This is a genomic window from Hymenobacter rubripertinctus (genome assembly GCF_003583925.1).
Lineage (GTDB): Bacteria > Bacteroidota > Bacteroidia > Cytophagales > Hymenobacteraceae > Hymenobacter > Hymenobacter rubripertinctus.
In genome coordinates, this window is record NZ_QYCN01000015.1 from 1 (window position 1) to 57477 (window position 57477).

Sequence of the window (57477 nt, forward strand, 5' to 3'; positions counted from 1 at the left end):
CCAGAAGCGGCATCATATTGAGCAGACATTCAGTAAGTTCAAGCAGTTTCGGCGTATTGCCACGCGCTACGATAAGTTAGACCGCTCATTTGATGCCTTCATCTGCTTACGCGTCATTACCCTCTATCTTAATTGAGAACAGCTCCTAGTGCTAATGCGGAAAGTATCGTTATCATCCTACGCGAGGCGAAGGTGTAAATTGGGGCATGAATTATTTAGCGCTCCGCGAGCGGCCGACGCAGTTTCTGGCGCTGACCAGTCTGCATGTGGCCGAATTTGACGACTTGCTCACCGACTTTGTCCCCCGCTGGGAGCGTTACCACCGCTACCATACGCTCGACGGTAAACTGCGCCAGTCGGTCGCGCATCAGCAGCGGGCCAATGCCCTGCTGCCGGGCACGGATACCAAGCTTTTTTTCCTGCTCACCTACTTGAAAAATAATTCGTTACAGCAGCAGCAAGCAGCCAGCTTTGGCCTGTCGCAGACCCGCGTCAGCCGCCTGGCCGGGGTACTGCTAGCGGTACTGCTAGCGGTACTGCTAGCGGTGCTGAATCAGACGCTCGCCGCTCGCCAACTGCTGCCGGTACGTGATGGCGCACAACTGGCGCAGCGCCTGGCCCAGCATCCCGACAATGTCTTCCCCTACGACGGGGTGGAGCGGGGCATTCCGCGCAATGTCGACTGGGACGGGCAGCGAGAAGAATACAGCGCTAAAAAAAGTCCATGCCTTGAAAAACAACACCTTGTGTGACGACACGCAGTACCTGCATTATCTCTCGCCCACCGAATCGGGGCGAGTAGACGATAAAAAAGTAGCCGATGAGTACCCGCTGCACCTGCCCGCTGGCAGCGTGTTGCGACAGGACTTAGGGTTTGTGGGTCACTACCCACCGGGGGTGGGGGTGGAGATGCCGCACAAGAAGCCGCCTAAAGGCGAACTAAGCTTTTCTCAACTGATTTACAACCAGATGCTAAGCCCGTTGCGCGTGGTGATTGAACATGTTCACAGCGGCATCAAGCGCGTACGCATGGTCAAGGAGGTGGTGCGGGTACGTGGCGACTGGTTTCGTGATACGGTCATGGTGGTGGCCTGCGGGCTGCATAACTTTCGCGTCCGCAGTCCGCACCGGGCGTATCTCGCACCCGAGCGGGCGAATCTGGTCAAGCATCCCGCATAAGCACTAATGTATCGTGCGACGGCACACTGGGCAAGTCTACCAATTCATCTAGTTGCCGGGCGTGGGTTTGGGCAAACAAGACCATGTCCTCGTAATCGTGGCCGTTGCTCAGGTAGGTGCACAAGCCAATAAGCAGAATGTCAGCCAGTCGGTACCGGCACTTGGCGGCTTGACGCAAGTCTTCAACTTGCAGAAAGTAGTCGCGAATCGGGTGGCTCATGACCCAAAGCTACCCCCCACCCGGCTTCATGCGTTTGCCCTGATTCACTGGCTTGATCCTGGCAAGTCCAATAGAAATACACTATCCCAAGAGAAAAGATCGGCATTGGGTTGCAGATAACTTTGCAATACTAAGCCCACCCCCACTATACCTTCCAGTAAGGCGGGTTCCGTGACCCAACCATCAGACCGATGGGTTTTATAACCAGCCAACCCATCCGGAAAAGTATCCCTAATCAGCGTTTGTTCGAGCCAGTAATCCCGGGCGGCCTCGAATGGTTCGAGGGCGGTTTCGGTGTAGAGACGGTTAAAGATGTGTGCCACGCCTGCGGTTCCGTGGCAAAACTCGGTATCTACCAAGCTAGTTTGCTCTATGGTTGTGCGGGAGCAGGCATGCAGTCCCAACGCAATGCCCTCCTGTATCCAGGCTGGTTGGTTAAGCACCTTGCCAGCAAAAAGCAGGGCTACAACCACGCCTAAGTCTCCGTAGCACCAAGCAAGGCGGTTGTCGAATTCTTTGGCATGGTCGGCAGCAATAGCGGATGGGTATACGTTCACTGAGCGACTCCAGTCGGCTTGAAGCCGCAGAAAACGAATACAGCCTTCCAATAGATACGTGCACTGCTCTGACGCTACCTGTTGGGCTACGCACTTAGCTAAAAAGATGATCTTGCTACAAAGGCCATGCGACAGACTCATGTTGATGGTACCCTGGGCCAGCGGATTGCGCACCGACTCAGGTTCCAGCCACCGGATACCATCTGCGTCCGCAATAGCCGTTGTCTGTAGCTGCTCAATCAGCTGCCGCAGGCATGGATCGGTGGCTGTAGTGCCGGCCCGCATCAGTAGGTAGAAAGCATTGCCAACGGCCCCATGTAGAAAGTCCAGGTTATTTGCCAGGAGTTGCTGCTGCGTAGATTCTACCACTGCCTCATCCAAGGCATCTAACACATCTTCTGGGTCAGTATCAAGAAACGTATGCTCCGTAAGCAGTTTGAATAACACCCCAAAACCGGCAACACCATTGCAATAAGTGAAGTGATTAGCCCCATATTCCTCCAGAAAATCCAAATTCTGATTCAGGTACTGGAAACCAATGTCATACAGGGCATCGGAACTGCGCATCCGGGCCAAATAAAAATAAAACAGTATCAAGCCGCTCCTGCCCGACATGAGCGACAAGGGGCGGGAATTCGGGTTGATCGTTTCTAGAGCGGTAAGGATATCGAGGAGCTTCGCTTCAGCGCGGTTTCGTAAGGTCATCAAGGAGATGTTTAATGGCAGATTGCCAGCTGGTTACCGGCTTTGCTTGCTAAGCGTGCCAGAAAATACCCCAGTCATTCAGGCTTCCGTAATCAGCATCGGAGATGCAGCGGTTGTTTGCATGATACTGCCAGCACGTAGCTCCTGCCGTGGGCTAGAGCAGCCAGTACATTTTACCAGCGGCTACACCTGGTGTGGCGGTAAGACAGGTTGCTAGTTAAGGTGTTCCAGAAAAGGGTTTCAAAGCGAAGAGGCGGAATTTTCCAGCATTATACAACGCTGCAAAATTCCGCCTCTTCGCTTTGGTGCTTTTGTTTTGGCTATTGCCTGTAACCTGTATTACTAAGCAACAGTGCAGCCACGGCTCTGGCACCCATCGGAGCACTCCATCGTAGCATCATGATCCACAATAGTGTTTCGGGGCTCTGGATACTCTCCACCTGTTGAGGCATAAAGGCCGCCCTTGATGCTGTTCATAGAGTTTGAGTCCAGCTGGCTGATGTTTTTCTTGTTCAGAGACAATTTACGGGTGAGTTGCTCTTTTTTCATAAAAGGGGTTAGTTGGATGTTTGGTTGCCTCTTTTGATAAGGGGTGTCGGCAGTCCCCTGTGCAAAATGATCGAAGTCGATAAGCCAACGCTGATGCGGGCGTATGAGAGAGAGTTAATTCTGATGAGCTTCTCGGTGGAGCAATATTACTGCTCGGTACCAACCATCTAATACGTCCTGAACCTTCCTGAATACATTAATTATGTAGTAGGGGTGGCCTATAGTATTGGTTGACCAAATGTAATGCTCTTTTTTATTATTCCAAACCCGCGCAAACGCAGGCAGATAGTAACCGTATTTGCCTGAGCAGGGAACAGCGACCTTCGGATCCATGTGCCTACTTGCCTATCTGATCAAGGTAGCGGATTCTCAACAGCCTGGCTGCCATTGTACGCTTCCCCGTGAAGTAGGCCAGTGAAAAGTAGAGGAAGGGGGTATCTTTTCCCATCCTTTTCCTGCTACCCATGAAAAAGAGTCGCTTTAGTGAAGCCCAAATCATCGGCATCCTGCGCCAGCAAGGCCAGGGCCAAACCGTGGTTCAGATTTGCCGCGACAGTATCAGTGAGCCTACGTCTTATCAGTGGAAGAGCAAGTACGGCGGCCTGGAGCTGACCGAGCTGTAACGGCTCAAGCAATTGGTGGCCGATTTGAGCTTGGAAAACCAAGTGGTCAAGGAGGTGCTGCGAAAAAAGTAGTGGCCCCGGCCGAGCGGCGAGCTGTGGCCTAGCACGCCGTGGCGTGGGGGCTGAGCCGGCGGCGGGCCTGCGCCCTGGTGGGGCTGGCTCGCGCCAGCTACGCTACGCCGCCCGGCCGGGGCGACCAAAACGAACGGCAGGCGGCCGACGCGGTGCTTGTGGACGCGCTGCTGGCGTTGGTCAAACGCCACGCCGGCTGGGGCTTTTGAAAATATTACCACCGGCTGCGCAAAGACGGGCTGCTGGTCAACCACAAGCGGATGTGGCGGCTCTATCAGGCCCAGCGCCTGCAACTGAGCAAGCGGCACAAAAAATGCCGCTTGCCTGAGCGCGTTCGCCAGCCGCTGGCTGTGCCCGAGTCGGCGAACCAATGCTGGTCGATGTACTTTATGAGCGACGCGCTGACCGATGGGCGGCGTTTTCGGACGCTCAACGTGGTCGAAGACTGCTCCTTAAATTACTTCGTCAACAGCCCCTCTAACCGAGTTTGCTTCCTAAGCCCCTAGGTTAAAAGACCAGCGGAAGCCTGCCCAAGGGCAGAGGATCAGATGACGATGCGCAGCTCGTAGTCGGCAGCGGGGCCGGGGAGCCGGAAGGCACCCACGCGGCTGGGGCCGTAGCCCAGGTTGAGCTTGATCCACTCGTCGCGGACGGGCAGCAGTTGCAGGATTTGCTGGCGCAGGTGGGTTAAATCGTCGCGCAGGTTCTGGAGGCGGTTGGCGGCCTCAACCAGGTGCTGGGGGTAGCTGCCGGTGGCCGGCCGCTGGTCGAACCCAGGGGGAGTGATTTCGGGCATCTGGGTGAGGGTGGTGGCTGTTATTTCGGCCTGGGCCAGGTCTTTTTCCAGCTGTAAATAAGCCGTAACCTGATCTTCGAGCGGCTTTAGTTCGGGGGCGAGGTAGTCGAGGTTGCTGGCCATGGGGCAGGAAGTGGAAAGTGGAGGGAGTTGGGCCGTCAGAACGCAGAAACGGCCGCCAGGGATGCGTGCTTCAGGCTGCCGCCGGGGATTTGGGACGGTTGCGCTGGCATTTTTCGCCGCAGTACTTCACCTCGTCCCAGGAGTTGCGCCACTTCTTGCGCCACTCGAAGGGTCGGCCGCAGGTGAGGCATAGCTTGGTGGGCAACTGGCCTTTGCGCTGAGTCAAGGGAGAAAAGCAAACAGGGTGAGGTCGGTCTACGCAAAAGTGCCGCCCCGGGTCTGAAAGCCGGTTGTGCGCCCGGGGAGGGGCTTCGGCCGCCCGCTTTTGGTTCGCAACTTGGCGCGCGGCGTATCTTTGTCCCATGTCAACCCCCGTTTCTACCGCGCCCGATACGCTGGGCCAGGCCTTGCTGGCCTACCAGCAAGGCCACCTGAGTGCCACGCTGGCCGTACACAGTTCCGTGGCCGACGAGGAAGTGCTGCCGGCCGCCTACTTTTTTCGCTCCCTTTGGGAGATGCCCGAAATGGAGCGCACTGCCCTGGACGAATGCCGGGGCCGAATTCTTGATTTGGGGGCCGGTGCCGGCTGCCACGCCCTGGAACTCCAGCAGCGCGGGTTCACGGTAAAGGCTGTCGACATCTCGATGGGGGCCGTGGAGGTGATGCAGCAGCGGGGCGTGCGCGAAGTAGCCTGCCACGACATCTTCGACCCGGCATTGGCCCGGGGCGAAAAGTTCGATACCCTGCTCATGCTCATGAATGGCATCGGGCTGACCGGCACGCTGGAAGGGCTGGAGTGCTTCCTGATGCACGCCAAAACCCTGCTCAACCCCGGCGGCCAGATCCTGGCCACGTCTTCCGACATCAGCTACCTCTACGAAGACGAGGATGGAGCCCTGGTCTTCGACCTCAACGGCCCGTACTACGGTCAGGTCACGTATTCGATGCAGTACGCGCACCAGACCGGGGCCGAATTCCCGTGGATATTCACCGACCCCTCCTTGTTGCAGGATTACGCCCAGGCCGCCGGCTACGAAGTCGAGTTTCTGGAAGAAGACGACCAGCAGCAGTACCTCGTGCGCCTCACCTTGGTTTAGCTGACGGCTAGTAGCTACCAGCTAGTAGCTTTTTCGTTCTGACGTAACAACCTTACTGCTCCTCCTCCATACTTAGCTAACAGCTAACGAAATATGTCTGCTTTCGAGAGAACCTACACCGTGCGCTGGGCCGATATGGACCCCAACGGCCACATGCGCCATTCGGCTTACGCCGATTACGCCGCCCAGCACCGCATCGAGTACCTGTCGGCCAATGGCTTCACGCTGCCCTACTTTGCCAAGGCCGGCCTCGGCCCCATCCTGTTCCGCGAAGACACCCGCTTCCTGAAGGAGCTGCACATCAACGAGCAGCTGCGCGTGACGGGTGAGCTGGCGGGGCTGAGCGCCGACGGTTCCCGCTGGAACATCGTGCACACGCTCTATAAGCCCGATGGCCGCCCCGCCGCTACGGTAAGCGTGGAAGGGGCGTGGCTGGACCTGCGCACCCGCAAGCTGACGGTGCCACCCGCCGACATCACCGCCCTGATGGGCCAGCTGCCCCGCCACGCGTCCTACAAGGACATGGTGCGCGGCGGCGGCGGGGAGTGAGTGAAAAGAACGTCATCCTGAGTGGAGCGAAGGATCCTGTCACGTAAGAAAGAGACATAACAACGGCTCATTCTTGCGTGACAGGATCCTTCGCTCCACTCAGGATGACGTTCTTTTCACTCACTCACTCACTCACTCACTCACTCACTCACTGCTTTGGCGATGCGCTCGACCTGCTTCTGGTGGTGCAGCACGTGGTCGGTCATGAAATCGAGGGTTTGGTGAATGGTGAGCATCCCGGAGCGGGGGTGCTTGAAAATGGCGCGGCTGAGCAAGTGGCCCGGGTACTCGTTGAGCAGGCGCTCGAGCCGGCGGCGGGCGGCTTCCCACTCGGCCCGCAGCTCCGGCAGGGGCGGCAGGGTAGTAGGGGTGAGCTCTTGCAGATACTTCGGAACCTTGAAACGCATGAAGGGCAGCCGCAACGCCAGCCGCAACAGGCGCGACTTCACAAAGGCCTTAAACCCCGACTTCTGAAGCCCCTCGGCCTGAAGTAACTTCTTCTCCATGTACTGCCCGATGCCCGTTTCGGACACTACCAAGTGCTGGACGACCTGGGCCGCCGACCACTGCCCGGGTCCCGGGACCTGCGTGGCCCGGTCGCCCAGGGCTTCCACCGTATCGAGCAGGCGGGTAGTGGAACGTTCGAGTTGCTCCAGGCGAAGATGCAGGCGGTGGTTCATAGGGGAGGTGGGCGGAAGATGGTAGCTTTGAGGAAAAGGTACGTAAATATCCCCCGCCCGGTCGCTGCCCCCCACTCCATGCCATCCGAATCGTCCGCCACGCCCAGCTACCGCTTTCAACCCTACCAGCGCCCCAACGTGTCGGAAACCGAGCTGCTGCACCGCAGCGAGGCCTACTACCAGCACCTGGACCAGCGCCGCTCGGTGCGCGACTTCTCCGACCGGCCCGTGCCCCGGGCCGTGATTGAGAACCTGTTGCGGGCGGCGGGCACGGCGCCCAGCGGGGCCCACAAGCAGCCCTGGACGTTCTGCGTGATCCAGGATCCGGCGCTCAAGCACCAGATCCGGGTGGCCGCCGAGCAGGAGGAAGCCGAGAGTTACGGCCACCGTATGCCGCCCGAGTGGCTCGAAGACCTGGCTCCTCTCGGCACCGACTGGCGCAAACCGTTCCTCGAAATAGCGCCCTGGCTTATCGTGGTGTTCCGCCGAATCTACGAGCCCCGGCCCGACGGCAGCCAGCGCAACAACTACTACGTGAACGAATCGGTGGGCCTGGCGGCGGGCTTCCTGCTGACGGCCATTCACGAGGCCGGCCTCGTGGCCCTCACCCACACGCCCAGCCCCATGAATTTCCTGACCAAGCTGCTCGACCGTCCCAAAAACGAGCGGCCCTTCCTGCTTATCCCCGTCGGCTACCCCGCCCCGGATGCCCGGGTGCCCGACATTAAGCGCAAGCAGTTGGAGGACATCAGCGCGTGGTACTGAATCACAGATGTTGCAGATGTTGCAGATAGCGCAGATCTGTTCTGATGGGGGATTCGTTCTGATGGGGGATTCGTTCTTGGTTGACGAGGAAGTGAGGTGCGAGCACAGCTGTCTACCACAAAAAAAGCCCGCTCAAAGCGGGCTTTTTTGCTATTAATCAGTAGAACGAATCCGCCATCAGAACGAATCCACTGTCAGAACGAATCCCCCATCAGAACAGATCTGCGCTATCTGCAACATCTGCAACATCAGCGATTCACGTACAATACTTCCTTCACGGCCTTCACGGTGCGCTCCACGTTGGGCAGGGAGGCTTCGATGAGGGTGGGGGCGTAGGGCAGGGGCACGTCCATGCAGGTGATGCGCAGCACGGGGGCGTCGAGGTAGTCGAAGGCGCGGCGCTGCACCATGTAGGCCAGCTCCGAGCTGATGCTGGCCAGGGGCCAGGCTTCCTCTACCACCACCATACGGTTGGTTTTCTTCACCGACTCGATCAGCGTGTCGTAGTCGATGGGGCGCACCGAGCGCAGGTCGATTACTTCGGCGTTGATGCCTTCCTTGGCCAGCTCATCGGCGGCGGCCAGGGCTATTTTCATCATCTTGCCGAAGCTCACCAAAGTCACGCTTTCACCGGCGCGCACTATGTTGGCTTTCCCGATTTCGAGTACGTACTCTTCCTCCGGCACTTCGCCCTTGTCGCCGTACATGAGCTCCGACTCCATGAAAATCACCGGATCGGGGTCGCGGATAGCCGCTTTGAGCAGGCCTTTGGCATCGTAGGGGGTGGAGGGAACTACCACCTTCAGGCCGGGGCAGTTGGCAAACCAGTTCTCGAAGTTCTGGGAGTGCTGGCTCGAAAGCATGCCGGCGTTGCCGGTGGGGCCGCGGAACACGATGGGGCAGGAGTACTGCCCGCCCGACATGGAGTAGATTTTAGCGGCCGAGTTAATCACCTGGTCGATGGCCACCAACGAGAAGTTGAAGGTCATGAACTCGATGATGGGCAGCAGGCCGTTGATGGCCGCGCCTACCCCGATGCCGGCAAAGCCCAGCTCGGCAATCGGCGTATCAATCACGCGCTCCGGCCCGAATTCATCGAGCATGCCCTGGCTTACTTTGTAGGCGCCGTTGTACTCGGCCACTTCTTCGCCCATGAGAAACACGCGCCCATCGCGGCGCATTTCCTCGTTCATGGCTTCACGCAGGGCTTCCCGGAATTGGATGGTCCGCATAATCGGTAGGAAAGTCGAAAAGTTCGATTCAGAAAAAAGCCGGCCCAAAGCCGGCCCGTAAAGCTACAACGAGCCGGCCGGTTGGGCAAATGGTGAGAGAACTGTCATCCTGACGAAGGAAGGATCTCATCACGTGTGAATGGTTCGTGCCTGATAGGATCCTTCCTTCGTCAGGATGACAGTTCTCTCACCCTTTCACCTGCTACCGCAGCGCCTCCAGAAACGGCTTGCCCTTGGCGAAATCCCGGAACTCCAGGTCCTCCACGGCGCGGTTGGCGTAGGTGCGGTCCAGGCTCACGGCGTGGCGCAGGTGCATAGCCGCGGCCGACTCGTTCTGCTGGCGGGCGGCTACCACGGCCAGGCAGTAGTAGAGCAGCGGGTCCTGGGGGCGCAGGGCAATGGCCTGCTGGTAAATGTCGGCCGCGCCCGGGTAGTTGCCCTTCAGCACGTAGATGAGGGCGCGGTTCATGATGTTCTGGTACGTTTTGGAGCTGTAGCTGAGGCTGCGCAGGGCATCATCGAGCTGGCCGATTTCGATTTCCAGGGCGGCCTTGTCGGCGAATATTTTGCTGAGCATGGTCGGGGAGCCACCCAGCTTGATGGCGTAATCGTAGTTCTGGAGGGCTTCGAGCTTGTCGTTGGCGCGGTGGTAGGCGCTGGCCACGCGGTAGAACAGCTCGGCCGTGGGGTTGCGGTGGGCGGCCAGCGTGAAGTTAACGGCGGCCCGGCGCTGGTAAGCCCGCGCCACTTTGGGGTTCACTTCCTTCTCGGAGCGCAGCTGCAACACCACGGCCAGGTTGTGGTAGGCCTGCCAGGCCCCGGTAGTAGCCACCGAGGTTTCGTAAATCCGCTGCTTTTCGGCCAGCAAGGGCGTGAGCGTGGCCGAGTAGCGCAGCTCCTCGGGCGTGAGGGCGTCGGTTTCGGTCTGCTTTTCCACAATCTTCTTGGAGAGCAGGTAGATTTCTGAGTCGTAGCGCTTGGGGGCGGTGTAGCGCACGGCCACCGTGCCGAAGCGCATGACGGGGTAAATGTACTGCTCCAGGTAATCGTAGAAACTGAGCTGGTGCAGGCGCTTTTCCTTCTGGGCGTAGGTGCCGGGCGTGTCGTTGATGAGCAGCAGCACCGAATCAATCTGAGCCGGTTTGAGCGCCGACTGCTGCACCTTGCTCAAAAACAGGTCCCAGCGGCGGTGGTAGGCTTCGGTTTCGAAGTCGATCTGGCTGACCTTGTTGAGGTAGGAATCGGTATCGACGCGCTTCTTGTAGTAGTTCATCAGCGCCCGCACGCGCTTGTCGGCCAGGCGCGGGTCGTGGCGGTCCAGCGAATCGGGCGAGTGGCCGGCGGCAATCATCACCTTTTCGGTGCGCTGATTGGCCTCGATGAAATCCTCCAGCGCGGCCACGTTGGTGCCCAGAAAATTGCGCACCTCCGACTGGCCCGCATCGAAGAAAAACGGCAGCACCCGGGTACCGCTCATGTTGTTGTCCACCGATTCGGGCAGCAGGGCCAGGGCCGTATCCTGGCGCACCACCAGGCGGCTGGTGGTCACGATGCCGCGGGCCAGGCGGATTTCCGCCGCCTTCACCCGCTTGCCGCCGGGGCGCAGCTCACGGGCGTCGGGCAGGGCCACCAGCTCGCCAGGGCTTTTCTGGGGCGAGTAGGGGAAGGAAAACTGGCGGCGGATGACGAGCATATTTTTCTGCCGCTCATCGTACACGAACTCGCCCGACACGAAGGTGAGGCGGCCCACGGTATCCTCGCGCAGGCCGTTCTGGTAGCGGTAGCTCAGGCCCAGGTTGTAGGCCGCGCCCTTGCGCAAATGGCTGGCGGGTACTTTGGCCGTTACCTCGAACAGCACGTTTTCGCCGTTGCTCTCCAGCACCGTGGGCTGCACCGTGAGCTGCTGGCCGGCCTGGGCCTGCTTCAATACGTTCGACAAGGGCGAGCAGGCGGGCAGGGCCGCTGCCGTCAGCAACAGACCGGCCACGCCCGGCAGAATTCGCGGCAACAACATTCGCATAGGCATTGGGCAAAGCACGGGGCAAGTACGGCAGGAATTGGCCCTACCAACGCCGAAAGGTAACCGATAGACGTATCTTGCGGCCGGCTTCCGGCGTAAGTGCTTGATACCGGGTTACAATTACTGTATCTTACTTCCGGCAATTCCCGTTGGACTCCGAAAAATCAGCAGCTATGAGACGACTAACTGACTTCATCGAAAAGCAGAGCTTCGGCGTTTGCGACGCCATCGGCAAGCGCGTCGGTTTTTCCAGCAGCAGCGTTCGGCTCTCGTTCGTGTACGCCTCGTTCTTCACCTTCGGCTCGCCCATTGTGCTCTATTTTGCCCTGGCTTTCTGGATGAACGTGCGCCAGGCCCTGCGTCGCCAGCGCAGCACCGTCTGGGATTTGTAGTAGGTCGATAAGTAGAAGCGTAAAAAAGCGTCTGTCATCCTGAGCCCCGCTCAGGATGACAGACGCTTTTCTTTACGCTCTATCTTCCTGGCTCCTTCACACCCAATTCCGAAAACTTCCGTTTCCCCTGTCCGAAGTAGGCCCAGACGAGGCTGCCGGCGTAGGTGCCGGGGCGCTCGGCCAGGCGCAGGCGGGGCCGGAACTTGCGGCGCTGCTGCCGCCAGTAGCCGAGGTGGCGCAGAAAGTGCCCGTGCGCCCGCAGCACCGCCCGAGCATCGGCCCACTGGCCCTGGCTGAGCAGGCGCAGGGCGGCCACCCAGTCGAGGGCCACGCGGCTGATCATCACGCCGGGCAGCTCGGCCGGGTGGGTGTTTTTGAACACCAGGGCCAGGCCGTTGCGGAAATTGAGGTAGGTTTTGCGGGGGTTGGATTTGTGCAGGGTGCCGCCGCCCACGTGGAACACCGTGGCGCCGCCGTGGTACCACACCTGCCAGCCGGCGTTCTGGAGTCGCCAGCACAAATCAATTTCCTCCATGTGGGCGAAGAATTCGGATTCCAGCCCGCCCAGCGCGTGCCAGGCCTCGGCCCGTACCAGCAGGCAGGCCCCGGTAGCCCAGGCCACCGGGCGCGGGTCGTCGTACTGGCCGGTGTCGGTTTCGAGCGTGTCGAAGAGGCGGCCCCGGCAGAAGGGGTAGCCCAGCGAATCGAGGTAGCCCCCGCCCGCCCCGGCATACTCGAAAAGCTGGCGCTGGACTTCGTCGGCGCTGTACTGGCGGATTTTGGGCTGGCAGGCGGCAATGGTGGGCCGGGCCTCCAGCAGCTCGCGCTGGGGCCGGAGCCAGCCGGGCGTTACCTCCACATCGGAATTCAGCAGCACGTAGTACCGAAACTCCGGCCCCAGTTGGGCCAGGGCCTGGTTGTAGCCCGCGCAGAAGCCCAGGTTGCCACTGTTTTCAATGCGGCGCACGGCCGGAAATTCGGCCCGCACCAGGGCCACCGAGTCGTCGGTGGAGGCGTTGTCGGCCACGAACACGGTGGCACCCTCGGAGTGGGCCAGCACGGCGGGCAGGAACCGGCGCAGGAAGTCGCGGCCGTTCCAGTTCAGGATGACCACCGCCACGTCGGTGCAGGCTCCGGCCGGGGTACTAGAGGCCAAAGCCGCTTAGGTCGAGGCCGGGAATGTTGGGCATCAGGCCGGAAGTGGTCTTTTGCAGCTCCTGCTTGGCCTGCTCGGCGGCTTCGTCCATCACCTTGTTCACGGCGGCTACCACCAGGTCGGCCAGCATGTCGCGGTCCTGGGGCTGGAGCAGGCTCTCATCAATTTCGAGCTTGAGCAGGCGGCGCTGGCCGTTGGCGGTGGCCTTCACCAGCCCGCCACCCGCTTCGGCGGTGGCCGTCAGGTACTGCAACTGGTCCTGGGCCTGCTTCATTTTCTCCTGAAGCTCTTTCATCTTACCCATCATGCCCATCATGTCAAACATCGGCGCTATCGTCAAAAGGTGGAAAAGTTGCCGGCGAAGATACGCCGGCCGGCCGGAAAGCCCGGTGGGAAGGCCGCTATTGGGGGCAAGAAGTCCAACAAGGAGCGTCATTCCGAGCATGTTGCGCATCAAGCAAGGGACCGAGCAATCTTGCGTGCTGACGTTGCATTGGCAACCTGATGGCAGGATTACTTGGACAACATCAGCACGCAAGATTCCTCGGTCCCTTGCTTGATGCGCAACATGCTCGGAATGACGTTCTTTTAGGGCGCTTTTCGTCAGACAGTACTCAACGCAGAATCGTAATCGTGCCGGCTTCCGAGGTGCGGCGGCCGGTCTGGTCGGTGGCCTCGAAGCGCCAGACGTAAGCCCCGGGCACGGGCGCGGCCGCTCCGATACGGCCGTCCCAGGTGCGGGCGCGGTCGGTGGTCTGGAACACAGGCTGGCCGTTGCGGTCGATGACGGTGAAGCGGAAGTTGTCCAGAAAACGGCCCTTGAGTTCGAGCACGTCGTTCAGCCCGTCGCCGTTGGGGGTGAAGGCCGTGGGCACGACTAGTTTCACCCGGCGGATTACGGTAGCCACGTTGGAGTAGCTTGGGCCTGGCAGCCCCGCCCCGGTGGCCTGCACGCGGTAGCGCACCAGCTGCTGGTCGGCGGGGGGGCTCAAATCGAGGTAGGTACGGCCCGTAACGGGCACGCTGGCCAGCACGGCGTTGGTGGGCGAAAGCGTCAGCACGCGGTAGCTCACCGCCACCGTGGTATCGGGGCCGCGCAGGGCCGACCAGGTCAGGCGGATTTCCGAGCCGGTGTCGTTGGCAGACTTCGCGGCCAGCAGCACCGGGCACACCGGCGGGCTTTCGGCCGAGCGGTTGCCGCAGGCATCCAGAAAGCGGGCGGTGTAGCACACCGGCCGGGCCGGGTCGGGCGTGAGCACGGAATCCAGCACTGAACGGGCCGCCGTTACGCGCAGCTCCGCGCCGTTGCGCCGGTAGGTCAGCTGGCCGCCGGTAGCGGCCCGGGGCACCACGGCCGTCAGCTCCACCTGGTTGCGCAGGTTGAAGCTGGCCGAGAGCCGGGGCGCGGCCGGCGCGGCCCCCGAAGTGGTGGTTACGGCTACTTCATCGGAAACCGACGTGGTGACGCCCATGCTCAGGCTTACCCGGTAGCGGTACACGGTGCCGCAGGTAACGGCCGTATCGAGGTATTGAGTAGCGCCGGCGGGTACGGGCAGAGTAGTGCGGGTGGTGCCGTCGGTGCGGGTGAGGGTGTAGCTGCCGCTGCCCGTGCTGGTCCAGGCGAGCAGGTTACGGCCGTTGGTGGAAGTGCCGGTAAGGGCCACCGAGCAGATGGAGAACGAGGCCGCGCTGGCTACCGTGGGCTGGCAGGCATCCTGGAGCAGCAGCCGGAAGCAGCCCGGCAGCGGGGCGTTGGGCAGCGAAAAGCTGGTGAGGCCGGCCGCCACCGGCGCCACCGTGCGGTAGCCGCCCGGCGCGGCCCCGTCGGCCACTTGCAGGCTGTACTGGTACTCCGGCTGCAACGCCCCAAAAGTGAACTGCGCCGTACCGCCCTGCACTGTGAGGGTGCGCAAGGTGGGCCGCTGCGGAGCCGGCAGGGGTATAAAGGTGCGGATAGCCACGCCGGTACACAGCCCGGCCTGATTGTAGCGCCCGATAACGGTTACCGTATTCGGGCCGCCGGTGGGGTAGGTGACGGTGACATTGCGGGCGGCCGGCATTGGAGTATCGTTGCCGATCTGAACAAAATACTGGTCGTAGTTAGCGTCCGTGACGGTGACCTGCACGAAGCCCGGCCCGCAGACGGTGAGCGTGAACGCGGGCGCGGGCGTAGCCAGCACCTCGTAGTTCTGGGAGAAAATGATGCCCTGAGTGCCACCCTGGGTGCCCTGGGTATTCTGGGTGACGACCAGCGGCCCGGGCGCGGTGGGCGTGAAGGTGGTGGTGGTGTCCCGGAAGTCGGAGCAGACGGTCGTGGCGGCCTGACGGTAGTAAATCTGGGCCGGGTTGAGGCCCTTGCCGCTACAGTCGCGCAGGCGCACGGCCCGGCCCACGCACAGAAATTTGGGAATCTCCTGGCCCGTAATGGCGTCGTAGGCCTTAAAGCAGGCCCCGGAATTGGGAGTAGGCACGCACGTTTGCGCCCGGGCTGCCGGACCCAGCAGCACCGCCAGCAGCAGCCCCAGCAGCAGAAATCCAGATTTTGCCATCCCAGCCATAACGAAGCAACTGCGCGGTTACGTGTACGAGTACGGCGAAAATAGCCGATTTAGGTCGGAAGTACCGCCGCGCCTCTACTGCCAGGCGTACTCGCGCACGAAGGCGGCGGCGGCGTGCAGATCGGGGTAGAGGATGCGGTCCTGGCTCACGAAGGGTACTTTTTCGCGGAAGGCAGCCACCAGCTTTTCCAGGGGCTCGGAGGTGCGGGCGGGGCGGCGGAAAGCCAGGGCCTGGGCCGCGTTCAGCAGCTCGATGCCCAGCAGCTGCTCCACGTTGACGACCACGCGCAGGGCCTTGGTGGCGGCATTGGCCCCCATGCTCACGTGGTCTTCCTGGCCGTTGCTGCTCACCAGGCTATCCACCGAGGCGGGGGTGCAGAGCTGCTTGTTCTGGCTCACGAGGCCGGCGGCGGCGTACTGCGGAATCATCAGGCCCGAGTTCAGGCCCGGCTCGGCTACCAGGAAGGGCGGCAGCCCCCGCTGCCCGCTGATGAGCTGGGCGGTGCGCTGCTGGGAAATGCTGCCCAGCTCGGCCGTGGCAATAGCCAGCATATCCAGGGCCAGGGCCAGGGGCTGGCCGTGGAAGTTGCCCCCGCTCAGAATGGCGTCGTCCTCGGGAAAGATGGTGGGGTTGTCCGTCACGGCGTTGCACTCGGTTTCGGTGGTCAGGCGCACGTAGGTCAGCGCGTCGCGGGTGGCGCCGTGCACCTGGGGCATGCAGCGCAGCGAGTAGGGGTCCTGGACGGCCGTTTTGGGCTGCTGCTGCAACGCGCTGCCGCTCAGCAGCGCCCGCAGCCGGGCGGCCACCATTACCTGGCCGGCGTGGGGGCGCAGGCGGTGCAGGCGCGCATCAAACGGCTCGGCCAGCCCATCGAAGGCCTCCAGCGACAAGGCCCCGATACTATCGGCCGCGTTGGTGAGGCGCTGGGCGCGCAGCAGCGCGTGCACGGCGTAGGCCAGCATAAACTGGGTGCCGTTGAGCAGGGCCAGCCCTTCCTTGGCCTTCAGCGTCACGGGCTCCCAGCTGAACAGGCTCATGGCGTCGGCGGCGGCCAGGCGGTAACCTTCGTAGTTGACTTCGCCCAGGCCCAGCAGCGGCAAACACAGGTGGGCCAGCGGGGCCAGGTCGCCGCTGGCCCCCAGGCTGCCCTGCTCGTACACCACCGGCAGCATGCCGCGGTTGTAGAAATCGAGCAGGCGCTGCACGGTAGCCAGCTGCACCCCGCTGTGGCCGTAGCTCAGGCTCTGCACTTTCAGCAGCAGCATCAGGCGTACCAGCTCGGCCGGCACCTCGGCCCCCGTGCCGCAGGCGTGCGACATGAGCAGGTTGGTTTGCAGCTGCTGGCGCTGGCCGGCCGCAATAGCCTGCCCGCACAACGACCCGAAACCGGTATTGATGCCATAAATGGCCGTGTCGGGGTCGCGCTCCAGGCGCTGGTGCAGGTAGTCGTGGCAAGCAGTGATGCGCTGGCGGGCTTCCTCGCTGAGCACTACCCGGGCGCGGCTGCGCAGCAGCTCATCAAGGGTAGCCAGGTCGAGGGGGGCGGAAGGGGTGAGGGCGTAATCGGCAGCCATGAGCGGGACGGGAATGGGCGGGGTAGGAGCCAAAAGTACGGATTCCCCACCCGCAGCCCCGCAACAGCCCGCCCAGGCCGCCCCAGACTGCGGGCGGAAGCCTGGGGGGCAGCACGCGCCGTTGGAAGCCACGCCCTGGTTGGTGTGACAAAAAGAAGCGTGACAATTTAAATTGTCACGCTTCTTTTTGTCACACCAACCAAGGTTCGCCATTCGGGGGGCGCTGGGGGGAGGCGCTGAGCTGCCGGCCCGCCGCTGGCCCACTGGCATCGGCAAGCCTTGCGCCAGCGGCCCAGCGGCTTCCGCTACCCGGCCAGTTCGGTCAGCACTTCGTCCAGGGTGAGGGTCTGTTCCTGGCCGGTGGCCAGGGTTTTGAGCTTGAACTGGCCGGCGGCGCGTTCCTCGGAGCCCTGGAGCAGCAGGTAGGGGATGCCCTTGCCGTCGGCGTACTTGAACTGCTTGGCCAGCTTCGTGGATTCGGGATACAGCTCGGTGGCCACGCCGGCCGCGCGCAGGCGGCGCAGCACCGGCAGCACGGCCGTTTCGCTTTCCGCATCGAAGTTGGCGATGAGGCAGCGGGTGGTAGCGGCCACGGCTTCGGGGAACAAACTGAGCTCCTCCAGGCAGTCGTAGAGCCGATCCACGCCGAACGAAAAGCCCACGCCCGACACGCCCGGCAGCCCGAAAGCGCCGGTCAGGTTGTCGTAGCGGCCGCCCCCGCTCACGCTGCCCATGTTCACGTTGTTGATCTTGATTTCAAAAATGCAGCCCGTGTAGTAGCTCAGGCCCCGGGCCAGGGTCACGTCGAACTCCAGGTTGTCCCACTTTTCAAACCCGAAGCCGCGCAGGTACTCCAGTACCCGGCGCAAATCCTGGAGGCCCTGGTAGCCGTCGGCCCCATCGGGCTCCACGCCGGCCGTCACGAAGGCGGCCAGCAGCCGGTCGAGCTTCTCGTCAAAAGAACCCGCCACGCCCAGCAGGTCGAACAGTTTTTCGGTGGCTTCGGCCGAGAAGCCGCGTTCGGCCAGCTCCTTCCCCACGCCCTCGCGCCCGATTTTGTCGAGCTTATCAATGGCCGTGAACAGGTCCACTTCGGTGCCCTCGCCGCCCAGGGCCTGGTAGAACGCGCCCAGCACCCGGCGGTGATTGATTTTGATGGTGTGGTCGGTGAGGCCCAGGGAAGTGAGCACCTCGCTCATCATGAGCACGATTTCGGCCTCGCAGAGCAGCGAATCGGTGCCCACCACGTCGGCGTCGCACTGGTAGAATTCGCGGTAGCGGCCGCGCTGGGGGCGGTCGGCGCGCCACACGGGCTGAATCTGGTAGCGCTTGAAGGGAAACACGAGCGTGCCCCGGTTCATCACCACGTAGCGGGCGAAGGGCACCGTGAGGTCGTAGCGCAGGCCTTTTTCAGCAATTTTGGGCAGCACCGCTTTCGCCCCGGCCAGCAGGTCGTCGGCCGTTACCTGCTCCTTAATGACGTCGCCTTTTTGTTTCTTGAGAAAGTTGCCCGAGTTGAGCACCTTGAACAGCAGCTGGTCGCCTTCCTCGCCGTATTTGCCGGTGAGCACGCTCAGGTTTTCCAGGGTGGGGGTTTCGAGCGGGGCGTAGCCGAACTTCTCGAACACGCGGCGGATTACGCCAAAAATATAGGTGCGGCGGGCCACTACGGCCGGGCCGAAGTCGCGGGTGCCTTGGGGAATGCTGGGCTTCTGAACGCTCATCAGGGAAAATCGGAATGCGGAAATAGAACCGTAAAATTCGCGGTTTGCATCGGATTTCCTCCAGCTTTTCCCCACCGGCCCCGCCGGCTGCCTATCAGCCCGCCGGATTATGGCGCGCCGGGAAGTTGATTTCCGCCATGGCATCGAGCAGCGAAGGCACCAGCAGGGGCCGGGAAGCGGCATCGAGGTGCAGAAAACGGTGCCGGACGGGCGGAGGCACGTAGCACAGAATCAGGCGGCGGCCCTGGGCGTGGAGCACGAAGGCGTAGGCCAGCAGCAGGTCGATGGCCTCATCCGAAAGCATGTCCACCAGACTGAAATCGAGCAGAATGGCCGGTTTATCGGTGCGGCTGGCCCGGTGCAGGGCCCGGATCAGCTGCCGCTCCTGGCCGGAGCCGTTGCTGGGAGAGAGAACAAGCAGGTAGGCATTGGGCAATTGTTCACGGTAAACGTCAAGCATTCGGGAAGCGCACGGAGGGAAAGGTGAGCTTGACTAAAGCGAAATCCGAGGGCCGGGAGTTGTGCGCGGAGTTGGGAAAAAATTGGATCGTGGGAGGTAATTTGATTTTTGACGGGTCCAAACCCTGATTCATCGGGGCCGCTGGTGCTTTCGGCGGCCATGCGGCAGGTGCCCGCCGGCTGGCCCCGCTACCCAGGCAACCCAGCTGGCGAAGTCAGAAGCCGGCTTGCCGAAAGCGCTTTCGTCAGTGGATTTCAAGAAACGAAAACTAGTTTTCGGGGGCCGGCGGGGGKGGGGTGCGGCGGGCCTGAAACAGCACGGGGGCCGCCAGCGGGGTTTTCAGGGCGGCCCGCAGACCGGCCCGGTGCAGGCCCTGGTTCGTCCAGTCGTTGCAGGTGCGCAGGGCGTGGTAGCGGCCGGTGGCCCGGAAGAAGAAGTCGTGGCTGGAGTAGCCCGCCGCCTGGCGCAACGGCCGCCCCCCCACCGAGTCGGGCGCGGCGAAGGAGGCGCGGATATACTGGGTGAGGCGCTCATACTGCCCGGCCGAAATGCGCAGCGGCACCACATAGCGGCCCGAGTCGGGGGCGGCCGGGTAGAAGCGCACGTGCAGGAGCGTGCGCGAGGGCAGCAGCGCGCCCGCCACGGCCCCGGGGCCGGGTATTTTTCCGCCCATCGAGCCGAGGTAGAACCGTTCGTTGCCCCAGCCGAAAGCCACGAACCGGGCGCGGCCGAACCGGGCCGTGAGAGCGGGCTGCCCCAGTTCCCGGAGCCAGTCCTGGCCGGTCTGGGCCTCGCGCAGGGGCACCAGCACGTCGGTATGCAAGCCGTTGGAAACCAGGTAAACGGGCACGCCGCCGGGCGTCTGCCGGAACTGCCGGTTGGCGGGTACCAGCGTGCCGGTCATCAGCAACAGAATAAAGGCCACAAAAACCGCCATATGCACCCGGGAAATAATCTGGTGCGAAGGTAAGAACCGGAGCAGAAGCCGCGCTGGAGCCGCTAAGCGAAAAGCGCGTTCTTCCTTGCCCGGGCGAGGAAAAACGCGCTTTGGGGGTTCTTTTACCCGGCCCAGATCAGGAGCGCACGCGCACCAGGGGCCGAACCGGGGCCAGCTCCGCTACGGGGGCATTGCGGCGGGCCCAGGCGTGCTTGTTGGCGCGGGCGGCCAGGGGCATATCCACCGGCACCATCACCACCGTGCCCAGAGCGAGCTGGGAACGGGTCGGGCGCAGGGCCACCACCGTGCCCAGGCCATGGTAGCCCAGAATGGTGGTGCGGACGGTGTAGCTGCCCAAAGGCAGGCCCGTCACCCGGAACCGGCCCTGGGCATCGGTTTGCCCCGACTTCACAAACCGGCCATCGGCGGCCCGCAGCACCACCACGTAGGAGTGCGGAATGGGTTCCTGGGTCTGCCCATCGAAGAGGCGGCCCGAGACGGTGCCGGAAGGGCCGGCTGGCCCCGTGGCGGCGGCGGGCAGGGTGGCGGCCGTCAGCAGGACGGCGGAAGCTAGCAGGGTGCGGAAAGCAGGGAAGGTTTTCATGGCAGTAAGGGAAAAGAAGGGCGAATGGCGGCCGGAACAGCCGGAAGGCAGGCCACCGAAGAAGAAAGTAGACAGCGAGCCCGGTACTGATCCGGGGCAAAGCCCCGCCCCGAAGGGCAGGCAGGGAGGACAGTTGGAGTGCCCGGCCAGGCTGGATTAGCCGCCGAAGCCGCCGCCGCCGGCCGGGGCCGCCTCAATGCGGCCGGCTTTGGCTTTGGTAGCTCCCAGGTACCAGGTGAAGCCCAGCCAGCCGACGCGGGTTTCGGGCTTGGTGTAGAGCGTGGAGTTGAGGTCGGGCGAGTTGACTTCGGCCCGGCGTACCTGGGTGTTGAAGAGGTCGGAAACGCGCAGGGTGAGGGCGGCGCGGTTCTGCCACAGGCGCTGGCGCAGGGCTACTTCGAGGCCGCCGGTGCCCAGCTGCCGGCCCTGGGCCGTGATGGTGGCCGAGCGGTAGGAACCGGTCAGCTGCACGTCGAGGGCGGGAGTGGGGCTGAAGTTCTGGTTGAGGCGCACCGTACTGCTCAGGACCCGGCGCGAACTGGCGTTGGTGGCGTTGGTTTGCAGTTGAGCCCGGTAAATCGAGCCATTGGCCTGCACCTTCCACCAGGCGGTAATCGGCTGGCTCCAGGTAAGTTCGAGGCCCATGTTGGTGGTGGAGCCGGCGTTGCGGAAGGTTTCCACGAGCACCAGCCCGGCGGCGGGGTTGCGGTTGGTGGCCACGGTATCCACGTCGCGCAGGCGCTGAATGGAGTTGTTGGTGAAGCGCCCGAACAGCGTCGTTGTGATTTCGGCCCCGCCGGGCAGGCTCAGCTGGTGGCCCAGCTCCAGGTTGTGGCTGAACTCAGCCCGGAGTGCGGGGTTGCCGAGGCGGTAGAAGCGCGGATCGAGGTAGAGCGGCACGGCCAGCTGCTGCATAAAATTGGGCCGGTTCAGGCGGCGGGCGTAGCTCAGCGTCAGGTGCTGGGGCTGCTCGCTGGCCTTCGTCGTATCGGTCTGCCCGAAGCCGTGGCTCAGGCTGGCCGTCGGGAACAGGCCCAGGTAGCGGATATCGAACTGGCCCTGACCGCCGTCTACGGCCCCGTTGACGCGGGTGTACTCGGTGCGTAACCCGGCCTGGGCGTTCCAGTTGTTGGCCCAGCCGCGCTGGTAGTTGGCGTAGGCGGCCGGTATCAGCTCCCGCGAGGTGTAGGCCAGCGACCGGGCCGCGTCGCGCACGTAGCCGCCGGGAGCATCGGGCTGCTGGGCGAACAGGTCGGCAGTGCCCTGGCTGCGCTGGTACTGCGTTTTGAGGCCGGTTTCGAGCTTGCCTTTGTCGTTGGCCAGCGGCAGCGTGTAGTCGAGCTGGGCGAAGTAGATGTTCACGTCCACGTCCATTTGCTGGCGCCAGCTGGTCAGGGCTCCACTTTCCAGGGTCTGGGTTACCGGCACATCGGCCCGCACGAGCACGGCCCCGCCCACGGCCGTCAGCTCCCGGCCGGGGTGCTTGTCCCAGGTGTGGCGGTAGCTGCCCACGTTTTCCATCACCAGCACGTTCACGTCGAGTTGCTGCACGCCCTGCTGGGTGGTGGTGGGCTGGCCCTCGCGGGTGGTGCTCAGCAGCTGCTGGTTGCGGTCCAGCTCGTGCTGCCAGGTAGGGTTCACGCTCAGGTTCAGGCTCTGCTGCTTGTTGATTTCGTAGTCGAGGGCCACGTTGACGCTGTGGGAAGCGTTGAGCTCCCGGCCCAGGCCTTCCTGGCGGGTGGTTACCGGACCGCTGGTCTGGCGGTTTTCGGTGCGGTTGTGGTAGGTTTCGTCCTGGCGGTCGTAGCTCAGGCGCCAGTTGGCGGCGCCCTGGTGCTTGTTGAGGCCCAGACTGGCGTTGTACTTGTCGCGGGTGCCGCCCAGCAGGCTGGCCGTGCCGTTCACGCCGTTTTTGGTCTGCTTTTTCAGGATGATGTTGATGACGCCCGTGCCCTGGGCATCGTACTTGGCCGAGGGGTTGGTCATCACCTCAATGCGGGCAATGCGGGAGGCCGGAATCTGGTCCAGGCGCAGGCCCGGGCCGCCGTTGGTGCCGCCGCTGGGCTTGCCATCAATCAGGATGGTGAGGTCGGAGGAACCGCGCAGACTCACGCTCCCGCCGGCATCCACGGCCACCGAGGGCACGTTGCGCAGCACGTCGGTAGCCATGCCGCCCACGCTGGCCAGGTCTTTTTCCACGTTGATGACGCGCTTGCCCGGCTCGTTTTCCACCGTGGCCCGCTCGCCCGTCACCGTCACGCCTTTCAATTGGGTGGTAGTCGAAGTCAGTTTAAGCACGCCCAGCTGCACTGTGGGCGCGGTGCTGGTCAGGCTCACAGCCCGGCGGAACCCCTGGTAGCCAATGGCCGAGGTCTTGAGCAGGTAGTTGCCCAGGCCCAGCTTTTCGAGGCGGAACGCGCCGTTTTCCAGGGTTTCGGTACCGGCCACAAAGCTCGAATCCTGGGCCCGGAGCAGCACCACGCTGGTAAAGGGCAGGGCCTGGCCGGTGCTTTGGTCGAGCAGGGTGCCGGCCACGCTGCCGGTAGGTTGTTGCTGGGCCGTAGCGGCCAGCGGAAAGAGCGCAGCAAGGAGCCCCAGACCCCGCAGGGTCCGGCCGAAAGAAGAAGAGGAAGTCATAAGAAGGGAGGTGTTGGACGAAAAATCGGGCAAAGAGAGGCCGCTCCCGGTGGCCGCGGTTCCGCCGGGTTGGCATAGTTGCCAGCAATTCAGACGTGGGGAAGAAGGGCACCGACCGCCAGCAGGCGGGGGCCAAAAGCCGGAACACAACGGGCGGCGGTCGGAAACCAGGGCTTCCGACCGGGGCCTCCCACCCGGCCCGATTGGCGCAAGGGTGGGGTCCGGGGTAGCGGCTGCGGCGGACTCCCGTTCAGGGGCAGCATCGCGGCCGGATGATTATCTAATCAACGAACCAAAGGTAAGTAAAGGTACTATGCAACGCAAGGTACTGTTGGTATTAATTTTTTGTTTCCCGGAAAAGGTTGTGTTTTGCGACGTTCCAGGCGGGTGCAGCAGGGTAGATGGGCCGCCGCCACCAACGGTTGCCTGCGTGGTTGATTTTCTGTCGTGCTGGGGTTTGCCTTTCCCCAGCCCATAAAAAAACCGCCCATAGCACCAGCTACGGGCGGTTCAAAGAAGAGGAGGGCGGCGCGTTACAGGTTGCGGGCTCCCTGCTCAATCCAGCACCGGATCAGGTCCCGCTCGGCCTGGGTCATCTGGGTTTTGTTGTTTTGGGGCATTGTTTTGGTGATGACCACCCGCTGCATGATTTTATCCTGGAGCCGGATAATGTCCTCGGGCGAATCGTAGACCACGCCGTTGGGAGCCGTTTTGAAGACCTCATCGGTGGGCGTGGCGGAGTGGCAGCGGATGCACCGCTGCTGCACCACGGCCTGGACCTGGGCCATGCGCACGTCGGGCGTGCAGGCGGCGGCGGCGGGGTCGGCTTTGGGGGCCGTTACGAAGGCCACGGCCAGCAGCAGGCCGGCCGCCAGGGGCAGCACCAGGCCGCTGGGCTGGTGCTTTTCGCGCAGGTTCAGCCAGTGCTTGATGCCGGCCGTGCCCAGGGCAATGGCGGCCAGCACGGCCCAGGGATAGGTATTGGAAAACGTACTCGGGAAATGATTGCTCACCATCACAAACAGCACCGGCAGCGTGAAGTAGTTGTTGTGCAAGGACCGCAGGCCGGCGTGTTTGCCCAGGGCCGGGTCGAGGGGGCGGCCCTCGGTGGCGGCCCGTACCATTTCCTTCTGGGCCGGAATGATGATAAAGTACACGTTGGCCACCATGAGCGTGCCCAGCATGGCCCCGAAGTGGATATAGGCCGCCCGGGCGCTGAACACCTGGCAGTAAAACCACGCGAAGGCCGTGCAGATCAGCACGCCCACCACGGCCGTCAGCAGCCCGTTCTGCATCAGGCGGGTGCGGCACAGCCCGTGGTAGAGCAGCCAGGCCACCCCAAACGAGGCCACCCCAATACCCACGCCCGCCAGCGGACTAATGGCCAGCACCCGCGGGTCAATCAGCATGCTGCCGGCGTTGAAATAGTACACCACGCACAGCAGGCTAAAGCCGGACAGCCAGGTGAAATAGGCTTCGTACTTGAACCAGTGCAGGGCTTTGGGAATGGTGGGCGGGGCCAGCTTGTACTTTTCGAGGTAGTAGAAGCCGCCGCCGTGCACGGCCCAGAGGTTGCCGGCCAGCTCGTCGCGCACGTTATCGGTGCGGTTGAGGGCGTTTTCCAGGAACACGAAGTAGAACGAGGCCCCAATCCAGGCAATGCCGAAGGTGATGTGCATCAGGCGCACCACAATATTGAGCCATTCCATCAGGTGCCCTTCCCACACGGTACCCGCGGCCAGTTGGTAGCCCACGGCCAGCAGAAACAGCACTGCCAGCACCGTCAGCGCGTAGGCGAAGCCCTGCATCGTGAGGCCGCTTGAGCCCAGCTCTCCATCCCGGTGGGCGCGGGCGAAGCGGTGCAGCAGCGCACTAACGCCCCCAATCAGCAGCAGCACGGCCGTTACTATCCCAAAAAGTAAATAATGCGTCATCGAAAACGGAAAACGGGTATTCAGCGGACCTGGCCGCAGCAGGAGCGGGGCGGGCCCCCGGCGCGGCCAGGTGCCACGCTATGAGCCTGATACCCGGATGCCACCGGCCCGGCGCAATCCGCAAAGCCGGGAATAACGGGATTTTTGATTTAGGAAGTTGGCAGAGAACAAGCGTTTTATTTAAAATATTATCATTTTGGGTGCCGGTTATCGGCAATCAATGAAAGAATTCGCGCTTCGAAGTGAGGAAATTATAACGCCCACCGGGTCCCGGCCGGGGCTGGTGCTGGTGGAGCAGGGCCGCATCCGGGCCGTGCTCCCGCCCGATGAGCCGGTGGCGGTGCCGGTCTACGAGCTGGGGCGCCACGCGCTGCTGCCCGGCCTGATTGACCCCCACGTGCACCTCAACGAGCCCGGTCGCACCGAGTGGGAGGGGTTTAACACGGGCACCCGCGCCGCCCTGGCCGGGGGCCTCACCACCCTCGTGGATATGCCCCTCAACTCGGCCCCGGTGACTACCACGGCGGCGGCCCTGGCCCTCAAGCGCGCCGCCACGGCCGGGCAGCTGCACGTGAATTGCGGGTTCTGGGGCGGCCTCGTGCCCGGCAACGCGGGTGAGGTGGCGGGCCTGATTGCCGGGGGCGTGCTGGGCTTCAAGGCCTTCCTGACCCATTCGGGCATCGACGATTTTCCGAACGCCACCGAGGCCGACCTGCGCCGGGTGATGCCCGAGCTGGCCCGCCACGGCCTGCCGCTGCTGGTGCACTGCGAGCTAAGCCAGGACGATGACGCCTGGCCGCAGCGCGACGTCCGGTCCTACGCCAACTACCTGGCCTCCCGCCCCCGCCACTGGGAAGACGAGGCCGTGCGCCTGATGATCCGGCTCTGCGAGGAAACCGGCTGCCCGGTCCACATCGTGCACTTGTCCTCCGCCGATGCCCTGCCGGCTCTGGCGGCGGCCAAGGCCCGGGGCCTGCCCCTGACGGTGGAAACCGGCCAGCACTACCTGTTTTTCGCGGCCGAAGATATTCCCGACGGCGGCACGGCCTACAAGTGCGCGCCGCCCATCCGGGAGCGGGCTAATAACGAACTGCTCTGGCAGGCCCTGCAAAGCGGCCTTATCGATTTTGTAGCCACCGACCACTCGCCCGCTCCGCCCGACCTCAAGCAGCTGGATTCCGGCGACTTCAGCACCGCCTGGGGCGGCATTGCCTCGTTGCAGCTGGCCCTGCCCGTGCTCTGGACCGCCGCCCGCGCCCACGGCGCCACCCTCCCCGACGTGGTCCGCTGGCTCAGCGAAAATCCGGCGAAGCTCATCGGCCAGGCCCACCGCAAGGGCCGCATCGCCCCCGGCTACGACGCCGATTTCGTGGTCCTGGACGCCGGCGCCGCGTTCATCGTCACGGAAGAGGCGCTGCACCACCGCCACAAGGTGTCGCCCTACCTGGGCCGGGAGCTGCTGGGCGTGGTGGAGCAAACCTGGCTGGCCGGCGAGCTGGCCTACGCCCGCCCTGACTTTCGCCTGCTCAATCAGGGGCAGATGATTAGTAGATGACTAAAGAGAACGTTATTCAGAGCGCAGGAACAGCAGTATAGATGATTGCGTCGTCAAAAAAGAACGTCATTCCGAGCGCATGTAGAGCCGCAGCCGAAGAATTTCGCGTGCTGACGTTGGATCAAGTAACTGAACGACAGGATTACCATTGCACGCGAGATTCCTCGGCTGCGCTCGGAATGACGTTCTTCTGCTAACAACCAACAACCAACAACCAACAACCAACTTCCCGACCCTTGACGATAACTTACCTGGAACGTGCCCGGCGCATTATGGCGCGGATTGAAGCCTTAGCCGCTATCAGTGAGGATGCGGATGGCGTGACGCGCCGCTTCGGGACGCCGGCTTTCGTGGCCGGGCAGGCTTTGGTGCGGGGCTGGATGACGGCGGCCGGCCTCGAAACCTGCCTCGACGGCATCGGCAACGTGCGGGGGCGGTGGGCTTCGGTTCGGCCCGGGGCGCGCACCTTCGTGCTGGCTTCCCACATCGATACGGTGGTGAATGCGGGCAAGTTTGACGGGCCGCTGGGCGTGCTGCTGGGCCTGGATTTGCTCGAACAGCTGGCCGCCCGCCAGGCCGAGTTGCCCTTTCACGTGGAGCTGATGGCCTTCAGCGACGAAGAAGGCGTGCGGTTTCATACCACCTACCTGGGCAGTAAAGTCGTGACCGGGGCCTTCGAAAGCAGCCTGCTCGACCGCGCCGATGCGGCGGGTATCACCCTGGCCGAGGCCATCACCCACATGGGCGGCAACGTGGCGCAGCTACCCCAGGACGCGCTGCCCGCCGCCGAATGGCTGGGCTACCTGGAAGTACACATTGAGCAGGGGCCGGTGCTCTGGGAGCGTAACCTACCGGTGGCGCTGGTAACGGCCATTGCGGGCCAGCAGCGGGTGGAGCTGACCTGGCGCGGCATGGCCGGCCACGCCGGCACCGTGCCCATGACCATGCGTCAGGACGCCCTGGCCGGGGCCGCCGAATTCGTGCTGACCACCGAAGCCTTCGGCCGCCAGTACGGGCACGAGTTGGTGGCCACCGTGGGCAAGCTCGATGTGCGCCACGCCGCCAGCAACGTCATTCCGGGGGAGGTAGCGTGCAGCCTCGACCTGCGCAGCGCCGACGCCACCCGCCTGGCTTCGGCCGCCGCTGAGCTGGCCGCCCGGGCCCAGACCATTGCCGACCGCCGGGAGCTCCAGCTCACCTGGACGCTGGTGCAGCATACGCCCCCCGCCGCCTGCGACGCGGCCCTGAACGAGCTGCTGGCCCGCGCCATCCGCGACTCGGGGCAGGTGGTGGTGCCGTTGGTGAGCGGGGCGGGCCACGATGCGGTGCCGGTTTCCCGGATAGCGCCGGCCACCATGCTCTTCGTGCGCTGCTTCCGGGGCATCAGCCACAACCCCCTCGAAAACGTGGAGCTGCCCGATTTAGCCGCCGCCGTGCAGGTCGCCGAACAGTTTCTGATGCTGCTGGCGGCGCAAAATGACTAGGCCGCGTCAGCTGAACCTGTAACTTACCGCCCCGGCTTACCCCACCCCCGGCCCACGCCGCTCAATTCGCGGAATCCTTCGGGAGAGAGGTGCCAGACGCGAGAAACCGTTGAACGCACCTCTCTCCCGGAGGGGAGGGGGTGATAATCATCCATTCTACCTGCATCTGACTTGTTTACCCTCATGGAAATTTCTGCCCTCACCCGCTCCGTTGTGCGGTCCAACCACGCCATTATTGCCCCCGACGGCTACATCAACAGCAACGTGCCCGGCTGGACGGGCTGCACTGTCAACGTCATCATCAACGAGCAAATGGGCGCGCGCCTGTGCCAGACGCTGGTGACGCTGCGCAGCGAGGGCCGGCTGGAAGGCCGGACCGAAGCGGCCCAGATTTTCTTCTACGTAGTGGAAGGCCAGTGCAAGGTGACGGTGGCTGGCGCGGCCCGGAGCCTGGCCGCGGGGCAGTACGTGTACGTGCCGGTGGGGCAGGAGTACCGCTTCGAAAACCCTACCGAGGGCACCCAGCTGCTGACGTTTCACAAGACGTACGAGCCACTGGCGGGCCACGCCGCGCCGGCCTTACTCTTCGGCGAGCGGGACCTGAGCAAGGCCCCCGTGTACATGAACGACGAGGCCCTGCGCATCCAGGAGCTGCTGCCCAACGAGCTGGGCTTCGACATGGCCGTGAACATCTTCACCTACAGCACCGGCGGCCACCTGCCGATGGTGGAAACCCACATCATGGAGCACGGCCTGCTCTACCTCCAGGGCCAGGCCATCTACATGCTCGACCAGCACTGGTACCCCGTCAAAAAGGGCGACTCCATCTGGATGGCGCCCTACTGCCAGCAGTGGGCCACCGCCATGGGCCAGGAAGACTCGGTCTACATCTACTACAAAAACGTCAACCGCTTCCCCACGGTGATGTAGTCCTGCTGAATGTCATTCCGAGCATGTTGCGCATCAAGCAAGGGACCGACGAATCTCGCGTGCTGATGTTGCATCAACTAACCCTGATGATAGGATTACCATGAAACGCGAGATTCCTCGACTCCGGCTTCGTTCCTGGCTTGATGCGCCACATGCTCGGAATGACGTTCAATTTTTGCCTTGCCCACCTCTAGTATGACCCTTTCCGAACTCAACTGCCTCCCGCCCGCGGCCCGCGCTGAGCAACTGCACAAGTGCTGCGGAGCCACGGCCTGGGTGGAGCAGCTGAACCGCCGGTTTCCGTTCGCCGCCCGCGCTGTCTTGGTTGCCGCATCCGAGGCTATCTGGCAAAACCTGACCGAAGCCGACTGGCGGGAAGCCTTCACCCACCATCCTAAAATTGGGGACGTGGCGGGGCTGCGGGAGAAATTCGCGGCTACCAGCGCCTGGGCCGGACAGGAGCAGGGAGCCGTGGCCGCCGCCACCGACGAAACGTTGCGCGAGCTGGCCGCCGGCAACGCGGCCTACGAGCAGCGGTTCGGCTACATCTTCATCGTGTGCGCCACCGGCAAATCGGCCGCGCAGATGCTGGCGCTGCTGCAAGCCCGGCTGCCCCACGCGCCCGCCGTGGAAATTGGGGTGGCCGCCGCCGAGCAGGCTAAAATCACGGAAATCAGACTGAGAAAACTACTAGCCGACGAACCTGCATGAGCCAGATTACCACCCACATCCTCGATACCACCCGGGGCCGGCCAGCGGCCGGAGTCACCATCATCCTCTCCGAGCAGCACGAAACCAGCTGGCGGGAGCTGGCCCGGGGCCTCACCAACGCCGACGGCCGCCTCCCCGACCTGCTGCCGCCCACCCAGCACCTACTGCCTGGCATCTACCAGCTCCGGTTTCTGACCCAGGCTTACTTCGATGAACTGGAAGTCAGCGCGTTTTATCCCTTCGTGGAAATCGGGTTTACCGTCAACTCAACTGAACATTACCACGTGCCGCTGCTGCTCAACCCCTTTGGCTACTCTACCTACCGCGGCTCCTGACGGGCAGCTGCAACCTGCGCCCCGTTCCCGTTTTCTCCCAATCTGACCCCACCGCCTACCCTATGAAGCTCAGCATTCCCGAAACCGACAAAACCCAGCTCCTCGACGCACTCGGCGCGGCCAACCTGCAATTCCAGCGCGTGTACCCCGGCGACCGGCCCGACCGCCAGCCGGTGCACACCGTGTACGGCGGGGCCAACCTGTTCAAGGCCGATACCTGCGTGCGCATGGGCGATATTGCCCTCCACAACCTGCGCACCTACGCGCCCACTTTCGTGGAGCTGGCCCGGGTGCTGGAGCTGCGGGGCCACGAGCACCTGCCAGTGCTGGAAAAGGACGTAGCCTACCTCACCCGCCGCCTCGAAGCGCTGAGCCCCGAGGAGCGCCGCCGCGAGCCGGGTGGGCTGGCCTACGCCATCTACCAGAAAATCGTGTACAAGCTCCAGACCGAAGCGGTGGAAGATTTTCGCATCGACTTTGAGGACGGCTTCGGCAACCGCCCCGATGCGGAGGAGGATGCCACGGCCGTGCAGGCGGCCCGGGCGCTGGCTCAGGGCATGCGCGAGGGCACGGTATCGCCCTTTATCGGTATCCGCATCAAGCCCTTCACCGAGGACCTGAAGGACCGGGGCGTGCGCACGCTCGATATTTTTCTGACCACGCTGCTGGCCGAAACCGGCGGGAAGCTGCCCGCTAATTTCGTGGTGATGCTGCCCAAGGTGACTATTCCGGAGCAGATGACGACCATGGTGCGCCTGCTGGAGCTGCTGGAACAGGCCAACGGTCTGCCCGCTGGCACGCTGCGGATGGAAACGATGGTGGAAGCCACCCAGATTATCATGGATGCCGAGGGCCGCAACCCGCTGCTGCGCATCATGCGGGCCAGTGAGGGCCGTTGCGTGGCTGCCCACTTCGGCACCTACGACTACACGGCCTCGGCCGGCATCACGGCCCGCTACCAGACCATGGCCCACCCGGTCTGCGACTTCGCCCACCACATGACCAAGGTGGCGCTGGGCGGCACCGGCATCTTTCTTTCCGACGGGGCCACCAACGTGATGCCCATTGGGCCGCACCGGGGCGAAAACCTGAGCTACGAGCAGCTGCGCGAAAACCGCGAATCGGTGCACAACGCCTGGCGGCAGGGGTTTCAGCACACCACCCACTCGCTCATCAACGGCCTCTACCAGGGCTGGGACCTGAATCCGGCTCAGCTCCCGATGCGCTACGCGGCCACCTACGCCTTCTTCCTGAGCAGCTACGACGATGCCCTGCACCGACTGAAATCCTTTGTGGAGCGGGCCGCCATTTCCACCCTCACCGGCGACATTTTCGATGATGCCGCCACCGGCCAGGGCCTGCTCAACTTTTTCCTGCGGGCCCTCAACTGCGGGGCCATCACGGAGGAGGAAGTGCGGGCCACCGGCCTCACCACCGAGGAAATCCAGAGCCGCTCCTTCTTCCGCATTCTCGAAGGCCGCCGCGCCCGTCCGCAGTAGGCGGGCGGGCGCGGCGGGGTGGATGCGCAACAGGGAGAGCAATTAGCACGCCTCCCTTTTGGGAGGGGCAGTAGTGAACAACCTGTCCGGAAACGGACAGGTTTCCTTTTGCCCTTGCTGGCGATATTTGATGTAAATAATTGATGATAAATATGTTATAAACTTGGCACAGCGGTTGGCTTCGTTGGGTAGAACCTTTCCTCTACCTGTACGAAAATGGACAGAGCCATTTCAACTACCACCCAAAACCGCCGCCAACGCCGCCGCTGGCTGCTGGGTGCCGGGCTGCTGCTGGCCCTGGGCGCGGCCCTGCTGGCTTTCCGCACGGTGCTCCAGCCCAGTCTGGAGCGCAATGCAATTCTGCTGGCCCGCGCCGAAACCGGCGACGTGGAGGCTTCGCTCACGGCGGCCGGCGTGGTTATTCCGGCCCGGGAGGCCGTCATCACCAGTCCCATTGCCAGCACCATCCGGCGGGTGCTGGTGCCGGTGGGCAGCCCGGTGCGGCCCGGCCAGCCCCTGCTGGAACTCGACCGGGAACTGACGAATTCAGCCTTGGCCAAGCTCCAGGATGAGCAGCAGCAGAACCGCATCAAAAACGACCAGCTCCGGCTCACCCTCGAAAAAGCCCTGAACGACCTTCGAGCCCAGCAGCAGGTGCAGCAGGTGAAGGTGGGCAGCCTGCAATCGGCGCTCCGCGACGAGCAGTACTTGCTGAAAGTGGGCGGCGGCACGGCCGAAAGCGTGCGCCAGGCCGAGCTGAGCCTGCGCCTGGCCCAGCTGGAGCAGCAGCGCCTGCACGAGCAGATTCGCAATCAGCGGGCCACCAACGCCGCCGATGTGCGGGAACTGGGCTTCACGGTGCAGATGCAGGCGCGCAATATTGCCGAGCTGGCCGGCAAGCTGGCCCAGGCCAACATCAGCAGCCAGCAGCCGGGCGTGCTCACCTGGCTCAACGACGCCCTGGGCTCCACCGTGCAGGCCGGCGACCCCCTGGCCCGCGTGGCCGACCTGACCCACTTCCGGGTGCGGGCCACCATTTCCGACACCTACGCCGACGCCCTGCACCCCGGCGACCCGGTCATCGTCCGCATCAACGACCTCGACTTGCGCGGCACCATCAGCACCGTGAGTCCCACCGTGGACAAGGGCGTGGTCACCTTCTACGCCACCCTGGCCCAGGACCACTACCCGGTCCTGCGCCCCAACCTGCGCACCGACGTGTTCGTGGTGACCAACTCCCTGCGGGGCGTCACGCGGGTGAAAAACGGCCCCTTCTACCAGGGCGGCAAGGAGCAGCCGGTATTCGTGGTGAAAGATGGCCGCGCCACCCGCCGCACCGTGCAGTTCGGGGCCAGCAACTTCGACTACGTGCAGGTAACCGGCGGCCTGCGCCCCGGCGAGCAAATCGTCGTCTCCGACATGAAGGACCATCTCGACACGCCCGAACTCACCATCCAATGAGAAATTTAGCCATTCGGACTTTAGCTATTAGCTGTCAGCTGCTAGCTATTAGCTTTTTCATTGAGGAAGTAAACGCCCAGCAGGCACCCGTACTCAATCAGGATATAAGCACGAAAGCTGATAGCTATCAGCTAGTAGCTAACAGCTCATTAGAAGAGGCAGCTATAAGTTTGAGCGAGGTCATCAGTCAGGCCCTGAGCCAGTCGGCGGTGGCGCGGCAGGCTGGTACCAGCCGCGACCAGAGCTACTGGCAGTGGCGGGGCTACCGGGCCAACTACCGGCCCCAGCTGGGCTTGCAGGGCCTGTTGCCGGGGTTCAGCCGGGCCGTCACGCCAGTCGTGCAGCCCGACGGCACCACCGATTTCCGGGCCGTGCGCCTCAACAACTCCAACCTGGCCCTCACGCTCAGCCAGAACATCGGCCTGACGGGCGGGCGGGTGTTCGTGGCCTCGGAAGTGCAGCGGTTCGACGATTTCAACGGGGGGCTGCGGCGCTACAACAACCAGCCGGTGGTGGTGGGCCTGAGCCAACCCATCGGCCGTTTCAACGACCTGCGCTGGGCCCGGCGGCTGGAACCGCTGCGCTACCAGGAAAGCCAACGCCAGTACGTAGAAGAGCGCGAAAGCATTGCCCAGCGCATCACGGAGCTGTATTTCGATGTGCTGGGCCAGCAGGTAAACGCCCAGGTGGCCGGCCAGAACGCCCAGGCCAACGCCGAGCTGCTGCGCCTGGGCCGGGCGCGGTACGGCCTCGGCCGCCTCTCCCAAAGTGACTTGCTGCGCCTCGAACTCAACCTGCTCACGGCCCAGCAGGCCGAAGTGCAGGCCCAGCTCGATGCTCAAAATGCCGCCGTGGAGCTGCAAGCCTACACCGGCCTGGCCGCCGAAAGCCTGCGCCTGACGGTGCCCGCCGCCCCGCGCCCCGTGGTGCCGCCCGCGCTGGCCCTGGCGCAGGCCCGCCAGAACCGGGCGCTGGTGCTGGGCTTCCGACGCCGCCTGCTCGAAGCCGAGCGCACCGTGGCCCTGGCCCGCGGCACCACCGGATTCCAGGCCACGCTCTCGGCCAACCTGGGTTACATCAACCAGGCCCCCAACCTCTGGGACACCTACGCGGGCCTGCAAAACCAGCAGCAGGTGGGCCTCACTTTCGCGGTGCCCCTCGTGGACTGGGGCCGGCGCCAGGCCACCGTAAAAACCGCCCAACTAACCCGCCAGCAGGTGCAAACCGACGTGCAGCAGGAGCAGGCCACTTTCGAGCAGAGCGTGCGGGTGCAGGCTGCCCAGCTCGGCCCGCTGGCCACCCAGCTCGCCCTGGCCGCTCGTGCCGACACCCTGGCCCGCCAGCGCTACGCCATTGCCCAGGCTACCTACCAGGTGGGCCGCATCAGCCTCACCGACCTCACCATTGCCACCGCCGAAAAGGACCAGGCCCGCCGCGCCTACATTGCGGCTCTGCGCGCCGCCTGGGTGGCCCACTACCGATTAAGGGCCCTGACGCTGTACGATTTTGAGCGGGGCGAAGCGCTGGTGGGGGAGTAGTCGCCCAGCAGAATCACAACCGAACAGACTGTCCGAAACCGGACACAATTTATCAGGTGCTTGTATGCTGATTAGTTGTTAAGTAATTGAAAATAAAATACTTGTGAAATTGGCCCGCTGCTTGGCTATCCTTCCTCAACCAGTGCATTCCCCTGTCCAAAACCGGACAGCTCATCTTTCAATTTCTTCCTCATGACCAATCTATTCGCCCCGGTTGCCGCTGATTCGTCTTCTCCCCAGGCTGCTACTGCCACGTTGGCTCCGGGCCGGGCCGTGCTCCAGCTCACCGGCATCGAGAAGGTGTACCAGACCCGCACCATTGAAACGGTGGCCCTCAATCACGTTAACCTTACCATCAACCAAGGCGAGTTCGTCTCGATTATGGGACCTTCGGGCTGCGGAAAGTCCACGCTGCTCAGCATCATGGGTCTGCTCGACGAGCCCACCAGCGGCACCCTGGAAATTGATGGCCGCCCCGTGCAGAGCTACTCCGACAAGGAGCTGGCCCGGTTGCGCAACCACAAAATAGGCTTCGTTTTCCAGAGCTACCACCTGATAAACGACCTCTCGGTGCTCGACAACGTGGAGCTGCCCCTGCTTTACCGCAGCGGCGTGAGCGGCAAGGAGCGCCAGCAGCGGGCCTACGCCGCCCTCGAAAAAGTGGGCCTCGGGGCGCGCACCAACCACTTCCCGAGTCAGCTTTCGGGTGGGCAGCGGCAGCGCGTGGCCATTGCCCGGGCCCTGGCCGGCCAGCCCGAACTCATTCTGGCCGACGAGCCCACCGGCAACCTCGACTCGGTGATGGGCGAGGAAATCATGGACCTGCTATTGACCCTCAACCGTGAGGAAGGTACCACCATCGTCATGGTCACCCACGACGAGCAGCAGGCCCTCAAAACCCAGCGCCTCATCCGCTTCTTCGACGGCAGCCAAGTCTCTTAAACAGTCATGCTGAGTGAAGCGGAGCGTAACCGAAGCATCTCTCCCGCAGTGATAATTCCACTGTAAGGGTAGGCTTTATAACGAAGCGGTGGAGATGCTTCGGTTACGGTCCGCTTCACTCAGCATGACGGATTGTTCCTTTCGCCCTAACAATTCCAACCCCTAACAACCATGTTCCTTTCCTACCTCAAAATTGCCTGGAAGGTATTGCTGCGGCGCAAATTCTTCACCTTTATCAGCCTGTTCGGTATCTCGTTTACTTTAATGGTGCTGCTGGTGATGTACGCCATGGTGGACTACTCCGTGGGTCCCCAAATGCCGGAGCTGCGTACCGACCGGCTGCTATTTATCACCCGGATGCAGCTTTTCTACCGCGACGGCGGCCAGAGCAATTCGGGGCTCGGATATGCCTTCTTGGACAAGTACGCCCGCACCCTGCGCACACCGGAAAAGGTGTCGCTATGCGAGCATAATTTCGGCACCGTGGCCGCCTACGCAAGTAATCAGACGCTCAAGCTCGACCTCAAACGCACCGACGACGTGTTCTGGCAGGTGCTCAACTTTGACTTCGTGGCCGGCCGGCCGTTCAATGCTCACGAAGAACGCGACGCGGCGCATGTGGTGGTCGTAAACGAGAGCACGGCCCGCCGCTACTTCGGCGCCAGTGAAAACGTGCTCGGGAGGGTAATGGAGTTGGACGCCGTGCCCTACCGAGTAGTGGGTATAGTGCGCGACGTGCCATTGTCGCGGATTCAGTCCTACGCCGAGGTCTGGGTGCCGCTCAGCACAACCACGGCCAACCTGCGCGACCCCAACTATCTAGGCGGCTACATGGCCATTCTGCTGGCTCCTTCGGCGGCCGAGGTCGACAACGTGAAGGCGGAGTTTCAGCAGGTGGTTGCCCGGATTCCGTTGCCCGATCCCAAGCAGTTCAAGGAACTGCGTACCCGCGCCCACACGCTCTTTGCCTCCCTAATTGCCCACGCCAACGGCAGTTCATCGGCCGACGGGTCCAGCGGACTGGTCGTGCGCGTAGCTCTGGCCCTGACGCTGCTCTTCATGCTGCTGCCGGCTCTGAACCTGGTAAACGTAAACGTGAGCCGCACCTTGGAGCGGGCCTCCGAAATTGGGGTGCGCAAAGCCTTCGGAGCTACCACCAGCGCGCTAATGCGGCAGTTTCTCATCGAAAATATCTTCCTGACGCTGCTCGGGGGGGGGCKGGGGTTAGGGCTGGCCGCCGGAATGCTGGTCTTCATTAACAGTATTCACCTGATTCCCTACGCCCAATTTGCCCTCAATGGGCGGGTGTTTGGGGTGGCGCTGGGGCTGGCGTTGGTATTTGGAATTCTGTCGGGAGTGTATCCGGCTTATAAAATGTCGAAACTACAGGCCGCGCAGGTCTTGAAAGGAGAAGTTGCCTTATGATTCGCCACCTAATTACGCTGATGTGGAACCGCCGCCGGGCCAATGCTCTGCTGCTGGCTGAAATATTTCTGGCTTTCGTAGTGCTGTTTGTAGTGGGCAGCGTGGGCCTCTTTAACTGGCGCAACTACCAGGAGCCGATGGGCTTCAGCTACGATAACGTGTGGGTAATTGACCTAGACGCCGGAACCCAACCCCGGGCCGACCAGTTCGCCACCTTGCAAACCGTACTGCGCCAGCTACGTAGTGCGCCGGGCGTGGTCAGCGTCTCGCGCACCGCCTCCAACACGCCCTTTTCCGGCAGTAACAACACCACTTGGATGGAAACGGAAAAAGATGGTATAAAGCAGTCGGTAGAAGATGTGAACTACTACGAGGCCAACATTGAACTGCGCGAGGTAATGGGGGTGCAAATGCGCGAGGGCCGCTGGTTCGATCACCGCGATGAAACCGCCACCCGGACCCCGGTAGTCATTACGCAACTATTGCGCGATAAGCTATTCGGGCCTGGTGCGCCGGCCGTGGGGAAACGCATCAACAACCGCGAAGCCGAGTGGCAGGTGGTGGGTGTAAGTGGCGCTTACCGCGCCGATGGTGAGTTGCAGGAGCCCCGGCCCGCAATGTTCGTTTACCTCAGCCCCGACGATACGACCCGCGCCCGGAATACGCTTCTGGTGAAGGTGCGGCCCGGAAGCGGCGCAGCGTTGGAAAAGAAAATCAGCGCCGATATTCGTAGCGCCGGCACTACTTGGTCGAGCAATGTCAGAGCCTTGGCCGAACAGCGGCTGACTCAATTCAAGTTTGGGTTGGTACTTCCCGTTATCCTGGGGGTAGTGTGCCTGTTTCTCATCATTAATGTGGCCTTGGGTCTGTTTGGGGTGCTGTGGCTGAACATCAGCCGGCGGCGGGGTGAAATTGGCGTGCGCCGGGCCATGGGTGCCACGGCCGGCAACATCAGCGGGCAGGTACTGGGCGAAATCCTGGTTCTGACTACTTTCGGGCTGGTGTTGGGGCTGCTGGTAGCCGTGCAGTTTCCGCTGCTGGGCATCTTCAGCGTCCTGCCCAGTATCTACTTCACTGCCATGCTGCTGGCAGCCGGGGTGCTGTATCTGCTGGCCGTGGTGTGCGCCCTCTACCCGAGCCGGCTGGCGGCCGGCATCCAGCCCGCCGTGGCGCTGCGGGAGGAGTAAGAGGTCCTGGCCGGTAGCTGTGGTTGCCCGGCATCCCTTTGAACTCCGCGCATTCCTCCGCGAACTTGCGTGAAAACCAACACCAGTTATACCTCCAGACAACCGAACAATCAGGCGGCGCATTTGCCGTTTCAACCACTATCTTTCCCCGCTCCCTATGAAAAACCTCACGACCCTGGCCCTGTTGTGGCTGCTGGCCCTGGCGCCCGCCCTGGCCCAAACCGCCACCGAACCCCGTTCCGTCGCTAGTTTCACGGCCATTGAGGTGAGCAACGGTATCGAGCTGAACCTGACCGCCGGCCCCGCCCAACGCCTCCAGGCCAGCGCCGACACGCCCGAGCTCCTGGCCCGCCTCAAAACCGACGTGCGCAACGGCGTGCTGATTATCAGCTTTGAGCGGGAGAAAGACGAAAAGCAGGACCGCAACAGGCGCACCTTCCACCTGCTGGTGGAGGTAACGGCCCCGGCCGTGGCGGCCCTCAAGGGCACCAGCGGCGCCAAAATCGCGCTGGCCGGCCCTTACGTCATCGATAAGCTGAATCTCGATCTGTCGTCGGGGGCCATGCTGGAGGGGGAAATCCGGGCGGCCGCGCTCCGCGCCGACCTGAGCAGCGGCGGCATTGCCTCACCCACCGGGCAGGCCCAGCGCCTCACGGTCGACGTTTCCAGCGGGGGTATTTTCAAGGGCCAAAACCTGCAAGCCACCACCTGCGAGGCTTCGGCGTCGAGTGGGGGCATCGCCAACATTGAAGTGCGCGAAACCCTGACGGCCCAGGCGTCGAGCGGGGGCCTTGTGCGCTATGGGGGCGCGGCCCAGGTCAAGAAAACGGCCAGCAGCGGCGGCAGCGTAAAGAGTCGGTAGCCCGCCGCTCTGCCCATTTCCGATAGTCCCCGACCCACCTCCGCGCTACTCCGCGCTCTGCTGCGGGAAAACTACCCGCCCGATACCTGAACGGTCCATGATTCTACTAGTTGACGATGATATTGCCGTGCGCACTTCCCTGCGCCTGCTGCTGAAGCAGAACGGCTACCCCGCCGAAGCCGTGGCCACGCCCGCCGAGGCCTTGCGCCTCGTGGAAACGAACGCGCCCCGGCTGGTGGTCCTCGATATGAACTTCTCGCTCGATACCAGCGGCCACGACGGCCTGCACCTGCTGACCCAACTCAAGCGGTTGCGGCCGGCGTTGCCGGTGGTGCTGCTCACGGGCTGGGGCAGCATCGCGCTGGCCGTGGCTGGCATGAAGGCCGGGGCCGCCGAGTTCGTTACCAAGCCCTGGGACAACGACCACCTGCTCCAGACCATCCGCACGGTGCTGGCCCTCACCGAACCCGACCCGGTCCTCACCGACCCGGCCACCCTCAGCCGGCGCCAGCTCGATGCCCAGTACGATTTTACGGGCATCGTGGGCCAGGATGCGGGGTTGCTGCACGTGCTGCGCCAGGTGGGCCAGGTGGCGCCCACCGATGCCTCGGTGCTTATCGAGGGCGAATCGGGGACGGGCAAGGAACTAATTGCCGAGGCCCTGCACCGCAACAGCACCCGCCGCCGCCAGCCCTTCGTGAAGGTGAACCTGGGCGGTATTTCGGCCTCCCTGTTTGAGAGTGAGCTGTTCGGCCACCGCCGCGGGGCGTTCACGGATGCCAAAGCCGACCGCGTGGGCCGCTTCGAAATGGCCCAGGGCGGCACCATTTTCCTGGATGAAATCGGGGAGCTCGACCTCAATTCGCAGGTGAAGCTGCTGCGCGTGCTCCAGGACCGCACCTACGAAGTGCTCGGCGACAGCAAGCCGCGTCGCCTCGATATCCGGGTGGTCTGCGCCACCAACCGGCATTTGGCCGAGGAAGTGCGGGCGGGCCGCTTCCGCGAGGATTTGTTCTACCGCATCAACCTGATCACCGTGCACCTGCCCGCCCTGCGCGAGCGGCCCCAGGATATTGGCCTGCTGGTGCAGCACTTCGTGGCCGCCCTGCGCGCCACCTACCAGCGCCCGGCCCTGAAAGTGAGCGTTCGGGCCCAGCACTGGCTCCAGGAGCAGGCCCTGCCCGGCAACATCCGGGAGCTGAAAAACGTGGTGGAACGGGCCGTGCTGGTTTCGGGCAAAGACGAGCTCGGCCCCGAAGATTTCCAGGCCCAGACCCCCGCGCTACCCGTTGCCACCAACCCCAACGAGCTACCCGAGCCCGGCACCATGACCCTGGAAGAATTAGAGGCCCAGATGATTCGGCGCACCCTCACCCATTACGAAGGCAACCTGAGCCGCGTCGCCCGGGCCCTGGGCCTGAGCCGCGGGGCCTTGTACCGAAGGCTGGAGAAGTACGGAATTGAAACGGCGGAAGGGTAGTAGGGGAGAAGAACGTCATGCGGTGCCTGCCGCGCACTAAGCGGTGGCCAGGCATCTGGCGTGGCGGCGTCGGGTTCTATTCCCTGTAAAGCGACATGCGAAAATGCCGCAGGCTCCCGGGCTTCGTTGTGCCTGCTTCCCGAAGCCATCATCCCCTTTACAGGCGCATCAGCTTGGTTGGAGAGAGAACCGCGTAGCGGCCAAAGCAGTCAGCGCACCAACTTGGGGCCAGCTAACGGGGGGGGGGGGGGTGCCCATGGGGGTGGAGCTGGCGCGGTACCACCGCGCTGATGACGGGAGTGCTCCCTCATCAGGGGCCGGGTGCCTGGCCTCCATACGCGACCCGAAGCGCAAGTGCCCCACGTGCTGCCGCGTTTTCAAGAACCATTTTTCACGAGCTACCGCGTGAAGCGGGTACTATTGCACCAGCAGCGTGCGGGATGCTTCGTCGCCGCTCGGGGCGCGGAAGGCGCTGCCGGACGTTTTTTAGTGCTGTTACTTACCCCGCACGTTAGCCAAATCCCTCAATCAGCAAGATGAGTTTACGCGTTAAGTTTCTGCTCTTCGTGGTCCTGATTCACGCGGTACTCATCGTGCTGGCGGGGCAGGTGCTGCGCACCAATCCGGTGCTGTTCGTGGGCCTGGAGGTGCTGCTGCTTATCAGCATTGTGCTCACGGTGCAGCTGTACCGGGGCTTCGTGCGGCCGTTTGAGCTGATTGCGGCGGGCACGGCGGCCATGCAGGCCCAGGATTTCTCCCTGAAATTTGTGCCCGTGGGCCAGCGGGAAATGGACCAGCTCATCGGCGTCTACAACCACATGCTAGACGCCCTGCGCCAGGAGCGCGTCACCCGGCACGAGAAAAGCCACCTGCTCGAAAGCCTGATTCAGGCCTCACCGGCCGGGCTGCTGCTGCTCTCTTTTGAGGGGGAAATGGAAGGCGTGAACCCGGCCGCCGAACGGATGCTGGGCCAATCGGCCGCCGCCCTGCTGGGCCATCGCCCCGCCGCGCTGCCCGGCGAGTGGGGCGCGGCCCTGGCCCGCCTGCGCGAGGCCGAGCCCCAGGTGGTGCGCCTCTCGGGCCTGCAAACCTACCGGGCCAGCTGCTCCCACTTCATCGACCGGGGATTTAGCCGGCAGTTTATTCTGCTCGAAGAACTGACCCGGGAGCTGATTAAACAGGAAAAGCAGGCCTACGAGCAGCTGATCCGGATGATGTCGCACGAGGTCAACAACTCCATTGGGGCCATCAACTCGCTGCTCAACAGCTTCCACCACTACGCCCCCCAGCTCGCGCCCGCCGACGCGCCCGATTTCACGGAAGCCCTCGACGTGGCCATTCAGCGCAATACCAACCTGGTCAACTTTACGGCTGGTTTCGCCCACCTCGTGCGCCTGCCGCCCCCGCAACCCGCGCCCACCGACGTGCACGAGCTGCTGCGTCATCTCACGCGCCTGCTGCACGTGCCGGCCCAGAACCGCCGCATCAGCTGGCACTTGGCGCTGGCCGAGGGGCCGCTCGTGGTCAATCTGGATGCCCGGCAGCTGGAACAGGCCCTGCTCAACATCGGCAAAAACGCCCTCGAAGCCATCGGTGAAAACGGCCACGTGTGGGTGCGCACCAGCCACAATCCGCCCACCCTGGTCATCGAAAACGACGGCGCACCGTTGTCCCCCGAAGTGCAGCGCCGCCTGTTCACGCCCTTCTTCAGCACCAAGCGCGACGGCCAGGGCATCGGCCTCACCCTGGTCCGCGACATTCTGCTCCAGCATCAGTTTCGCTTCAGCTTAGAGACGCAGGAAAACGGCCGCACGGCGTTTACGGTGTGGTTCGCGGTGAAGCGGTGAGTGAGTGAGTGAGTGAGTGAGTGAGTGAGTGAGTGAGTGAGTGAGTGAGTGAGTGAGTGAGTGAGTGAGTGAAATGGAACGTCATTCCGAGCAAAGTACTAGCCGGCGACCCGGCGGAAAAAGAAACGTCATTCTGAGCGAAGCCGGAGGCGTAGTCGAAGAATCTCGCGTGCCAAAGTAATTCCTGATAACAGGGTTAGTACTGCACGCGAGATTCCTCGACTACGCCTCCGGCTTCGCTCGGAATGACGTTCTATTTCACTCACTCACTCACCGCACTGGTGGTTTGCGGGTGGGCCTTACCGGCGGGGTTTGGTTGGGGTCCACAACCTGGCCGTTGCGGAAGGTTTTCTTCTCCTTTACCGTCGTGCCATCGGGGCCGAAGTAACTCCAGACGCCGGTTTCCTTGCCGTTGCGGAAGGCCCCGCTCATTTCGGGGGTGCCGTCTTCGCGCAGCAGGCGGTAGGGGCCGGTTTTGAGGCCGCGCACGTAGGTGGTTTCGGCCTGGAGCTTGCCCGAGGGGTAGAACGACTGGCCCAGGCCGGCGGGCTTCCCGTTCTCGTTGAGCAGCTTGCTTTGCAGCGTACCGGTAGGGTAGTAGGTGAGCTGCTCGCCCCCCAGGCGGCCGTTGAGGTAAGTTTCGAGCTGCTGTACCTGCTTGCCGCCGGGGAAATAGGTGCGCCACTGGCCCACCGGCTGCCCGTTCTTGTACTGCTGCTCCCGGTGCAGGCTGCCATCCTCAAAATAGGTCGTGATTTTTCGGTCCCGGGCCTGGTTGGCGTACTCGATTTTCTGCGCCGGCTTGCCCGATTCGTAGAAATCCTCCTGGGTGCCCGTCAGCACGCCCTGGCGGTAGTTCATCTTGCTCTTAATGGCCCCACTCTCGTAGTATGCTTTGGCCGGGCCGTCGAGGTTGCTGGTGCCGCCGGCCAGGGAGCGGGCCTGCTTGGTGAGGTCGTCGCCGAGGGGGTTTTTCACGGCCCGGCCGCTGAAGGTGGCGGCCACGTAGGTGCCCTCGGTCTGGAGCTTGCCGGAGCGGTAGAAGGTGCGGTAGCTACCCCGGCCCGACTTATCAGCCAGCACCTCCGTTTCGAGCTGGCCGTTGTCGTAGTACGTTTTGTAGGGGCCGGCCAGCAGGCCGCGGCTGTAGGTGCCCTCACTCTGAAGCTCCCCGTTCTCATAATAGGTTTTTGCCGGCCCGTTGGCCTGGCCCTCAGCGTAGGTGATTTCGGCCTTAGGTTTGCCCGAATCGTACAGCTCGCGCACCAGACCAGTTGGCTGGCCTTTGGTCAGCGTCGTTTCCAGCTTGATTTTGCCGTCGGGGAAGTAGTAGCGCAGCAGGCCGGTGGGCTCGTCGTTGTCGTAGGTGCCTTCCTGGGCCATTTTGCCGCTGGCGTAGTAGGTTTTGAACGGCCCCTGACGCACGCCGTCCTGGTAGGTCACTTCTACCCGCCGCCCGCCGGTGGGGTGAAATTCTACGTAAGCCGAGTCGCGCTTGCCGGCAGTGTAACGGGTCTGGGCTTCGAGCTTGCCGGAGTAGTAAAACCGCTTGTACGGCCCCTGCATCACGGTGTCGCCGGCCACCAGGGCCGAGAAAACCTCCCGCTTGTGCACGTTCGTGGAGTCGAAGTAGGTGGTCAGCCGCCGCAGTTTCTGGGCCTGAGCGGTGGTAGCAGTGAGCAGTAGCAGGATGACAATTCGCTTCATAGCAGCAAGAACGGGGGAAATGGCGAAGTAGTGCGTTACTGGTTTCACGCAGGCTCTCGCGGTGGGTGACGCGGGGTTTCGCAGTGCCGTTTAACGGCCAGAGCGTGGTGCCCGCAAACAAAAGCCCTGCCGCAAAACAAGCGGCAGGGCTTTCAGAGTGAAGTCTCAGGTATACAGAACGAAAGCTGACAGCTAGCAGCTAAAACCTAGCAGCCCCCTATACTTTTTCCAGTACGATGCTGCTGGCCCCGCCGCCGCCGTTGCAGATGCCGGTAACGCCGATTTTGCCGCCTTCGTTCTCCATCACGTTCAGTAGCGTCGTCACGATGCGGGCGCCGGAAGCACCCAGCGGGTGGCCCAGCGAAACTGCGCCGCCGTACACGTTCACCTTCGTGCCTTCCAGGTTCAGGAGCTTGTTGTTGGCCAGCGAAACCACCGAGAAAGCCTCGTTAATTTCGTAGAAATCTACTTCCGAAGCGTCCAGGCCGGCATTTTTCAGTGCCTTCGGAATAGCCAGCGCCGGGGTGGTAGTGAACCACTCGGGAGCCTGCTCGGCGTCGGCGAAGCCCCGGATGATGGCCAGCGGCTTAATGCCCAGCTCATCGGCCTTCTCGCGGCTCATGAGCAGCACGGCGGCGGCCCCGTCGTTGAGGGTGGAGGCGTTGGCCGCCGTTACGGTGCCTTCCTTGGTGAAGGCGGCCCGCAGCCCGGCGAACTTGCTGAAATCTGCCTTCAGGTACTCCTCGTCGTCAGAAATAACAGTTTCCTTGCCGCGTACCGTAATGGTGACGGGCACGATTTCGTCCTTCTTCTTGCCGGCCTTGGCGGCGGCGGCGCTGCGCTCGTAGCTCTGCTGGGCGAAGGCGTCCTGGTCTTCGCGCGTGATGCCGTAGTGGGCGGCGGTGGCGTCGGCGGCGTTGCCCATGGCATAGTCGTGGTAGGGGTCCCAGAGGCCGTCCTTCATCAGGCCGTCAATCATCTGGCCGTTGCCGTACTTCGCCCCGAAACGGGCTTTGTCGAGGTAATATGGCACGTTGCTCATGCTTTCCATGCCGCCGGCCATTACCACGTCGGCCTGGCCCAGCATAATGGCCTGGGCGCCGTACATAATGGCTTTCGAGCCCGAGGCGCATACTTTGTTCACGGTGGTGCATTCCACGGTGTCGGGCAGGCCGGCTTTCTTGGCCGCCTGGCGGGCCGGAGCCTGGCCCAGGTTGGCCGAAATCACGTTGCCCATAATTACCTGCTGCACTTCCTTGCCATCGAGGCCGGCCTTTTCCAGCGCGCCTTTAATGGCAATAGCGCCCAGCTCAATGGCCGACAATGAGGCCAGGCTGCCACCAAACGAGCCAATCGGGGTGCGTACGGCGGCGACAATAACTACTTCCTTGATTTGCATAGTGCTGTTGTTGGGTGGGGTGAGGGTATAGTTCAAAGGTACGAAAGGGGAAGGCAACGGTATGAAACCTACCCGGGAGGCCTCTGAGACAAGTGCTACTACAGAGCCTGGCGACTTGTTCTCTCGTGTTGCTGAAACAAGAACGGGCCGCTGGGCTCTGCGGCTAGCGGATGGTTTTTTTCGGCCTAACCGCGTCCGTATTTGGCAGGCACTGTATCCGATGGTAGCGTTTAGCTATCGACGCAGAAGACCCTCAACGCCATCCGCCTGGGCTCACGCATCAACAACGACTCGCCGCCGCCGCCCGCGCCCCAGCCCTTCTCCGCAGCAACTTCGACGACGGCCCGCCGCCGTTTCAAGGCGGCTATAAACGTAGAATGCCCGCTGTTTCCAGCGGGCATTCTACGCGTGGGGGGTGAAGCCTTATGCTGAGCGGAGCCGACGCCTCGCTGAGGCCTCGTTCAAGGAGTATTGATGAGCCCTAGTAGAGATGCTTCGCTTCCGCTCGGCATAAGGGCCTTTGGGCTGAGTTGCCAGCCATTCTCACCCAAACATACCCACGGCGTCCTTGCTGGGGAGGGCGGTTTTGCCGGTGAGGAAGAGGTCAATCTGGCGGGCGGCTTCGCGGCCTTCCGAAATGGCCCAGACGACCAACGACTGCCCCCGGCGCATGTCGCCGGCCACGAATACGTTGGGCCGGCTGGTGTGGTAGCCCTCGGGGGCGGTGCGCACGTTGCCGCGCTCATCCAAGTCCACGCCGAGCTGTTCGAGCAGGCCGGCGCGGCGGGGTGCCGCGAAGCCCAGGGCCAGCAGGGCCAGCTGGCAGGGAATTTCGCGGGCCGAATCCTCGATTTCAGTGAAGGCCAGGCGGCGGCCCAGTACGTCGGTTTCCCAGGTGATATCGGTGACGAGCAGCGCCCGCAGGTGGCCGTTTTCGTCGGGCAGGAAGGCCTTGGTCTGGATGCCCCAGTAGCGCTGGCAGCCCTCCTCGTGGGAGGTGCTGACGCGGAACACGGCGTTGGGGTAGTGGGGCCATGGCTCGAAGCCGGGGCGCTCGGGGGCGGGCTGGTGCATGAGCGCGAACTGGGCCACCGAGCGGGCCTGCTGGCGGTTGGCCGTGCCCACGCAGTCGGAGCCCGTGTCGCCGCCCCCGATAACCACCACGTCGAGGTCGGTGGCCTGGAGGTCGGCCTCTTCCACCGGCAGTTCGCTCACCCGGCGGTTGTGCTGCACCAGGTAGTCCATGGCGAAGTGCACGCCGGGCAGCTCGCGGCCCGGAATGGGCAGGTCGCGGGGGACAGGCGCGCCACCGGCCAGCACCACCGCATCGAACTGGGCCAGCAGCTCCTGGGCTGGCACGTCGCGCCCGATTTCGGTGTGGCAGCGGAACACCACGCCATCGTCTTCGAGCACCCGCAGGCGGCGGTCAATCACCCACTTATCGAGCTTGAAATCGGGGATGCCGTAGCGCAGCAGGCCCCCGGGCCGGTCGTCGCGCTCGAACACCGTGACGGCATGGCCGGCCCGCACCAGCTGGGCGGCGGCGGCCAGTCCGGCTGGTCCGGAGCCCACCACGGCCACCGTTTTGCCGGTTTTGAGCACCGGGGCGGTGGGCCGCACGTAGCCCCGCGCGAAGGCCACCTCAATGATGTGCTTCTCAATTTCCTCGATGGCCACCGGGGCGCTGTGGATGCCCAGCACGCAGGCCGCCTCGCAGGGCGCGGGGCAGATGCGGCCGGTGAACTCGGGGAAGTTGTTGGTGGAAGTCAGAATCTGGTAGGCCAGCTCCCAGTCCTGGTCGTGCACCGCGTCGTTGAACTCGGGGATGATGTTGCCCAGCGGGCAGCCCGCGTGGCAGAACGCAATGCCGCACTCCATGCACCGCCCCGACTGCTGGCGCAGCTGCTCCTCGGAGTACTGCCCCACAAATTCGCGGTTGTGCGCCACCCGCTCCTGCGGATGCGCCTTGCCCGGCGTCTCGCGCGGGAATTCTTTGAAACCGGTGGTATTGCCCATGATGGTTTTGGTCTATTCCAGAGAATGTTCATGCTGACGGGGTGCCTCACCCCCCGGCCCCCTCTCCAGGGGGAGAGGGGGAGCCTGACGATTGGGGGTTGCAGTACCTCGTTCCGGGCTGGCTTGATGCGCCATCTGCGCGGCATAACGTATTGTTTGATAAAAGATTACCCCGCCGCCACGGCCACTTTTTGCAGCACTTTCTTGTATTCTGAAGGGAATACCTTCACGAATTTGCTGGCTTCCTCGGCCCAGTTGCCGAGCAGAAAGGCAGCCAGCTGGCTGCCGGTGAGCTCCACGTGCTGGCTCAGCAGGTGCTGGATGTGGGTTTCGTCGTCGGCATCGAGCGGGTCAAGGTCCACCATATCGGGGTTGCAGTTCTGGGGGAAGGAGCCATTGGCGTCGTACACCCAGGCAATGCCGCCGCTCATGCCGGCCGCGAAGTTGCGGCCGGTGCGGCCCAGAATCAGGGCCCGTCCGCCCGTCATGTACTCGCAGCCGTGGTCGCCCACGCCTTCCACCACGGCCGTGGCCCCGGAGTTGCGCACCGCAAACCGCTCCCCCGCCTGCCCGCGCACAAACAGCTCGCCGGAAGTAGCCCCGTAAAGCGCCACGTTGCCGATGATGATGTTTTGCTCGGGCACGAAGCGGGCCGTAGCGGGTGGGTAAATCACGAGGCGGGCCCCGCTCAGGCCCTTGCCCACGTAGTCGTTGGCCTCGCCCTCGAGGTGCAGGGCCAGCCCCGGCGCGCAGAACGCCCCGAAACTCTGGCCCGCCGCCCCCCGGAACATGAAGCGCAGGGTGCCGGCCGGCAGTCCGGCGGCGTGGTAGCGCTTCGTGATTTCGTTGGACAGCAGCGTGCCCACCGTGCGGTCGGTGTTGCGGACGCTGAACTCGGCCGTTACGGGCTGCTGGTGCTCCAGGGCCGGCTGGGCGCGCTCCAGCAGCTGCCAGTCGAGGATGTGGGTCAGGCCGTGGTCCTGGTTTTCGCTCTGGTGCAGGGTGCTGCCGGCGGCCGGGGCCGTGAGGTAGAGCAGGTCGCGCAGGTCGAGGTGGCGGGCTTTCCAGTGGGTAATGTCCGGCCGGGGCTTGAGAAACTGCGCCCGGCCCACCATTTCGTTGATGGTGCGGAAGCCCAGCCCGGCCATGATTTCGCGGAGCTCCTCGGCCAGAAACCGAAACAGGTTCACAATGTGCTCGGGCTGGCCGCTGAAGAGGCGGCGCAGCTCGGGGTCCTGGGTGGCCACGCCCACGGGGCAGGTGTTGAGGTGGCATTTGCGCATCATCACGCAGCCCCCGGCCACCAGGGCGGCGGTGGCCACACCCCATTCCTCGGCCCCCAGCAGAGTAGCCACGGCCAGGTCGCGGCCGGTTTTCAGGCCCCCGTCGGTCTGGAGCACTACCCGGCTGCGGAGCTGGTTGCGCACTAGGGTCTGGTGGGCTTCGGCCAGGCCCAGCTCCCAGGGCAGGCCCGCGTGGCGGATGCTGCTCAGGGGTGAAGCGCCGGTGCCGCCGTCGTAGCCGGCCACCAGAATCACGTCGGCGTGGGCCTTAGCCACGCCGGCGGCAATGGTGCCCACGCCCGCCTTGCTCACCAGCTTCACGTTGATGCGGGCGGCTCGGTTAGCGTTCTTGAGGTCGAAAATCAGCTGGGCCAGGTCCTCAATCGAGTAGATGTCGTGGTGGGGTGGGGGCGAAATCAGGCCCACGCCGGGCGTGGCGTGGCGCAACCGGGCAATCCACTCGTCTACCTTGTGGCCGGGTAGCTGGCCGCCTTCGCCGGGCTTGGCGCCCTGGGCCATCTTGATTTGCAGCTCGTCGGCGTTGGTTAAGTACTGGGCCGTCACGCCAAAACGGGCCGAGGCCACCTGCTTGATAGCCGAGCGCATGGAGTCACCGTTGGGTAGCCGCTCGAAGCGCATGGGGTCCTCGCCGCCCTCGCCCGTGTTGCTTTTGCCCCCGATGCGGTTCATGGCAATGGCCAGGGTGCTGTGGGCCTCGTGCGAAATGGAGCCGAACGACATGGCCCCGGTGGCAAAGCGGCGCATGATATGCTCGGCCGGCTCCACCTCTTCCAGCGGCACGGCCGGGCGGTGGTAGGCAAAATCGAGGAGGCCGCGCAACGTGGCCGCGCCCTGGTCGGGCGTGTTCACGAGGCGGGCGTAGCGCTGGTAGGTGGCGTAGTTGTTGGTGCGGGTGGCCTGCTGGAGCAGGTGCACGGTTTCGGGGTTGAACTGGTGGGCCTCGCCCCGGCGGCGCCACTGGTACACGCCGCCCTCGGGCAGCAAATTCTGCTCTTCCAGGGTGCTGCTGCGGAAGCCCTGCCCGTGCTTGAACAACGTTTCGCGGGCAATTTCATCGAGTCCCAGCCCCCCGATGCGGCTCACGGCCCCGGTAAAGTAGGCGTCCACCACGTCGCGGTTCAGCCCCAGAATCTCGAACACCTGGGCCCCGTGGTAGCTCTGCAGGGTGCTGATGCCCATCTTGGAGAAAATCTTCAGCAGCCCGTCGCAGACGGCTTTGAGGTAGTTGGCCTCCAGCTTGCGCGAGGCCACGCCCACGCCGCCCAGCCGGCCCTGGAAGTGCAGGGTGCGGATGGTGCTCAGGGCCAGGTAGGGGTTGATGGCCGTGGCCCCAAAGGCCAGCAGACAGGCAAAATGATGCACTTCCCACACGTCGCCGGCCTCTACCACCAGCCCCACCGAACCCCGGTAGCCCTTCCGGATCAGGTGGTGATGCACCGCCGATACGGCCAGCAGCGACGGAATGGCGGCGTGTTCTGAGTCGAGGGCGCGGTCGGAGAGAATCAGCACCTCGAAGCCGTCGTCCACTGCGTCTTCGGCGTAGCGGCACAGGCGCTCCAGGCCCGCTTGCAGGGAGCCCGGCTGCCCGTCGGCCCGGAAGTAGGTGTTGATGGTTTTGGCGTTAAACAGGCCTGTATCGATGCTGCGCAGCTTTTCCAGCTCGTGGTTGGTGAGAATGGGCTGGCGCAGGGCCACGCAGTGGCAGTGCATCTTGTCCTCATCCAGAATGTTGCCGTTGTTGCCGATGAAGGTGGCCAGGCTCATCACTAGCCGCTCCCGGATGGGGTCAATGGGCGGGTTGGTGACTTGGGCGAAGAACTGCTTGAAGTAGCTGCTCAGGTGCTGGGGCTGGTCGGAGAGCACGGCCAGGGGCGAGTCCACTCCCATCGAGCCGATTGGCTCCTTGCCCTCCACGGCCATCGGCGTGAGCAGGGTGTCCAGGTCCTCGCGGGTGTAGCCGAACACCTGGTGATACTTGAACACCGATTCGGCCGAAAGGTCGGTGTACACCAGCCGGGGCTCGGGCAGTTCTTCCAGCCGGATCTGGTACTCGCGCAGCCACTCGCCGTAGGGCTGGCGGGTGGCGGCCCGGCTTTTCAGCTCCTCATCGGTGATGAGCTGGCCGGCCACGGTATCAATGAGCAGCATTTTGCCCGGTTGCAGGCGGCCCTTGCGCACCACCGTTTCGGGGTCCAGGGCCAGTACGCCGGCCTCGGAGGCCACCAGCACCCGCCCGTCGGTGGTGAGGGCGTAGCGCAACGGGCGCAGACCGTTACGGTCGAGCATGGCCCCCACCAGGCGGCCGTCGGTGAAGAGTAGTGCCGCCGGCCCGTCCCAGGGCGACATAAACGTGGCGTGGAACTCGTAGAAGGCTTTTTTGAGCGGGTCCATCTGCTCGTTGCCGTCCCAGGCCTCGGGCACCAGCATCATCATCACGTGGGGCAGGGGCCGGCCGCAGTGCAGCAGCAGCTCCACAATGTTGTCGAGGCAGGCCGAGTCCGACTGATTGGCGTCGATGACGGGCAGTAGAATCTCCATTTCCTCGGCCGTGAAGTAGGGCGAGAGGTAGGTGGGCAGGCCGGCGTAAAACCAGTTCAGGTTGCCGCGCAGGGTGTTGATTTCGCCATTGTGGGCCAGCAGGCGGAAGGGCTGGGCCAGCCGCCAGCTGGGGAAGGTGTTGGTCGAAAACCGGGAGTGCACCAGCCCGATGGCCGACGTCACGCGCTGATCCGACAAATCGGGGAAGTAGCCGCGCACCTGGTAGGTGGTCAACTGGCCCTTGTAGATGATGGTGCGGCAGGAGAGGGAGGCGAAGTACACGTCCTCCTGGGGCAGCTGGGCCGTGGTTTCGCGGATAATGAGGCGGCGCAGCACGTAGAGGCGGCGCTCGAAGTCCTCCTCCGTGGCCACGCCGGCCGGGCGGCCCACAAACAGCTGCTCCATGGCCGGCTCGGCGGCCAGGGCCGTGGGCCCGATGCCGGCCGGGTTTACTGGCACTGGCCGGTAGCCCAGCACGGGCAGGCCCAGCCGGGCGGCGGCGGCGTTGATGAGGGTGCGGGCCACGTGGCGCAGGCCGGGGTTTTTGGGCAGAAACAGCATGCCCACGCCGTACTCGCCGGGCTCGGGCAGCCGGATGCCCAGCAGCGTGCATTCCTCCAGCAGAAACCAGTGGGGCAGTTGCAGCAGCAGCCCGGCCCCGTCGCCCGAGTCGGGGTCGCAGCCGCAGGCCCCGCGGTGCTCCATGTTTTCGAGAATCGTCAGCGCGTCGGTTACCAGCTGGTGCGAGGGCCGGCCCGCCACGTCGGCCACGAAGCCGGTGCCGCAGGCGTCGTGTTCAAACTCCGGGCGGTATAGTCCTTGCGGGGCAGTTTGCTCCATCGGAAAGTTGTCGTAGGTTGGGGGTGATAAAGATGACCTCCGGCAGTCGGTCCGGATGCATAAGCTAGTGCCGGGCGGGCGGGGGGCGCTGGCTTCCGCCCGCTCGTCCCGATTTCCAAGCCGCCCAGCGTTGCTTACGGAGCTGGTTGCACCGCTTTTCCCGCGCCGCAGCCACGTTTTGAGCGTCCGGCCTGCCCGACTGTGCTACAATTTCCAACCGTCTTCCTCACACCTGTTTTTATGCATATAAGTCACTTACTCCGCACCGACGTTTCTTTTCGCATCAACGGCGGCCTTTGGGTGGAAACCACCGACGCGCAACGGCTCATCGGCGTCCTGCGCCTGGATTTACTGACCCACATCCAGTCGCTGGGTTCCATCACCAAGGCGGCCAAGCAGATGGGCATGTCCTACAAAAAGGCCTGGGAGCTGGTTTCTTCCCTGAACGCGCTGGCCGCCCGGCCGCTGGTTATGACTACGGCCGGGGGCAGGCGCGGGGGCGGGGCCGAGGTAACGGCCGAGGGCCAACAGCTGATTCAGGAGTTCTTCACCCTGCAAGTGCGCTTCGAAGAGTTCCTGCGGGCCGAGGCGGCCCGGGTGTTGTAGCAGACCTTAAAAGGCCGCCCCACCGCAGCCTAATCCGGGGTAAGCTGTATCTTGGACTTTCTTTGCCGGCGAAGCCCAGTGTCTTTGGGCGGGCTTTGCCGAAGCCGATTCGTCTCTGTTCTACTTCCTTTTCCAAATGAAAAAAAATCTACAGTTTGTGGTGGCCGGCTTGCTGCTGGCTACCAGTGCCCAGGCCCAGTGGGTCCGGCAGCCCTTCACCTTCACTGAGCCAGACAACATCCCGCTCTACGTGGACGCGGTGGACAACAACACGGCCTGGTCCCTTGCCAACGGCCTGTTCAGCGCCAATAGCAATTCCGTCAACGAGGTCGCCCGCACCTTCGATGGGGGCCAGAACTGGACGGTGCTGGCCATTGCCGACATTGACATTTCCGACGAAACGATTCAGAGCCTGTCGGCGGTGAGTGCCACCACGGCCTGGGTGGCTACGCTACGGGGCTCGGCCGCCTGCCGGGTGTTTAAAACCACCAACGCCGGCGCCACCTGGACGGTGCAGAGTACGTCCGATATGTTCAGCCAGCCCGACAGCTGGCCCAATACCATCCACTTCTTCAATGCCAACGAAGGCGTGGTAATGGGCGACCCCGACGGGCGCAACGGTGGCGGGATGGAAATTTACTACACCGCCAATGGCGGAACCACCTGGGCGCGTGCGCTGAACGTGCCGGTAGGGTCGGCAGATGAATACGGCGATTTCTACCCGCCCGCCACGGTGGGCAATTCCATCTGGTTTCCCAACAACAGAGGCGACATTTTCTACTCCCGCGACAAGGGGAAAACCTGGGGCGTAACGAAGAGGGTCGCCGCTGACCCCATCGAAAATATTGCGTTCCGCGACGAGCTGAACGGCCTGGCCACCATTGCCGGGGCCAACGGCAAACACCAGTTGTTCCGGTCCGTTGACGGGGGCCTTAGCTGGGCCGCCCAAACGTATTCGGGGCCTTTGCACAGCGTGGGCCTGGATAATGTGCCGGGCACCGGCAACTACATCTCCGTGGGCCTGGGGGGCACCGACGCGGGCTCCTCCTACAGCCGCGACAACGGCCTGACCTGGGTCAGCATCGAAAACAACCTGAATCACCTGTTCGTGGACGCGGCCAGCCCCACGGCCGTGTGGAGCGGAACCGTTAACGTGCCCTCGCTGGAAGGTGCCGGGGCCAACAAGCTCACCAGCACGGTGCTGCCCACCACGCAGGCGGCAACTCTGGTGCTGGGGGCCAGCCTGAGCCCCAACCCGAGCAGCACGGGCCAGTTCCGGGTGCAGTGGCCCGCTGCCGCCCATGCCGGCCCGGCCACGCTCACCGTCTTCGACGCGCTGGGCCGCCAGGTGCAGCGTCATGCCCTGGACGCCAGCCGCACGGCCGAGCTGCGACTCGACCTGAGCCAGGAAAAGGCCGGTATCTACCAGGTCCGGCTTGCATCCGGTACCGGCGTGAGCCACCTGCGCGCTCAGGTGCGGTAAGCCCGGCCCGACGCCTTGTAAAAGCCCGGTTTTCGTGCGCGAAGACCGGGCTTTTCGCGTCCGGTTCCACCCGGGCCGAATGGGCCTTGGGGCTGGCAAAAACCGGATTTTTTCGGTATCTTTGCTCACTTACGCACGAAGCGCTGAACCAACCGCAACATGAGCGAAACAACTGAGAAGAAAGCCCCCGCTGAGTATTCCGCCAATAGCATTCAGGTACTCGAAGGGCTCGAAGCCGTGCGCAAACGTCCGTCGATGTACATCGGCGACACCGGCATCAAGGGCCTGCACCATTTGGTGTGGGAAGTGGTCGACAACTCCATCGACGAAGCCCTGGCCGGCCACTGCGACACGATTCACGTTACCATCAACGAAAACAACTCCGTTACCGTCCGCGACAACGGCCGTGGCATCCCCGTCGATTTCCACGAGAAGGAAGGCCGCTCGGCCCTGGAAGTGGTGATGACGGTGCTGCACGCCGGCGGCAAGTTCGACAAGGACTCCTACAAAGTATCGGGCGGCCTGCACGGGGTGGGCGTGAGCTGCGTGAACGCGCTCAGCCAGGACCTGAAGGTAACCGTGCGCCGCAACGGCAAAATGTACGAGCAGGACTACAAAATCGGGGTACCCCAGTACCCGGTGAAGGAAATAGGGACCACCGACGAGCACGGCACCGAGGTGGTGTTCCTGCCCGACGACTCCATCTTCACCGAGCACGTGTACAAGTACGCCACCATCGCCTCGCGCCTGCGGGAGCTGTCGTACCTCAACAGCGGCATCCGCATCACGCTCACCGACCGCCGCGAGCCCGGCGAGAACGGGGCCGAGTTCATGGGTGAGGAGTTCTACTCCACGGGCGGCCTGGCCGAGTTCGTCCAGTACCTCGACGGCACCGAGCGCCACGCCCTCATGCCCGCGCCCATCCACGTCATCAGCGAGAAGGGCAGCACGCCCGTTGAGGTGGCCTTGCAGTACAACAACTCCTACCAGGAGAACATCTTCTCCTACGTCAACAACATCAACACCCACGAGGGCGGCACCCACGTGGCCGGCTTCCGCTCGGCCCTCACCCGCACGCTCAAGGCCTACGCCGATAAGTCGGGCAAGCTGGAGAAGGCTAAGGTGGAGATTTCGGGCGAGGACTTCCGCGAGGGACTCACGGCCGTTATTTCGGTGAAGGTGCAGGAGCCCCAGTTCGAGGGCCAGACCAAAACCAAGCTCGGCAACAACGAGGTAAACGGCGCGGTGAACACCGTGGTGGGCGAAATCCTGAGCCAGTACCTGGAGGAAAACCCTAAGGAAGCGGGCATCATCGTGGAGAAAGTGATTCTGGCCGCCAAGGCCCGGATTGCCGCCAAAAAGGCCCGCGAAATGGTGCAGCGCAAATCAGTGCTCGGCTCCACCTCCCTGCCCGGCAAGCTGGCCGACTGCTCCGAGTCGGACCCCGAAATCTGCGAGATTTACCTCGTGGAAGGGGACTCGGCCGGTGGTACCGCCAAACAGGGTCGCAACCGCGCCTTCCAGGCCATTCTGCCGCTGCGGGGTAAAATCCTCAACGTAGAGAAGGCCCAGGAGCACCGCATCCTCGAAAACGAGGAAATCCGGAACATGATTACGGCCCTGGGCGTGAGCTTCGGGGTGGCGGCCGACCCGGAAAACGGGATTGAGGCCGATGCCAAGGCGCTCAACATCAAAAAGCTGCGCTACCACAAGGTCATCATCATGACCGACGCCGACATCGACGGTTCCCACATCCGGACGCTGATCCTGACCTTCTTCTTCCGCTACATGCGCGAACTGGTCGACCGGGGCTACATCTACATCGCCCTGCCGCCCCTCTACCTTGTGAAGCGGGGCAAGGAGGAGCGCTACTGCTGGAATGAGGAGGAGCGCATGGCCGCCCAGGAAGAAATGGGCCGGGGCAAGCCCGAAACGGTGAACGTGCAGCGCTACAAGGGCCTTGGCGAAATGAACGCCGAGCAGCTCTGGAGCACCACCATGCAGCCCGCCACCCGCTCCCTCAAACAGGTAACCGTGGAGTCGGCCGCCGAAGCCGACCACCTCTTCTCCATGCTCATGGGCGACGAAGTGGCCCCCCGCCGCGAGTTCATCGAGAAGAACGCCAAGTACGCCAAGCTCGACGTGTAAGTATCTCGCATAACCATAATACAAAAAGGCCCGCTGCACAGCGGGCCTTTTTGTATTATGGTTCCATTCAGCATTTCCTCCCCCAAAAACACCAAACGGCGCGGTTTTGCCGTATTTTGCGCTCTAAGCCGCTTCCTTTATGAAAATCTTCAAATCTGCCGACCTCATTCGCAAAAGCAAGTATATCAGTCGCGACCTGAGCTGGTTGCGCTTCAACTACCGCGTGCTCGACCAGGCCCGCGACACCAGCCGCTCCCTCTTCGACCGGCTTCGGTTCATGGCCATCACCAGCAGCAACCTCGACGAGTTTTTTATGATTCGGGTGGGCTCGCTCTATAACTATATCGATTACGGCAAGGAGCGGGTGGATTATTCCGGCCTGCGCGAAATGCCTTTCCGGCGTAAGCTGCTCGATTTTGCCCATCGGTTCGTGAACGACCAGTCGCTCACGTATTTGAACGATTTGAAGCCCACCTTCGAGAAGAACGGCTTCAACGTGCTGAGCATGGCCGAGCTCACGGAGCTGGAAGTGAAGAAGGCCGATGGCTTCTTCAAGAACACCGTGTTCCCGCTGCTCACGCCGATGGTGTACGACTCCTACCACGGCTTCCCGATGATGATGAACCAGATGCTCATCTTCGGGGTGGTTACGCGCACGGGTTCGGGCGATATTGAGATGGAAAAGGGGCAGGAGCGGCTTACGTTCGTGCAGATTCCGCAGAACCTGTCGCGCTTCTTTGAACTCACCCGCCGCGATAAGGTGATGTTCGTGCCGATTGAGGAAATCGTGCGGGCCAACCTGGACAAGCTGTTCCGCAACGTCGAAATCCTGTCGGCGGATATGTTCCGCATTACCCGCAACGGCGACTTCACCCTGGAGGAGTCCGACGACATCGACGCCAACTTCATCAAGGAAATCCAGTCGGGCCTCAAAACCCGCAAGAAGGGCCGGGTGGTGCGTCTGGAGGTGGAACCCAATGCCTCGGCCTTCCTGATGCAGGTGCTGCGGGAGCGGTGGAACATCGACAACGGCAAC

The 57477-nt window shown here is 63.3% G+C and carries 49 protein-coding genes (1 of these 49 only partly in view); 27 read left to right on the forward strand and 22 right to left on the reverse strand.

Annotated features, from left to right (window positions below):
* From D0T11_RS11100 to D0T11_RS11105, 3 genes are all read left to right on the forward strand, one after another.
* On the forward strand, positions 1-136 hold a 136-nt coding region (locus tag D0T11_RS11100), incomplete at its 5' end, for a transposase (RefSeq protein ID WP_147374619.1).
* Between the two features lie 70 nt (positions 137-206).
* Positions 207-752: a helix-turn-helix domain-containing protein gene (locus tag D0T11_RS22545; RefSeq protein ID WP_182888357.1), complete on the forward strand. Its 546-nt coding sequence runs from the start codon at positions 207-209 to the stop codon at positions 750-752.
* Positions 730-1179 (forward strand): transposase family protein, encoded by a 450-nt coding sequence (locus tag D0T11_RS11105; RefSeq protein WP_182888358.1) that lies wholly within the window; start codon positions 730-732, stop codon positions 1177-1179. Before D0T11_RS22545 ends, D0T11_RS11105 begins: the two co-directional genes overlap by 23 nt.
* Here the strand turns inward: D0T11_RS11105 and D0T11_RS11110 are convergent.
* The 3 genes from D0T11_RS11110 to D0T11_RS22115 form a co-directional block, all read right to left on the reverse strand.
* Positions 1163-1399 (reverse strand): transposase family protein, encoded by a 237-nt coding sequence (locus D0T11_RS11110; RefSeq protein WP_119655866.1) that lies wholly within the window; start codon positions 1397-1399, stop codon positions 1163-1165. The two genes, D0T11_RS11105 and D0T11_RS11110, sit on opposite strands and share 17 nt — an antisense overlap.
* A gap of 44 nt (positions 1400-1443) precedes the next feature.
* Positions 1444-2661, reverse strand: a complete 1218-nt coding sequence (locus tag D0T11_RS11115) for a lanthionine synthetase C family protein (protein WP_119655867.1) — start codon at positions 2659-2661, stop codon at positions 1444-1446.
* A gap of 342 nt (positions 2662-3003) precedes the next feature.
* Complete coding sequence (locus D0T11_RS22115; RefSeq protein WP_147374620.1) at positions 3004-3210, reverse strand: class I lanthipeptide; 207 nt, start codon at positions 3208-3210, stop codon at positions 3004-3006.
* A 464-nt stretch (positions 3211-3674) separates the two neighbouring features.
* Here D0T11_RS22115 and D0T11_RS11120 point away from each other — a divergent pair, with 464 nt between their 5' ends.
* Together D0T11_RS11120 and D0T11_RS22550 are read left to right on the forward strand one after the other, a co-directional pair.
* A complete protein-coding gene (locus D0T11_RS11120) occupies positions 3675-3833 on the forward strand; it encodes a transposase (RefSeq protein WP_119655868.1) in 159 nt (52 codons plus the stop codon).
* A gap of 110 nt (positions 3834-3943) precedes the next feature.
* Positions 3944-4114: a hypothetical protein gene (locus D0T11_RS22550; RefSeq protein ID WP_182888359.1), complete on the forward strand. Its 171-nt coding sequence runs from the start codon at positions 3944-3946 to the stop codon at positions 4112-4114.
* Positions 4115-4449: 335 nt separating this feature from the next.
* Here D0T11_RS22550 and D0T11_RS11130 read toward each other — a convergent pair whose 3' ends face one another.
* Complete coding sequence (locus D0T11_RS11130; protein WP_119655870.1) at positions 4450-4824, reverse strand: hypothetical protein; 375 nt, start codon at positions 4822-4824, stop codon at positions 4450-4452.
* Between the two features lie 70 nt (positions 4825-4894).
* Entirely contained in the window at positions 4895-5050 is a 156-nt protein-coding gene (locus tag D0T11_RS23130) for a DUF2256 domain-containing protein (protein WP_245990760.1), read from the reverse strand.
* 136 nt (positions 5051-5186) lie between these two features.
* Here D0T11_RS23130 and D0T11_RS11140 point away from each other — a divergent pair, with 136 nt between their 5' ends.
* Both D0T11_RS11140 and D0T11_RS11145 read left to right on the forward strand, forming a co-directional pair.
* Positions 5187-5921 (forward strand): class I SAM-dependent methyltransferase, encoded by a 735-nt coding sequence (locus tag D0T11_RS11140; protein ID WP_119655872.1) that lies wholly within the window; start codon positions 5187-5189, stop codon positions 5919-5921.
* Between the two features lie 93 nt (positions 5922-6014).
* The gene (locus D0T11_RS11145; RefSeq protein WP_119655873.1) at positions 6015-6470 is read left to right on the forward strand and encodes an acyl-CoA thioesterase; all 456 of its coding nucleotides are present in this window, start codon (positions 6015-6017) and stop codon (positions 6468-6470) included.
* 140 nt (positions 6471-6610) lie between these two features.
* Here D0T11_RS11145 and D0T11_RS11150 read toward each other — a convergent pair whose 3' ends face one another.
* Positions 6611-7150 (reverse strand): DinB family protein, encoded by a 540-nt coding sequence (locus D0T11_RS11150; protein ID WP_119655874.1) that lies wholly within the window; start codon positions 7148-7150, stop codon positions 6611-6613.
* A 78-nt stretch (positions 7151-7228) separates the two neighbouring features.
* On the opposite strand from D0T11_RS11150, the gene D0T11_RS11155 reads away from it, so the two are divergent.
* A complete protein-coding gene (locus tag D0T11_RS11155; protein ID WP_119655875.1) occupies positions 7229-7915 on the forward strand; it encodes a nitroreductase family protein in 687 nt (228 codons plus the stop codon).
* A 248-nt stretch (positions 7916-8163) separates the two neighbouring features.
* Here D0T11_RS11155 and D0T11_RS11160 read toward each other — a convergent pair whose 3' ends face one another.
* Both D0T11_RS11160 and D0T11_RS11165 read right to left on the reverse strand, forming a co-directional pair.
* Complete coding sequence (locus tag D0T11_RS11160) at positions 8164-9147, reverse strand: pyruvate dehydrogenase complex E1 component subunit beta (RefSeq protein WP_119655876.1); 984 nt, start codon at positions 9145-9147, stop codon at positions 8164-8166.
* A gap of 202 nt (positions 9148-9349) precedes the next feature.
* Positions 9350-11161 (reverse strand): tetratricopeptide repeat protein, encoded by a 1812-nt coding sequence (locus D0T11_RS11165; protein ID WP_182888360.1) that lies wholly within the window; start codon positions 11159-11161, stop codon positions 9350-9352.
* 179 nt (positions 11162-11340) lie between these two features.
* Here D0T11_RS11165 and D0T11_RS11170 point away from each other — a divergent pair, with 179 nt between their 5' ends.
* Positions 11341-11559, forward strand: coding sequence for a PspC domain-containing protein (locus D0T11_RS11170; protein WP_119655878.1), 219 nt, complete (start codon positions 11341-11343; stop codon positions 11557-11559).
* 79 nt (positions 11560-11638) lie between these two features.
* Here D0T11_RS11170 and D0T11_RS11175 read toward each other — a convergent pair whose 3' ends face one another.
* The 10 genes from D0T11_RS11175 to D0T11_RS11220 all read right to left on the reverse strand — a co-directional run bounded on the left by D0T11_RS11175 (position 11639) and on the right by D0T11_RS11220 (position 25144).
* The gene (locus D0T11_RS11175) at positions 11639-12715 is read right to left on the reverse strand and encodes a glycosyltransferase family 2 protein (RefSeq protein WP_245990762.1); all 1077 of its coding nucleotides are present in this window, start codon (positions 12713-12715) and stop codon (positions 11639-11641) included.
* Entirely contained in the window at positions 12705-13040 is a 336-nt protein-coding gene (locus D0T11_RS11180; RefSeq protein WP_119655879.1) for a YbaB/EbfC family nucleoid-associated protein, read from the reverse strand. Before D0T11_RS11180 ends, D0T11_RS11175 begins: the two co-directional genes overlap by 11 nt.
* A 289-nt stretch (positions 13041-13329) precedes the next feature.
* Positions 13330-15264, reverse strand: a complete 1935-nt coding sequence (locus D0T11_RS11185) for a T9SS type B sorting domain-containing protein (protein WP_119655880.1) — start codon at positions 15262-15264, stop codon at positions 13330-13332.
* An 84-nt stretch (positions 15265-15348) separates the two neighbouring features.
* Complete coding sequence (gene hutH, locus D0T11_RS11190; RefSeq protein ID WP_119655881.1) at positions 15349-16848, reverse strand: histidine ammonia-lyase; 1500 nt, start codon at positions 16846-16848, stop codon at positions 15349-15351.
* Between the two features lie 305 nt (positions 16849-17153).
* Complete coding sequence (gene hisS, locus D0T11_RS11195; protein ID WP_119655882.1) at positions 17154-18572, reverse strand: histidine--tRNA ligase; 1419 nt, start codon at positions 18570-18572, stop codon at positions 17154-17156.
* A 94-nt stretch (positions 18573-18666) separates the two neighbouring features.
* Positions 18667-19032, reverse strand: coding sequence for an STAS domain-containing protein (locus tag D0T11_RS11200; protein ID WP_147374621.1), 366 nt, complete (start codon positions 19030-19032; stop codon positions 18667-18669).
* A 268-nt stretch (positions 19033-19300) separates the two neighbouring features.
* Positions 19301-19969: a TIGR02117 family protein gene (locus D0T11_RS11205; protein WP_119655884.1), complete on the reverse strand. Its 669-nt coding sequence runs from the start codon at positions 19967-19969 to the stop codon at positions 19301-19303.
* Between the two features lie 136 nt (positions 19970-20105).
* A complete protein-coding gene (locus D0T11_RS11210) occupies positions 20106-20573 on the reverse strand; it encodes a carboxypeptidase-like regulatory domain-containing protein (RefSeq protein ID WP_119655885.1) in 468 nt (155 codons plus the stop codon).
* 156 nt (positions 20574-20729) lie between these two features.
* Positions 20730-23210, reverse strand: a complete 2481-nt coding sequence (locus D0T11_RS11215) for an outer membrane beta-barrel protein (protein ID WP_119655886.1) — start codon at positions 23208-23210, stop codon at positions 20730-20732.
* Between the two features lie 533 nt (positions 23211-23743).
* The gene (locus D0T11_RS11220; RefSeq protein ID WP_220473722.1) at positions 23744-25144 is read right to left on the reverse strand and encodes a urate hydroxylase PuuD; all 1401 of its coding nucleotides are present in this window, start codon (positions 25142-25144) and stop codon (positions 23744-23746) included.
* 220 nt (positions 25145-25364) lie between these two features.
* Between D0T11_RS11220 and allB the strand changes: the two genes are divergently transcribed.
* From allB to D0T11_RS11290, 14 genes are all read left to right on the forward strand, one after another.
* Positions 25365-26699, forward strand: coding sequence for an allantoinase AllB (gene allB, locus D0T11_RS11225; RefSeq protein ID WP_119655887.1), 1335 nt, complete (start codon positions 25365-25367; stop codon positions 26697-26699).
* A gap of 236 nt (positions 26700-26935) precedes the next feature.
* Positions 26936-28183, forward strand: a complete 1248-nt coding sequence (locus D0T11_RS11230; protein ID WP_119655888.1) for an allantoate amidohydrolase — start codon at positions 26936-26938, stop codon at positions 28181-28183.
* 183 nt (positions 28184-28366) lie between these two features.
* Positions 28367-29113 (forward strand): (S)-ureidoglycine aminohydrolase, encoded by a 747-nt coding sequence (gene allE, locus D0T11_RS11235; RefSeq protein ID WP_119656001.1) that lies wholly within the window; start codon positions 28367-28369, stop codon positions 29111-29113.
* A 195-nt stretch (positions 29114-29308) separates the two neighbouring features.
* On the forward strand, positions 29309-29824 hold the full coding sequence (uraD, locus tag D0T11_RS11240) for a 2-oxo-4-hydroxy-4-carboxy-5-ureidoimidazoline decarboxylase (RefSeq protein WP_119655889.1): 516 nt from the start codon (positions 29309-29311) through the stop codon (positions 29822-29824).
* Positions 29821-30159, forward strand: coding sequence for a hydroxyisourate hydrolase (gene uraH / locus D0T11_RS11245; RefSeq protein ID WP_119655890.1), 339 nt, complete (start codon positions 29821-29823; stop codon positions 30157-30159). Before uraD ends, uraH begins: the two co-directional genes overlap by 4 nt.
* 62 nt (positions 30160-30221) lie before the next feature.
* The gene (locus tag D0T11_RS11250; RefSeq protein ID WP_119655891.1) at positions 30222-31658 is read left to right on the forward strand and encodes a DUF6986 family protein; all 1437 of its coding nucleotides are present in this window, start codon (positions 30222-30224) and stop codon (positions 31656-31658) included.
* A 216-nt stretch (positions 31659-31874) separates the two neighbouring features.
* Complete coding sequence (locus D0T11_RS11255; RefSeq protein ID WP_119655892.1) at positions 31875-33119, forward strand: efflux RND transporter periplasmic adaptor subunit; 1245 nt, start codon at positions 31875-31877, stop codon at positions 33117-33119.
* A 170-nt stretch (positions 33120-33289) separates the two neighbouring features.
* Positions 33290-34657 carry a TolC family protein gene (locus tag D0T11_RS11260; RefSeq protein ID WP_245990765.1) on the forward strand — a complete coding sequence of 456 codons (1368 nt, stop codon included), beginning with the start codon at positions 33290-33292 and terminating at the stop codon, positions 34655-34657.
* 273 nt (positions 34658-34930) lie between these two features.
* Positions 34931-35599: an ABC transporter ATP-binding protein gene (locus tag D0T11_RS11265; protein ID WP_119656002.1), complete on the forward strand. Its 669-nt coding sequence runs from the start codon at positions 34931-34933 to the stop codon at positions 35597-35599.
* 171 nt (positions 35600-35770) lie between these two features.
* Positions 35771-37024 carry an ABC transporter permease gene (locus D0T11_RS11270; RefSeq protein WP_119655894.1) on the forward strand — a complete coding sequence of 418 codons (1254 nt, stop codon included), beginning with the start codon at positions 35771-35773 and terminating at the stop codon, positions 37022-37024.
* The gene (locus D0T11_RS11275) at positions 37021-38211 is read left to right on the forward strand and encodes an ABC transporter permease (RefSeq protein WP_119655895.1); all 1191 of its coding nucleotides are present in this window, start codon (positions 37021-37023) and stop codon (positions 38209-38211) included. The genes D0T11_RS11270 and D0T11_RS11275 overlap by 4 nt, the downstream gene beginning before the upstream one ends.
* Positions 38212-38368: 157 nt before the next feature.
* A complete protein-coding gene (locus D0T11_RS11280; RefSeq protein ID WP_119655896.1) occupies positions 38369-39073 on the forward strand; it encodes a head GIN domain-containing protein in 705 nt (234 codons plus the stop codon).
* A 97-nt stretch (positions 39074-39170) separates the two neighbouring features.
* Positions 39171-40553 carry a sigma-54-dependent transcriptional regulator gene (locus tag D0T11_RS11285; RefSeq protein ID WP_119655897.1) on the forward strand — a complete coding sequence of 461 codons (1383 nt, stop codon included), beginning with the start codon at positions 39171-39173 and terminating at the stop codon, positions 40551-40553.
* 536 nt (positions 40554-41089) lie between these two features.
* Positions 41090-42400, forward strand: a complete 1311-nt coding sequence (locus tag D0T11_RS11290) for a sensor histidine kinase (protein ID WP_119655898.1) — start codon at positions 41090-41092, stop codon at positions 42398-42400.
* A gap of 270 nt (positions 42401-42670) precedes the next feature.
* On the opposite strand, the gene D0T11_RS11295 is transcribed toward D0T11_RS11290, so the two are convergent.
* The 4 genes from D0T11_RS11295 to gltB form a co-directional block, all read right to left on the reverse strand.
* Entirely contained in the window at positions 42671-44107 is a 1437-nt protein-coding gene (locus D0T11_RS11295; protein WP_119655899.1) for a toxin-antitoxin system YwqK family antitoxin, read from the reverse strand.
* Positions 44108-44324: 217 nt separating this feature from the next.
* Positions 44325-45506: an acetyl-CoA C-acyltransferase gene (locus tag D0T11_RS11300; RefSeq protein WP_317127265.1), complete on the reverse strand. Its 1182-nt coding sequence runs from the start codon at positions 45504-45506 to the stop codon at positions 44325-44327.
* A gap of 543 nt (positions 45507-46049) precedes the next feature.
* On the reverse strand, positions 46050-47522 hold the full coding sequence (locus D0T11_RS11305; RefSeq protein WP_119655900.1) for a glutamate synthase subunit beta: 1473 nt from the start codon (positions 47520-47522) through the stop codon (positions 46050-46052).
* A 167-nt stretch (positions 47523-47689) separates the two neighbouring features.
* On the reverse strand, positions 47690-52204 hold the full coding sequence (gene gltB, locus D0T11_RS11310) for a glutamate synthase large subunit (protein ID WP_119655901.1): 4515 nt from the start codon (positions 52202-52204) through the stop codon (positions 47690-47692).
* A gap of 240 nt (positions 52205-52444) precedes the next feature.
* Between gltB and D0T11_RS11315 the strand changes: the two genes are divergently transcribed.
* The 4 genes from D0T11_RS11315 to ppk1 form a co-directional block, all read left to right on the forward strand.
* Positions 52445-52810: a winged helix-turn-helix domain-containing protein gene (locus tag D0T11_RS11315; protein WP_119655902.1), complete on the forward strand. Its 366-nt coding sequence runs from the start codon at positions 52445-52447 to the stop codon at positions 52808-52810.
* Positions 52811-52946: 136 nt separating this feature from the next.
* Complete coding sequence (locus tag D0T11_RS11320; protein WP_119655903.1) at positions 52947-54293, forward strand: T9SS type A sorting domain-containing protein; 1347 nt, start codon at positions 52947-52949, stop codon at positions 54291-54293.
* A gap of 159 nt (positions 54294-54452) precedes the next feature.
* A complete protein-coding gene (gene gyrB, locus D0T11_RS11325) occupies positions 54453-56441 on the forward strand; it encodes a DNA topoisomerase (ATP-hydrolyzing) subunit B (RefSeq protein ID WP_119655904.1) in 1989 nt (662 codons plus the stop codon).
* A gap of 139 nt (positions 56442-56580) precedes the next feature.
* Positions 56581-57477, forward strand: partial view of a polyphosphate kinase 1 gene (gene ppk1 / locus D0T11_RS11330; protein WP_119655905.1) — the beginning only. It continues 1425 nt past the right edge of the window; the window shows 897 of its 2322 coding nt (coding positions 1-897); its start codon is at positions 56581-56583; the stop codon falls past the right edge of the window.

Bases quoted from the DNA above. Each gene is read 5' to 3' on its own strand.
- D0T11_RS22545 (WP_182888357.1), top strand. From the start codon at position 207: ATGAATTATTTAGCGCTCCGCGAGCGGCCGACGCAGTTTCTGGCGCTG.
- D0T11_RS11110 (WP_119655866.1), bottom strand. From the start codon at position 1,399: ATGAGCCACCCGATTCGCGACTACTTTCTGCAAGTTGAAGACTTGCGT.
- D0T11_RS11115 (WP_119655867.1), bottom strand. From the start codon at position 2,661: ATGACCTTACGAAACCGCGCTGAAGCGAAGCTCCTCGATATCCTTACC.
- D0T11_RS22115 (WP_147374620.1), bottom strand. From the start codon at position 3,210: ATGAAAAAAGAGCAACTCACCCGTAAATTGTCTCTGAACAAGAAAAAC.
- D0T11_RS11120 (WP_119655868.1), top strand. From the start codon at position 3,675: ATGAAAAAGAGTCGCTTTAGTGAAGCCCAAATCATCGGCATCCTGCGC.
- D0T11_RS11130 (WP_119655870.1), bottom strand. From the start codon at position 4,824: ATGGCCAGCAACCTCGACTACCTCGCCCCCGAACTAAAGCCGCTCGAA.
- D0T11_RS11140 (WP_119655872.1), top strand. From the start codon at position 5,187: ATGTCAACCCCCGTTTCTACCGCGCCCGATACGCTGGGCCAGGCCTTG.
- D0T11_RS11145 (WP_119655873.1), top strand. From the start codon at position 6,015: ATGTCTGCTTTCGAGAGAACCTACACCGTGCGCTGGGCCGATATGGAC.
- D0T11_RS11150 (WP_119655874.1), bottom strand. From the start codon at position 7,150: ATGAACCACCGCCTGCATCTTCGCCTGGAGCAACTCGAACGTTCCACT.
- D0T11_RS11155 (WP_119655875.1), top strand. From the start codon at position 7,229: ATGCCATCCGAATCGTCCGCCACGCCCAGCTACCGCTTTCAACCCTAC.
- D0T11_RS11160 (WP_119655876.1), bottom strand. From the start codon at position 9,147: ATGCGGACCATCCAATTCCGGGAAGCCCTGCGTGAAGCCATGAACGAG.
- D0T11_RS11165 (WP_182888360.1), bottom strand. From the start codon at position 11,161: ATGTTGTTGCCGCGAATTCTGCCGGGCGTGGCCGGTCTGTTGCTGACG.
- D0T11_RS11170 (WP_119655878.1), top strand. From the start codon at position 11,341: ATGAGACGACTAACTGACTTCATCGAAAAGCAGAGCTTCGGCGTTTGC.
- D0T11_RS11180 (WP_119655879.1), bottom strand. From the start codon at position 13,040: ATGTTTGACATGATGGGCATGATGGGTAAGATGAAAGAGCTTCAGGAG.
- D0T11_RS11185 (WP_119655880.1), bottom strand. From the start codon at position 15,264: ATGGCAAAATCTGGATTTCTGCTGCTGGGGCTGCTGCTGGCGGTGCTG.
- hutH (WP_119655881.1), bottom strand. From the start codon at position 16,848: ATGGCTGCCGATTACGCCCTCACCCCTTCCGCCCCCCTCGACCTGGCT.
- hisS (WP_119655882.1), bottom strand. From the start codon at position 18,572: ATGAGCGTTCAGAAGCCCAGCATTCCCCAAGGCACCCGCGACTTCGGC.
- D0T11_RS11200 (WP_147374621.1), bottom strand. From the start codon at position 19,032: ATGCTTGACGTTTACCGTGAACAATTGCCCAATGCCTACCTGCTTGTT.
- D0T11_RS11210 (WP_119655885.1), bottom strand. From the start codon at position 20,573: ATGAAAACCTTCCCTGCTTTCCGCACCCTGCTAGCTTCCGCCGTCCTG.
- D0T11_RS11215 (WP_119655886.1), bottom strand. From the start codon at position 23,210: ATGACTTCCTCTTCTTCTTTCGGCCGGACCCTGCGGGGTCTGGGGCTC.
- D0T11_RS11220 (WP_220473722.1), bottom strand. From the start codon at position 25,144: ATGACGCATTATTTACTTTTTGGGATAGTAACGGCCGTGCTGCTGCTG.
- allB (WP_119655887.1), top strand. From the start codon at position 25,365: ATGAAAGAATTCGCGCTTCGAAGTGAGGAAATTATAACGCCCACCGGG.
- allE (WP_119656001.1), top strand. From the start codon at position 28,367: ATGGAAATTTCTGCCCTCACCCGCTCCGTTGTGCGGTCCAACCACGCC.
- uraD (WP_119655889.1), top strand. From the start codon at position 29,309: ATGACCCTTTCCGAACTCAACTGCCTCCCGCCCGCGGCCCGCGCTGAG.
- uraH (WP_119655890.1), top strand. From the start codon at position 29,821: ATGAGCCAGATTACCACCCACATCCTCGATACCACCCGGGGCCGGCCA.
- D0T11_RS11250 (WP_119655891.1), top strand. From the start codon at position 30,222: ATGAAGCTCAGCATTCCCGAAACCGACAAAACCCAGCTCCTCGACGCA.
- D0T11_RS11255 (WP_119655892.1), top strand. From the start codon at position 31,875: ATGGACAGAGCCATTTCAACTACCACCCAAAACCGCCGCCAACGCCGC.
- D0T11_RS11275 (WP_119655895.1), top strand. From the start codon at position 37,021: ATGATTCGCCACCTAATTACGCTGATGTGGAACCGCCGCCGGGCCAAT.
- D0T11_RS11280 (WP_119655896.1), top strand. From the start codon at position 38,369: ATGAAAAACCTCACGACCCTGGCCCTGTTGTGGCTGCTGGCCCTGGCG.
- D0T11_RS11285 (WP_119655897.1), top strand. From the start codon at position 39,171: ATGATTCTACTAGTTGACGATGATATTGCCGTGCGCACTTCCCTGCGC.
- D0T11_RS11290 (WP_119655898.1), top strand. From the start codon at position 41,090: ATGAGTTTACGCGTTAAGTTTCTGCTCTTCGTGGTCCTGATTCACGCG.
- D0T11_RS11295 (WP_119655899.1), bottom strand. From the start codon at position 44,107: ATGAAGCGAATTGTCATCCTGCTACTGCTCACTGCTACCACCGCTCAG.
- D0T11_RS11300 (WP_317127265.1), bottom strand. From the start codon at position 45,506: ATGCAAATCAAGGAAGTAGTTATTGTCGCCGCCGTACGCACCCCGATT.
- D0T11_RS11305 (WP_119655900.1), bottom strand. From the start codon at position 47,522: ATGGGCAATACCACCGGTTTCAAAGAATTCCCGCGCGAGACGCCGGGC.
- gltB (WP_119655901.1), bottom strand. From the start codon at position 52,204: ATGGAGCAAACTGCCCCGCAAGGACTATACCGCCCGGAGTTTGAACAC.
- D0T11_RS11315 (WP_119655902.1), top strand. From the start codon at position 52,445: ATGCATATAAGTCACTTACTCCGCACCGACGTTTCTTTTCGCATCAAC.
- D0T11_RS11320 (WP_119655903.1), top strand. From the start codon at position 52,947: ATGAAAAAAAATCTACAGTTTGTGGTGGCCGGCTTGCTGCTGGCTACC.
- gyrB (WP_119655904.1), top strand. From the start codon at position 54,453: ATGAGCGAAACAACTGAGAAGAAAGCCCCCGCTGAGTATTCCGCCAAT.